This is a genomic window from Mariniphaga sp., from assembly GCF_041687215.1.
Taxonomy (GTDB): domain Bacteria; phylum Bacteroidota; class Bacteroidia; order Bacteroidales; family Prolixibacteraceae; genus Mariniphaga.
The window spans coordinates 1-56,930 of the sequence record NZ_JAWLCI010000030.1; the positions used below are offsets into that span (position 1 = coordinate 1).

44 protein-coding genes and 1 tRNA gene are annotated in these 56,930 nt (G+C 39.3%); 13 read left to right on the top strand and 32 right to left on the bottom strand.

Translation table 11 applies throughout. The features are described from left to right. Positions 1–176: 176 nt before the first annotated feature. Both asnA and ACESMA_RS11725 read left to right on the top strand, forming a co-directional pair. On the top strand, positions 177–1,211 hold the full coding sequence (asnA, locus tag ACESMA_RS11720; RefSeq protein ID WP_372949008.1) for an aspartate--ammonia ligase: 1,035 nt from the start codon (positions 177–179) through the stop codon (positions 1,209–1,211). Positions 1,212–1,420: 209 nt separating this feature from the next. Further along, positions 1,421–1,494, top strand: a tRNA-Arg gene (locus ACESMA_RS11725). 62 nt (positions 1,495–1,556) lie between these two features. Here ACESMA_RS11725 and ACESMA_RS11730 read toward each other — a convergent pair. The 5 genes from ACESMA_RS11730 to ACESMA_RS11750 form a co-directional block, all read right to left on the bottom strand. Further along, positions 1,557–2,615, bottom strand: a complete 1,059-nt coding sequence (locus ACESMA_RS11730) for a mechanosensitive ion channel family protein (RefSeq protein WP_372949009.1) — start codon at positions 2,613–2,615, stop codon at positions 1,557–1,559. Between the two features lie 239 nt (positions 2,616–2,854). Further along, positions 2,855–3,001, bottom strand: coding sequence for a hypothetical protein (locus tag ACESMA_RS11735; protein ID WP_372949010.1), 147 nt, complete (start codon positions 2,999–3,001; stop codon positions 2,855–2,857). A 372-nt stretch (positions 3,002–3,373) separates the two neighbouring features. Further along, positions 3,374–4,177, bottom strand: coding sequence for a hypothetical protein (locus ACESMA_RS11740; protein ID WP_372949011.1), 804 nt, complete (start codon positions 4,175–4,177; stop codon positions 3,374–3,376). A 59-nt stretch (positions 4,178–4,236) separates the two neighbouring features. Then, the gene (locus ACESMA_RS11745; RefSeq protein WP_372949012.1) at positions 4,237–7,803 is read right to left on the bottom strand and encodes a tetratricopeptide repeat protein; all 3,567 of its coding nucleotides are present in this window, start codon (positions 7,801–7,803) and stop codon (positions 4,237–4,239) included. Positions 7,804–8,361: 558 nt separating this feature from the next. Next, positions 8,362–8,772 carry a 3D domain-containing protein gene (locus tag ACESMA_RS11750; RefSeq protein ID WP_372949013.1) on the bottom strand — a complete coding sequence of 137 codons (411 nt, stop codon included), beginning with the start codon at positions 8,770–8,772 and terminating at the stop codon, positions 8,362–8,364. A gap of 172 nt (positions 8,773–8,944) precedes the next feature. Between ACESMA_RS11750 and ACESMA_RS11755 the strand changes: the two genes are divergently transcribed. Genes ACESMA_RS11755 through ACESMA_RS11770 form a run of 4 tightly spaced genes read left to right on the top strand, consistent with a single transcriptional unit; the run spans position 8,945 to position 13,798 of the window. Then, entirely contained in the window at positions 8,945–10,588 is a 1,644-nt protein-coding gene (locus tag ACESMA_RS11755; RefSeq protein ID WP_372949014.1) for a dipeptidyl-peptidase 3 family protein, read from the top strand. A gap of 52 nt (positions 10,589–10,640) precedes the next feature. After that, positions 10,641–11,129 (top strand): hypothetical protein, encoded by a 489-nt coding sequence (locus ACESMA_RS11760; protein WP_372949015.1) that lies wholly within the window; start codon positions 10,641–10,643, stop codon positions 11,127–11,129. A 52-nt stretch (positions 11,130–11,181) separates the two neighbouring features. Beyond that, positions 11,182–13,404 (top strand): TonB-dependent receptor, encoded by a 2,223-nt coding sequence (locus ACESMA_RS11765; protein WP_372949016.1) that lies wholly within the window; start codon positions 11,182–11,184, stop codon positions 13,402–13,404. A 25-nt stretch (positions 13,405–13,429) separates the two neighbouring features. Beyond that, positions 13,430–13,798, top strand: coding sequence for a heavy-metal-associated domain-containing protein (locus tag ACESMA_RS11770; protein ID WP_372949017.1), 369 nt, complete (start codon positions 13,430–13,432; stop codon positions 13,796–13,798). Here the strand turns inward: ACESMA_RS11770 and tolA are convergent. From tolA to gyrA, 5 genes are all read right to left on the bottom strand, one after another. Further along, the gene (tolA, locus tag ACESMA_RS11775) at positions 13,795–14,832 is read right to left on the bottom strand and encodes a cell envelope integrity protein TolA (RefSeq protein WP_372949018.1); all 1,038 of its coding nucleotides are present in this window, start codon (positions 14,830–14,832) and stop codon (positions 13,795–13,797) included. The two genes, ACESMA_RS11770 and tolA, sit on opposite strands and share 4 nt — an antisense overlap. Next, entirely contained in the window at positions 14,833–15,243 is a 411-nt protein-coding gene (locus ACESMA_RS11780; RefSeq protein WP_372949019.1) for an ExbD/TolR family protein, read from the bottom strand. 8 nt (positions 15,244–15,251) lie between these two features. Further along, positions 15,252–15,944: a MotA/TolQ/ExbB proton channel family protein gene (locus ACESMA_RS11785; RefSeq protein ID WP_372949020.1), complete on the bottom strand. Its 693-nt coding sequence runs from the start codon at positions 15,942–15,944 to the stop codon at positions 15,252–15,254. A 503-nt stretch (positions 15,945–16,447) separates the two neighbouring features. Further along, complete coding sequence (locus tag ACESMA_RS11790) at positions 16,448–17,626, bottom strand: tetratricopeptide repeat protein (RefSeq protein WP_372949021.1); 1,179 nt, start codon at positions 17,624–17,626, stop codon at positions 16,448–16,450. An 86-nt stretch (positions 17,627–17,712) separates the two neighbouring features. Continuing rightward, a complete protein-coding gene (gene gyrA, locus ACESMA_RS11795; RefSeq protein WP_372949022.1) occupies positions 17,713–20,271 on the bottom strand; it encodes a DNA gyrase subunit A in 2,559 nt (852 codons plus the stop codon). Positions 20,272–20,545: 274 nt separating this feature from the next. Here gyrA and ACESMA_RS11800 point away from each other — a divergent pair, with 274 nt between their 5' ends. Continuing rightward, positions 20,546–23,074 (top strand): ATP-dependent Clp protease ATP-binding subunit, encoded by a 2,529-nt coding sequence (locus tag ACESMA_RS11800; RefSeq protein ID WP_372949051.1) that lies wholly within the window; start codon positions 20,546–20,548, stop codon positions 23,072–23,074. 28 nt (positions 23,075–23,102) lie between these two features. On the opposite strand, the gene ACESMA_RS11805 is transcribed toward ACESMA_RS11800, so the two are convergent. The 4 genes from ACESMA_RS11805 to ACESMA_RS11820 form a co-directional block, all read right to left on the bottom strand. Next, a complete protein-coding gene (locus ACESMA_RS11805; RefSeq protein WP_372949023.1) occupies positions 23,103–25,007 on the bottom strand; it encodes a SpoIIE family protein phosphatase in 1,905 nt (634 codons plus the stop codon). A 59-nt stretch (positions 25,008–25,066) separates the two neighbouring features. After that, complete coding sequence (locus ACESMA_RS11810) at positions 25,067–25,936, bottom strand: PfkB family carbohydrate kinase (protein WP_372949024.1); 870 nt, start codon at positions 25,934–25,936, stop codon at positions 25,067–25,069. 70 nt (positions 25,937–26,006) lie between these two features. Further along, positions 26,007–26,753 (bottom strand): 3-oxoacyl-[acyl-carrier-protein] reductase, encoded by a 747-nt coding sequence (gene fabG / locus ACESMA_RS11815; protein ID WP_372949025.1) that lies wholly within the window; start codon positions 26,751–26,753, stop codon positions 26,007–26,009. A 45-nt stretch (positions 26,754–26,798) separates the two neighbouring features. Next, on the bottom strand, positions 26,799–27,536 hold the full coding sequence (locus ACESMA_RS11820) for an SIR2 family NAD-dependent protein deacylase (RefSeq protein ID WP_372949026.1): 738 nt from the start codon (positions 27,534–27,536) through the stop codon (positions 26,799–26,801). A gap of 184 nt (positions 27,537–27,720) precedes the next feature. Between ACESMA_RS11820 and mnmE the strand changes: the two genes are divergently transcribed. Next, complete coding sequence (mnmE, locus tag ACESMA_RS11825; protein ID WP_372949027.1) at positions 27,721–29,118, top strand: tRNA uridine-5-carboxymethylaminomethyl(34) synthesis GTPase MnmE; 1,398 nt, start codon at positions 27,721–27,723, stop codon at positions 29,116–29,118. Positions 29,119–29,130: 12 nt separating this feature from the next. Here the strand turns inward: mnmE and ACESMA_RS11830 are convergent, their stop codons facing one another. From ACESMA_RS11830 to ACESMA_RS11840, 3 genes are all read right to left on the bottom strand, one after another. After that, positions 29,131–29,970: a hypothetical protein gene (locus ACESMA_RS11830; RefSeq protein ID WP_372949028.1), complete on the bottom strand. Its 840-nt coding sequence runs from the start codon at positions 29,968–29,970 to the stop codon at positions 29,131–29,133. Positions 29,971–30,039: 69 nt separating this feature from the next. Next, positions 30,040–30,768, bottom strand: coding sequence for a DUF4249 domain-containing protein (locus ACESMA_RS11835; protein ID WP_372949029.1), 729 nt, complete (start codon positions 30,766–30,768; stop codon positions 30,040–30,042). A gap of 236 nt (positions 30,769–31,004) precedes the next feature. Next, entirely contained in the window at positions 31,005–33,329 is a 2,325-nt protein-coding gene (locus tag ACESMA_RS11840) for a TonB-dependent receptor (RefSeq protein WP_372949030.1), read from the bottom strand. A gap of 126 nt (positions 33,330–33,455) precedes the next feature. On the opposite strand from ACESMA_RS11840, the gene ACESMA_RS11845 reads away from it, so the two are divergent. Beyond that, positions 33,456–35,612, top strand: a complete 2,157-nt coding sequence (locus ACESMA_RS11845; RefSeq protein WP_372949031.1) for an elongation factor G — start codon at positions 33,456–33,458, stop codon at positions 35,610–35,612. A 75-nt stretch (positions 35,613–35,687) separates the two neighbouring features. On the opposite strand, the gene ACESMA_RS11850 is transcribed toward ACESMA_RS11845, so the two are convergent. Both ACESMA_RS11850 and recF read right to left on the bottom strand, forming a co-directional pair. Then, a complete protein-coding gene (locus ACESMA_RS11850) occupies positions 35,688–35,978 on the bottom strand; it encodes a DUF721 domain-containing protein (protein WP_372949032.1) in 291 nt (96 codons plus the stop codon). After that, complete coding sequence (gene recF / locus ACESMA_RS11855; protein ID WP_372949033.1) at positions 35,975–37,081, bottom strand: DNA replication/repair protein RecF; 1,107 nt, start codon at positions 37,079–37,081, stop codon at positions 35,975–35,977. Before recF ends, ACESMA_RS11850 begins: the two co-directional genes overlap by 4 nt. Positions 37,082–37,261: 180 nt before the next feature. Between recF and ACESMA_RS11860 the strand changes: the two genes are divergently transcribed. Both ACESMA_RS11860 and ribH read left to right on the top strand, forming a co-directional pair. Beyond that, complete coding sequence (locus tag ACESMA_RS11860; protein WP_372949034.1) at positions 37,262–37,948, top strand: tetratricopeptide repeat protein; 687 nt, start codon at positions 37,262–37,264, stop codon at positions 37,946–37,948. Positions 37,949–38,006: 58 nt separating this feature from the next. Continuing rightward, positions 38,007–38,495 carry a 6,7-dimethyl-8-ribityllumazine synthase gene (ribH, locus tag ACESMA_RS11865; RefSeq protein ID WP_372949035.1) on the top strand — a complete coding sequence of 163 codons (489 nt, stop codon included), beginning with the start codon at positions 38,007–38,009 and terminating at the stop codon, positions 38,493–38,495. A 79-nt stretch (positions 38,496–38,574) separates the two neighbouring features. Here the strand turns inward: ribH and ACESMA_RS11870 are convergent, their stop codons facing one another. From ACESMA_RS11870 to ACESMA_RS11920, 11 genes are all read right to left on the bottom strand, one after another. Further along, complete coding sequence (locus tag ACESMA_RS11870) at positions 38,575–38,952, bottom strand: hypothetical protein (RefSeq protein ID WP_372949036.1); 378 nt, start codon at positions 38,950–38,952, stop codon at positions 38,575–38,577. Between the two features lie 73 nt (positions 38,953–39,025). Beyond that, entirely contained in the window at positions 39,026–39,670 is a 645-nt protein-coding gene (locus ACESMA_RS11875; RefSeq protein WP_372949037.1) for a DUF2490 domain-containing protein, read from the bottom strand. A 70-nt stretch (positions 39,671–39,740) separates the two neighbouring features. Further along, a complete protein-coding gene (gene yidC, locus ACESMA_RS11880) occupies positions 39,741–41,669 on the bottom strand; it encodes a membrane protein insertase YidC (RefSeq protein WP_372949038.1) in 1,929 nt (642 codons plus the stop codon). Between the two features lies 1 nt (position 41,670). Beyond that, positions 41,671–43,278: a CTP synthase gene (locus tag ACESMA_RS11885; RefSeq protein ID WP_372949039.1), complete on the bottom strand. Its 1,608-nt coding sequence runs from the start codon at positions 43,276–43,278 to the stop codon at positions 41,671–41,673. Positions 43,279–43,482: 204 nt separating this feature from the next. After that, the gene (locus ACESMA_RS11890; protein ID WP_372949040.1) at positions 43,483–43,920 is read right to left on the bottom strand and encodes an energy transducer TonB; all 438 of its coding nucleotides are present in this window, start codon (positions 43,918–43,920) and stop codon (positions 43,483–43,485) included. Between the two features lie 80 nt (positions 43,921–44,000). Then, complete coding sequence (locus ACESMA_RS11895; protein WP_372949041.1) at positions 44,001–44,510, bottom strand: flavodoxin; 510 nt, start codon at positions 44,508–44,510, stop codon at positions 44,001–44,003. Between the two features lie 14 nt (positions 44,511–44,524). Beyond that, the gene (locus tag ACESMA_RS11900; protein ID WP_372949042.1) at positions 44,525–46,588 is read right to left on the bottom strand and encodes a thiamine pyrophosphate-dependent enzyme; all 2,064 of its coding nucleotides are present in this window, start codon (positions 46,586–46,588) and stop codon (positions 44,525–44,527) included. After that, the gene (locus ACESMA_RS11905; protein ID WP_372949043.1) at positions 46,585–47,916 is read right to left on the bottom strand and encodes a dihydrolipoamide acetyltransferase family protein; all 1,332 of its coding nucleotides are present in this window, start codon (positions 47,914–47,916) and stop codon (positions 46,585–46,587) included. The genes ACESMA_RS11900 and ACESMA_RS11905 overlap by 4 nt, the downstream gene beginning before the upstream one ends. A gap of 207 nt (positions 47,917–48,123) precedes the next feature. After that, positions 48,124–49,035 carry a dihydroorotate dehydrogenase gene (locus ACESMA_RS11910; protein ID WP_372949044.1) on the bottom strand — a complete coding sequence of 304 codons (912 nt, stop codon included), beginning with the start codon at positions 49,033–49,035 and terminating at the stop codon, positions 48,124–48,126. Then, the gene (locus tag ACESMA_RS11915; RefSeq protein ID WP_372949045.1) at positions 49,023–49,805 is read right to left on the bottom strand and encodes a dihydroorotate dehydrogenase electron transfer subunit; all 783 of its coding nucleotides are present in this window, start codon (positions 49,803–49,805) and stop codon (positions 49,023–49,025) included. Before ACESMA_RS11915 ends, ACESMA_RS11910 begins: the two co-directional genes overlap by 13 nt. A gap of 295 nt (positions 49,806–50,100) precedes the next feature. Beyond that, positions 50,101–50,487, bottom strand: a complete 387-nt coding sequence (locus tag ACESMA_RS11920) for a helix-turn-helix domain-containing protein (protein ID WP_372949046.1) — start codon at positions 50,485–50,487, stop codon at positions 50,101–50,103. A 781-nt stretch (positions 50,488–51,268) separates the two neighbouring features. Between ACESMA_RS11920 and ACESMA_RS11925 the strand changes: the two genes are divergently transcribed. Then, positions 51,269–52,465, top strand: a complete 1,197-nt coding sequence (locus tag ACESMA_RS11925; RefSeq protein WP_372949047.1) for a metallophosphoesterase — start codon at positions 51,269–51,271, stop codon at positions 52,463–52,465. On the opposite strand, the gene ACESMA_RS11930 is transcribed toward ACESMA_RS11925, so the two are convergent. Both ACESMA_RS11930 and ACESMA_RS11935 read right to left on the bottom strand, forming a co-directional pair. Further along, positions 52,442–55,333 carry a TolB family protein gene (locus tag ACESMA_RS11930; protein ID WP_372949048.1) on the bottom strand — a complete coding sequence of 964 codons (2,892 nt, stop codon included), beginning with the start codon at positions 55,331–55,333 and terminating at the stop codon, positions 52,442–52,444. The two genes, ACESMA_RS11925 and ACESMA_RS11930, sit on opposite strands and share 24 nt — an antisense overlap. 107 nt (positions 55,334–55,440) lie before the next feature. Next, positions 55,441–56,142, bottom strand: coding sequence for a hypothetical protein (locus ACESMA_RS11935; protein WP_372949049.1), 702 nt, complete (start codon positions 56,140–56,142; stop codon positions 55,441–55,443). 265 nt (positions 56,143–56,407) lie between these two features. Between ACESMA_RS11935 and ACESMA_RS11940 the strand changes: the two genes are divergently transcribed. Then, on the top strand, positions 56,408–56,930 hold a 523-nt coding region (locus ACESMA_RS11940; protein WP_372949050.1), incomplete at its 3' end, for a hypothetical protein.

Consider the following 56,930-nt stretch of genomic DNA (forward strand, 5'->3'; position numbering starts at 1 on the left):
ATAGAAATCAAAAAGAAATGGAAATATAGTGAAGCCTTACAATATTTTATGATTTATAAGCTAAACGAAATATTTTGAGCAAATTTTACTGGTTTTTCTTTCAAATTGCAATCACAATTGTATTTTTGTGAACAATTGAGAAGAAATTTACAGAAATTCAAACAAAATAACAGAAAATGAAATTATTTATTCCAAAAAACTACCGATCGGTTTTAGATGTAAATCAAACCGAGCAGGCCATTAAACTTATAAAAGATTTTTTCCAGATGAACCTGGCAGCCGAACTGAGGTTGCGCCGGGTTACTGCGCCGTTATTTGTAAAAAAAGGCACAGGAATTAACGACGATTTGAACGGTGTTGAACGCCCGGTTTCGTTTCCCATGAAGGAAATGGACGACCAGGTGGCCGAGATTGTGCAATCACTGGCCAAATGGAAACGTATGGCGCTGGCCGATCTGAAAATAGAAAAAGGTTACGGACTTTATACCGATATGAATGCCATCCGGCCTGATGAAGAATTAACAAACATTCATTCGCTTTACGTTGACCAGTGGGACTGGGAGCGGGTGGTTTCAAATGAAGAACGCAACCTGGAATTCCTGAAAAAAATTGTTCGGAAAATTTATTCTGTTTTAGTGAATACTGAATTTTATGTTTCGGATAATTATCCGGAAATTAAACCAGAATTGCCCGAGGAAATTACCTTTTTCCATACCGAAGAACTGGCCGAAATGTATCCGGACTTAACCCCGTTTGAACGCGAAACGGAAGTGGCCAAAAAGCACGGAGCTATTTTTGTGATTGGCATTGGCGGCGAATTGCCCGATGGGAAAATTCACGATGGCCGCGCACCCGACTACGACGACTGGACCACTCCAACTGTTAACGGATACAAAGGGTTGAACGGCGATATTATTCTCTGGAACGATGTCCTGAACCGCGCCTTTGAAATTTCGTCCATGGGAATTCGCGTTGACCGCGATGCCATAATAAAACAGCTCAAAATACGTGGACTGGAAGACCGGAAAGAACTGATGTGGCACAAAATGCTGCTAAACGGCGAACTTCCGCTTACCGTCGGCGGTGGAATAGGGCAATCGAGGCTGTGTATGTATTTTCTGCGCAAAGCCCATATCGGGGAAATTCAGTCAAGTATATGGCCCGGAGAGATGCTCGAAAAGTGCAGGGTAAATGGAATACACCTGCTGTAAAATACAAAATCCAAATTTCAAAAAACAATTAAATTCCAAATCACAAGAAATCCAAATTCCAATACATTTCATTTTGAAATTTTTGGACATTGAAATTTATTTGGAATTTGCTATTTGGGATTTGATAATTGTTTGAAGTTTGTTTTTTGTGATTTGATATTTGCTATTTGGAGTTTGAATCCTATCTTTGCACCGCAAAAAATAAGGCTGCCTCGGTAGCTCAGTTGGATAGAGCAACTGCCTTCTAAGCAGTAGGTCATGGGTTCGAATCCCGTCCGGGGTACAAAGTTGAAACACTTGTCAAAGGCAGGTGTTTTTTCGTTTCAGTATATAAAATACTAAGAATCAGGATTCTTCTTTTCTCTTATTTTCGTTTTCAATGTTGTTTTTAACCTCTTCGGTTAGTTCGTCAATTCGGTCAATCGATTTTTTGGTTTTCTCAATGGCATCATCATTTTCCAGCTTTTTTAATTCTTCTTTTAGCTGCACTTTCTTTTTATCCAGTTTTTTCAGTAAATCTTTCTTTTTTTCAATTTCTTCAGATTTTATAGCTTCGTCAAAAATCAACTCTTCTGGTGAATCCTGATTGTAGTCCGGTTTCACCTCTTTTTCCTCTTCAGGAATAAAAATCATTTTTTCCACCCTTCTTTGGTTTCTGAAACCGGGAGAAACAATTTCAATTCCTTTTTTATGCAAAGCATCCATCACCCGTCCATTTAGTAACGAATTAGCACTGAAAAATTTTGTGCTATCTTCTAAAAAACCATGAATTTTGTATACCACCGCATGATCTTCCAATCCGGTAATATAAACGTATGGATCTTTCAGCTCAGCATTAATGGCAGCTTCTTTAAGCGCTTCTTCAATCTTAAAACGCGAAATATCGTATCCGAGTGAGACAGTCGTGGAAATTACTGTGTTTGTTTTGCGTGTAATTTTTACGGGATGGCTGGCAATGAACAGGTTTGGGATGGTTACGAAATTGCTGTCTTCCAGTTGAATTTCTGAATGAAAAATCCCTTTGCGGGTTACACGTCCCTGCCATTGGTCTATTTGAATTAAATCTCCATTTCTGAACCTTTTCATGGTATTGTTCATAATTCCGGCTATAAGGTTACCCAGCAATGTGGTAGAACTCAGGGCAATTCCTGCACTAATAACAATGCCCAGAAAACTTAAAATCTGTTCTTTGGAATGTTGGTCAACCGGCAAGGCAAGAACAAAACTGACAATACCAATCAGGACAATAAAAATTGAAATACTTCTTTTGATGATGTTTCCGGTTACCGAAAAGGATTTTAAACGGTTAAACAACCACGAATTTAAAAACAATAACAAAACAAGAATGAGGACTATTCCGGCTGGTTCAATTAAAGAACCAAAAATGTCCGTCAGATACTCCATATTACTTAGATTTAATTTTTGGATTTTTCATTCAATTCTCAATAGAAAAGCTTTCAGCCTGAAATTTAATCATTTTTTTCGTACCTGAATCATGATTTTCATTCTTCTCTTTTTTCCTTCCGTTTTGGATTGGAAATAAACATTTTTGATTTTCGGAAATCTCATGAAATTATCACGTCATTATGGTGAAGGAATATATTTAAAGGTTGTCCTTTTCATAATCTTGTTTGTCTATCTAATTATTGAACAAAGGTTTTATTGTATTTTTCTTTTTTTACTTTCCATGAAATAATCACTTTTTGTCGTCCCCATTTTTTCGCCAGTTCCTCGTTTTTGCCCATGTAAATATCAATCCGGTTTTTCCAGCGGGCATTCATTTTATCCAAAACTTTGTATTCGCCGGGTAATCCTTCAATTTTTACCTGGCGGAAAAAGGAATTAAGCCGTCACGCGGAACAATGGATATCGATTTTGCCATAATGCTTCCCGATATGGATATTTATGAAGAGCTGATTCATTCACTGCTAAAAAAAGACTTTCGGAAGGTAACTGAACCTTAGTGGTTAATTCACGATACTTCAAACACGTGGTTGACTTACTGCCTTTTGGTGAAGTAGAAGAAACAAGAAACGTAAAATTCACCAATCGCAAAAAAGAAATTTCAGTTGTTGGCTTAAAAAAAGTATTAAACAAACCTGAAAATATATAGCTGGATAAACAACTTCCAATCAACTTGTTTTAAGTGGACAGTAATGGTTTTAAATATCAATTAATTCTGGCTCATCCACCAATACTACATTTAATTTAGATTGCAATGGCTTATTAAGCGGACCAAATGTAATTTTGGTACCTTGTTCATACCCTGCTGCTATAATTTTCCTGTCTTCTTTTAAATAAATTGGAAAGCAATTAAAAGCAAATGTGCGAGGTGTACCTTTAAAAGTTATCGAAAAATCGTTGGTCGTATTTATTGCAAGGTTATTGCCAAGTTGTACACCTAATTGGCTTACCACATCCAATTTTACATTTGCCCCAGTGCTTTTGTCGACTACCCAGGAAAAATCAGCACATTCATAAATGGCATCAATTACATATAACTCTATATTTCCATTGGTTACTTCTTTCTCAAGGTTCTTGTCCTTCAATTCGTGGTCATATAATTGATTGCTAAGTTGTGCAGGTAGGAAATACTTCTTTTGTACATCCTCGAACCGGAATGCCACCTCAGAGTTCTTCTCGAACATAGAACCTATATCGAAAGATGGAATGTTGGAGTTCTTTAGAAAGCCTTCAGCAATTTTAATCGCATTCTCAATTTTAACTTTTGAAGTAGGACTGAGGCTGATTTTGTCAGCAAGTAGTTCTGTTTTAATTTCAATTGCTGTCATTTCGGGTAATTCTCCTTTTACAAGGTCCGATATTTTAGAAAACATTTTTAACTGTCTCCCTTTTTTAGAAATAACCAGCATGGGTTGAATATCCTGGCGTGGCACGCGTACCGGATTCGCACATAATTTATTGCGAACAATTTGTTCCAATGGGTCGTTTTTACAAAGTTTCATAATAATATTTTTAATGATTAAAATGGTTTTTAGAACGGATAAATGTTTATACGTTTTTTCTAAATAAATTCATTTAAAATAACATTATCGTCAATTTCTTCTGCTAATGATTTTAAATTTTCTTTAAGATGGTTCATTGCTCCAATATCATCATGCTCCCTATAAATATCCCAAGCCTTATGATAATAATCTTTGGCTTCAGGATATTGTTTTAGTTTAAAAGAAGCGAAGCCAAGGTTTTCGTAAATCATTGCTTGAGAGAAGTAATGTCCTAAAGAAATAAATGTATCAAGAGCTTCTTTCCAACATTTAATTGCTTCTGAATAATCTTCCATATCTGATTTTAAGATACCAAGATTTGAATTTGTTTTTGCTACAGCTTCAGAATTCTTGAATTGTTCAAATATGGTTAGTGCTTTTTTTAAATACCTTTCACTTTCTGAGTATTTATGTAAATCTCGGCAAACTTCACCAAGATTTTGATAACAATATCCAGCATCAAATTTCTTTCCCATTTCTTCATATAATTCACCGGCCTTTGCTATTAAATTTATACCTTCATTATATATCTCTAAGTCAATGTTTATGTTTAAACCTAAACTATGCCTCACTTGGTCAATGTGCAAAAGACCACGTTTCTGCATATTATTTGCTATACCATAATCATTTTTTGATTTTTCAAAAATCTTTTGTGCCTTTTTGTACCATTCGTGAGCATCATCGAATTGCTGTAATCCTTGATAAGCTGTTCCAGTATTTTGATATAGATCTGCCATGCCTATATATTTTTTTTTATTAGAAGATTTATCATACAACTGAATTGAATCCATAAACTCTTTTTTTGCATCCTTGGGCTTATTTAATTGCAAATATATCATCCCACTGCTGCTTAAAATAATGAAATAATTATAATTTAATTCTCCCATTAAAAGGTATTGCGGATATTGTTCTATTCGTTCTTTTATAGACTGTATAAATTGTAAACACTCATTATACATATTCCTGAATTTATAGAAATTGAATAAACAACTGTACATATAGCCAATATCTTCTCTCTTGTCAAGCGCAATAATAAGAGCATTATATATGTTATCATACTCATAGCGTATAAAAAAAAGCCCTTTTTTATGTTTATGAATATCTTGGCTTTTTATATTTTCATCTAATTGACTACTCACTAAGTTGTAGTGATTCAAAAAAGCACAATTTACATCGTTTACAAAACTTCCTTTATCATGGTGCTGTAAGCTGTTTTTTAAAAAATAGGTAAATACGGGCTGCAATCGGTAAATACCGTCTTGCCCATATTCTGGTTGCATGAATCCATTTTGGATGGACTCACTTATTATTTCTTCTAATTTGTTGAAAGGATAGTTTTGGAAGGTATCGATTTTTTGTAGTTCTTTAAAATAATGGGTTACTGAGAATTTTTCAATATATGATTGGAAAGGCGCAAACAAGAACAGGAGCTTTTGGGCGTCGGGGGAGAGATTACTGTGACTGTATTCGATGCAGCGAAGTATACTTTGGGTTTTATCTTGTATATCTTTTGCCTGTAAATCTACCCCAGCCTGCAGATCATCGAGGATTTTGGCAGCAGTCTTGCCCTTCAACAATGGCAACACTGCCTGCATGGCAAGGGGGTAACCGCCCAATAAACGCATCAGGCGTTTGAAATCAGCATCTTCGAATAACTCTTTGAATTGGAAGGGATGCCCTGAACCTGCCTGATTTCCATAGGTAACCTCCAGAATCTTCCTTGCAAAACTGTGGGCAGTCTGTGGGTCGAAACCTCCTAAAGTAAATGTATTGTCTGTGCCTTTTTGCCTGAATGTCCCTTCTGCCAGCCAACCCTCGCTACCACGCGAACCGTAAAGCACGAAGCTCCCCCCGGTTATGCCCTGCAAAAATTGCTTCAATTCCTCGCGCTGTGGTTCGGTTAGCAGGTTGGGTATTGACAGCCTTTCACCGGTTATGCTCTCCATGTTGTCAAGGATTAGCAAATGATTCCCGGTATTCAGGGCATCAATTATCCAGCCTTTCTGCACAGCAAGTGACTTGCTGTAGTATATCGCCAATTTCTCCTGGTTTAATAATTCTTTTGCCATGGTTCCGAGAATGTGATTAAGGTTGTGAGGAGCTACATCGTACCCGAAGTAAAACACCTCCTTCACGAAACCGGTCCTTTGCCACCATGTTCCCAGATACTTCAATATAGTGGTTTTCCCTGACCCGCCCATGCCCTGCACCAGCAAATGGTTGTTCCGCAGCAGGTGCTTCTCTACCTGTAATATTTCAATATCCCTGCCGTGGAATCCGAACTTAGGCTCCACAAATTTAAATTGGCTTTCCCGCTGAAGGTAAAATTCATCTTCCTCTGCACCTGTGAAAGGACGTAACTTAAAATCGACCTCACGGTTCTTATATACTATAGGCAGCACCCAGTCTTCAAGTTTAATGGTGTAACCGAGCCTGGCGTTTCGTTCCTTATCGCGAAAAAGCTCAGTGCGTGCATCGGCAAATGCCCTATCAATTTTAACTGCTACTCCCGAAGGTGTGTCAAACAAGCTCTCATATAAACGCTGCATCATTACCTCAGCGGCAGTGACTGAAAGTGAGTAGCGCATTGCCATTACGGTTTGTACACCCTTGCGTATGATTTGGTATCCCAAACTTGTATGCGCTTCATCAGCCCTTCCTTGCTGACTGCCATCAGTATCCTGTTTAGCCGACTGGCAGGCATTGAGCAAGCAGATCGGCACCTGAGCAGTCTGTAACAATCCTGCGATTCCCAGTGCCTCAACAGGAACTGCAGTACCTTTGATTTCGCTTTCAAAGAACAAAAATGAGCGTTCCCCTTCGTAAGGCACTATATCATCAAGCGCATAGCGTCCATGTAAAAGTAAGCTGCCTACCTCTTTTCCTGTTTTAAGTTCTTCATAACTGGCCAAAACGCCATGTACATCGAAATGTACAATATGGTAAAACCCCTTCTTCCCGTCCAAATGCGCCACTAAGTTTTTCCAAGTTCCGGGACGTAAAATATGTGGTTTTACCCTCAACCTTGCATTTTCTATCAGGTTGATAAGTGGCCGCTGGATGGTGCGGTAGTTCACATCGCCTTCCCATTCGGGACGAGCTGTCACAATTAAAAGGTTAATGTATGGCGAAGGCGACACATTCGCCTCCACATAACGTGGTTTAAGGTTCTGTCTGATGAATGCTGCCCCGTTAGCGGCAAAAGGATAAGGTAATTCCTTGTCATACATTGCCTCCCAATGCAAATCATGAAACTCCGGAGTATCACCACAAATACAAAATTCCAACTCATCGATACCATGGTCCTGCACAATAGTACGATAAGCAAAATTCAAGTCGGTATTGCTTTTGAAAACTGAGGCAAACAGTTTTTTGCCATATTCCTTTAAAATTTTCTTGCACTTTTCTACCTTGACCTTAGTAATGTAAGGCTCCGAAATATAATTTTCAAAGTACCACTCCAGTTCGTTCTCCTGCTTCTCATCAGCAGGATTGGGCAAAACAACTTTATAAAGTGTGTTGTTAACAAATACTTCTATTTTAAATTTGTTCTTGGTGAAACCCCTTTCTGTAATTTGTATCTGCATAGCATTGAGGTATTTGTAATTTATAGGTGGGTTGATTTTTAGATTCTAAATCATCACCTTAAGACTTCATTAAATATTATGAATTACAACAAAATAGTGCATTGCCATAACCAAAATTTAGATATTGAATCTTTTACTATAGAACACATTAACCTTAGCCTATACAATTTACAAAATAAATTTCCTAGATGCAATAAATATGAGAAGTATTTTTGACTTTCTTGACCAGCATCGTGGATTTATGTTTTATCCCCATCTAAAAATAAACATGGCTTTCATTCTTCTCTTTTTTTAGCCATTTTATATATAGCCATCAAATTTAATTTTCTGGAAAATAAAGTGAAATGAAGTCGGAAAAATCAGCCGATATTTTTATAATAAGGCTTATTTTGAGGATATTGAGGCAATAAAGCAAATTTTCAATCTGATAATAAAAGGGATTAATAACTAATGGCAAAATTTGTTTCGTAGGAAATGGTAAATTTGAAGTGTTGTACAATAAATAAAAACAGATTGGAATAGAATCAGTTTTAAACTAACAGTACCAGGTATTTACCCTCATTCTTTGTATTTTTCTTTTTTAACTTTCCATGATATGGTCACTTTTTGCCGTCCCCATTCTTTCGCCAGTTCCTCGTTTTTGCCCATGTAAATATCAATCCGGTTTTTCCAGCGGAAGTGCATTTTATCCAAAACTCTGTATTCACCGGGTAATCCTTCAATTTTTACCTTTTTGTTATAGGTTAGGCCTTGCTTTATTAAATCTCTTGAAACTGCAATGCTTTTCATTCCCGGTTTCAGTGAATCGCCCCAGGCAGTTATTGCTGAATGTTCGGCGTGGGTTTGATGCGCCAGCGAATTGTAGGCGGTGGCTGTTACTTCCCTGGTAAGGGTTTCGTATTGGCTGCAAGAGACTATCAGCATAACAAACAAAAACAGAGCAGCAAGAATATTCACTATTCTATTCATTAGTTTAATATTTTTTGTACTGTACACCATTCCTGAATATTACAACTGATTCTGTAATTACGAACATAAAAATTGGGAATTGGTTTAATTTATTCTGCAAAGGCTGATGTTCATTCTGTTTTGTGTGCAATCGTTTTGTAACTTTGTCTTCAAAATTTAAATAAATTTAATAATGAACAAGTTTTTATCAGTTGTATTGATGGCAGCACTTTTTTACGGGTGCACATCAACTCCAAAACAAGAAAACAACACTGAAGCAAACAACGAAATGAAAAATAAAGTGGAAGAATTTGCACCATTCAGGCTTACGACCGATTTAAGCGTTTTAACTGAAAAAGAGAAACAAATGCTTCCGTTACTGCTGGAGGCTGCCCAAATCATGGACGAAATTTTCTGGACACAGGCCTACGGGAATAAAAATGAGTTATTTACAGATGATTTGGATGAATACACCAAAAAATTTCTAAAAATAAATTATGGCCCGTGGGAACGCCTGAATAATAACCAGCCTTTTATTGAAGGTGTGGGGCCAAAACCGGCAGGCGCAAATTTTTATCCGGCTGATATGACCAAAGAAGAATTTGATGCCTGGGATGAACCGGCAAAAACCAGTCTTTACACTGTAATCCGTCGGGATGAAAACGGCAATCTGGTTGCAGTTCCTTATCACGAAGCCTGGAATGAAGAAGTAACACATGCTTCGGAATTAATCCTTCAGGCTGCTGAACTGGCTGAAGATCCTGGTTTGAAAAACTACCTGGAAAAACGGGCACAGGCGCTCCTCACCGACGAATATTACGAAAGCGATATGGCCTGGATGGATATGAAAAACAACACCATCGAATTTATTGTGGGTCCAATCGAAAATTACGAGGACCAGCTTTACGGTTATAAAACCGCGCACGAATCGTTTATTCTGATTAAAGACAAAGTGTGGAGTGAAAAACTGGAAAAATATGCTGCTTTTTTGCCGGGCCTGCAAAAAGCTTTGCCTTGCGAACCTCCCTATAAAAATGAAACGCCCGGCGTTGATTCGGATATGAATGTGTACGACGCCATTTATTATGCCGGCGATTGCAACGCGGGAAGCAAAACCATCGCCATCAACCTGCCCAATGATGAAAAAGTGCGCGAGGATAAGGGAAGTCGCAAATTGCAGTTAAAAAACTCCATGCAGGCTAAATTCGATAAAATTCTGGTTCCCATTTCCGACCTGCTGATTGCTGAAGATCAGCGCAAACATGTAAAATTCGATGCTTTTTTCGAAAATACCATGTTTCACGAAGTGGCTCACGGGCTGGGACTTGGAAATACAGTGGACAAAAGTACTACCGTTCGCGAAGCACTGAAAGATGCTTATACTTCCATTGAAGAAAGTAAAGCCGATATTTTGGGTTTGTGGTGCGTTTACCAACTGAATGAAATGGGCGAAATGGGCGAAAAAGAGATGATGGACAATTTCGTAACGTTTATGGCAGGCATTTTCCGTTCGGTGCGTTTTGGTGCAGCCAGCGCCCACGGAAAAGCCAACATGATGCGTTTTTATTATTTTCAGGAGGCCGGCGCTTTTGAACGTGATGCAGCAACCGGAACCTACCGCGTAGATTTTGAAAAAATGAAAGAGGCCATGCTCAGCCTTTCAGAACTGGTACTTAAAATTCAGGGCGATGGCGATTACCAAACTGCAAAGCAAATGCTCGAAGAAAAAGGATTCATTCGCGAAGAATTGCAAAAAGACCTCAACCGGATTGGCGAAGCTGGCATTCCTCGTGATATTGTATTTGAACAAGGTGATGAAATACTGGGCATTAATTAGTTTAACGTTCTGTTAACAAAATATTATTCCTGATTTTTATTACATTTGCGTTGTGAATGTATTCAGAAACATAGCAGTACTTTTTCTGGGAATCATTTTTTTGATTTCGGCAACAGGCGTATTGGTTTATTATTCACACTGTTCCTGCTCAGGAATTGAGCAGGTTTCTGTTTATGTTAGTCCTGAAACCTGTGAAGACAATTTCCACATTCACCATACACATAACGAGGGTGGGGAAGAAGTTTGCACCACTGCAGATGAATGCCATGACTGCAGTTCACATAATGATGAATGCGGATGTAACACGCCTGATGTCAAATATTTAAAATTAGATAATCAGGTAGTCAATGAAAAAATACGGATTGAAAAAATTCAACCGGTTCAATTGAAAGTGTTGGAAACAATTACTGTTTTCCTTTTTAATTTGGAAGAAGACCCGGAAAAATCAGGTTTAAATTATATCGACCCACCACCACCATTTCAAACTTCAACAGATTTCCTCATTCATATTCACAACCTAAAAATTCCTGTTTTAGCTTAAGATTTCATTGTTACCCCCAGGTAATTTATTTACAATGATTTAGGTCTTAAGTATGAAAAAATTAGGAATTTTAATTTTAATATGTCTTCCATTTTTTGCGGTTTCCCAGGTTTTGGAAGGAGTTATTTACGGCAACGATAAAAGTAAAAAGCAACCATTGCCAGGAGTGAATATTCATTGGAAGGGAACAAATACCGGCGTTGCATCGGATGATACCGGTACATTTAAAATCAGAAAAGGCAACGGAAACCATATTCTGGTGGTTAGTTTTGTGGGTTACGAAACTCAGGAATTGCATGTGAATAATTTGGAACCACTGGAAATTGTGCTTGAACCCAATCTGGAATTAGGCGAAGTAAAAGTAGTGCATAAAAACCGGGGCACTTATCTTTCTGCCATCGATCCCATTCAAACCGAACGAATAAACGGCGCCGAGTTGCACAAGGCAGCCTGCTGCAACCTGGCCGAGAGTTTTGAAACAAATCCTTCGGTTGATGTGAGTTACAGCGACGCAGTTACCGGAGCCAAACAAATCAGGTTACTCGGTCTGGAAGGTACATATTCATTATTGCAAATTGAAAATATGCCCAACCTGCGCGGGCTAGCTACCAATTTTGGTTTAACTTATGTTCCGGGTCCGTGGATGGAATCCATTCAGGTTTCAAAAGGTGCAGCATCGGTTTTAAATGGGTACGAATCCATTGCCGGGCAAATAAATGCCGAATACAAAAAACCGGATTCCCAGGAAAAACTGTTTCTGAATACCTTTTTTGGTGCCAGTGGCCGCTTGGAGTTTAACGGAAACGGCAACATCAGAGTTCACAAAGATATGTTGACTACTGGTATTTTTGTTCACGCATCGGATCAATCCCAAATAAATGACCATAATGGCGACGGTTTCCTCGATGAGCCGCTTTCGCGCCAGATTCAGGTTTTCAACCGCTGGAAATACAACAACCACAAAGGATACATGGCGCAGGCCGGCTTTAGTGTTTTAACAGAAGATCGACTGGGTGGCCAGACGGGTTTTGAGCGGGGAATGCAGCCGCTTGTTACCAATCCGTATGGAATTAACATTGAAAACGACCGGTTGGATGGATTTTTCAAAACCGGGTATGTTTGGCCAAATCAAAGAACGGCACTGGCCTGGTTGTCAAACTTTTCACGCCACGAAACCCGCTCGTTTTACGGGTTGAATCATTACAATGCCGATGAATCCCGTTTTTATGGAAGTGCCGTTTTAACCCGTGATTTGGATTTGTTGGGAAAACATTCCGTGAATACCGGATTCAGTTTTATATACGACAATTTCAGCGAAAACCTGTACGACAGGCAAACGGAAAGGATTGAACAGGTTCCGGGAATATTCGCCGAATATACCTTTAAACCCGATGAGGATTTAACTTTTATGGCCGGAATCAGAAGTGATTTCCACAACCTGTTTGGCACTTTTGTTACTCCCCGCATGCATTTTCGGTACAATATGGGAGAATATGTTACTGTGAGGGCAAGCGCCGGAAAAGGATACCGCACTGCCAATGTAATTTCAGAAAACAATTATCTGCTGGCCAATTCCCGTTCCTTGCAATGGACAGATGACGTTTTTCAGGAAAAGGCCTGGAATTATGGGTTTGCCGTGGTGCAAAATTATGCACTTTGGGGCCGCGAGCTCCAACTCAATGCGGAATATTTCCGTACCGATTTTCAATCGCAACTGGTTATAGATCGTGAAACATCGGCAGAAAATATCATTCTGGCGCCACTCGACGGACAATCCTATTCCAACAGTTTGCAATTCGATTTGCGCTACCAGCCTGTTGAACGACTTGATATGTTGCTGGCTTACCGGCATAACGATGTGAAACAAACCATTGGTGGGCAGTTGGTGGAAAAACCTTTGACCAGCCGGTATAAAGGATTGATTACTTTTAATTATACCACCAATCTGAAAAAGTGGATGTTCGATTACACCATTCAGTTTAACGGCGGCGGGCGCATTCCGCGTTATCCGGTAGAGGGGATGGATTTGATGCAGGTTTCTGCAGAATATTATGAATTTTCTCCTTTTACGGTAATGAATGCCCAGATAACCAAATATTTCCGCTACTGGAACATTTATCTTGGCGCTGAAAATTTAGCTGATTTTAAACAATTAAATCCGATTGCTGGTGCCGATGATCCTTTCGGACCCAACTTTGATGCCACCAATGTTTGGGGTCCGGTTAAAGGTCGGCGCATTTATTTGGGATTACGCTTTAATTTGAATTATGAATAAATTAGAAACCAATAAATTATTAAAAATGAAAAAGTTAGGTATAGTATTTTTGATTTTAATGCTGGGAGGATTTACCAGTGAAATTTCAGCTCAGAAAAAGGGCAGGGCAGTGGTTTGCTTTCAAAGCGATATGGATTGTGCCGATTGCGAAAAAACGCTGCACGAATACCTTAGATTCGAGAAAGGGATAAAAGATTTGAGAGTTGATCATGCTTCAAATACCATTTTTATTGAGTATGTGGAGAAAAAGAATGACGACAAGGGATTTGCCGTTGCCATTGAGAAAAAAGGTTACAAAGCCGAAAAAATCAGCGAAAAGAAATACGAAGAATTAGTGACGTCTGCAAAAGAACTTCATAAACACAGCAATGAAGTTCACCACGAACGCGATTAGTCTAGTCTGAATCGGTAGGAGATAGTCCCCTGTTGAAAAGCGGGGGCACTTTCATCAATATTGAATTTTGCTTTTAATGCAGCCTGCCGGGCTTCTGCCCAAAAACTCTGATTCATAATGGTGGTTCCTCTGGCACCTGGTTCTGCTGCTGTTACATTTCCGTTTTTATCCACAGTAACTTTAACAACCACAAGACCTTCATCGTCGCCCGGGTAAACTGGTTTGGGGAGCGAACGTGCCGAACGTCCTGAAAGATCATAGGAAATACCTGAACCCTGAGCACCTCCGCCACTTCCTCCGGGGCCGTAAGTTCCTGCGTTTGGATCGCCTGTTGGCGAACCCTGGTTTCCGCCCGGGAAAGTAGCTCCCTGGCTTTGATTTGTGCCTGTTCCCTGACCACCTGAACCATTTGTATTTCCACCAAAAGCTCCCTGCGCTCGGGAATTTATTTCGGTAATACGGCGCTGTTCTTCTTCACGTTTTTGCCGTTCCAATTCAGCCTGGCGTTGCCTTTCAGCTTCGGCTTGCCTTTGTCTTTCCAACTCTGCCTGTCGTTGGCGCTCAATTTCGGCCTGGCGCTGGTTTTCAGCTTCGGCTAAACGTTGCTGTTCCTGTTGTTGCTCTCGGCGTCGTTGTTCTTCCAGTTGACGCTGGCGTTCAGCTTCTTCCTGTCTTTTTTTTTCTGCGGCATCAATGGCGGCGGTTTCTTCGTAATCCTGAGTCATCGCTTCTTCTTCAGCCGGTTCGGGTTCAGCAGCAGGTGGAGTGGTGGCAGGTTGCGGAGGTGGGGTAGTTGCCGGTTCAGGTTCGGGTTCACTTCGGGTTGGTGGAGGAGGATCAGGTTGACGGCGTTGTGGTGCAGGTTCAATATCACCCAAACCCTTGTCGCTGGTGCCAAAATTGACCAAAATTCCTTCTTCGCCGGGCAATGGCAGCGGTGTAAAAAAGCCTAAAAAGATAAGTAACAGCAACACTGAAATGTGAAATATTGCTGTTCCTATTATACCCTTTTTATGTTTTTCTAAATAAGTCATTTAACTTTCCGGCGCTGTGGCCGCTATCATTTTATACTTGTTTTTTCTTGCAATGTTCATAATTTTTACCACTTCGTCCCACGGAACCGATTTTTCGGCGTGGAGTGAAATATAAATATCATCGTCACCAATACCGTACCGGTTTTGCAAAAAAGGTTCAATTTCCCGGAATTCAATGCTCCGAAGCCTGCCATCATCGTTGATGTAATACCTCAATTCTTTTGTAACTGAAATGGTTGTAATGGGTTTTGCAGCTGTTTGATTGTTGCTCTGTGGAAGCAGTAATTTCAGTGCATTGGGCGCTACCAAAGTAGAGGTCACCATAAAAAATATCAGTAATAAGAATACGATATCCGTCATGGACGACATGCTGAAGGCAGCATTCACTTTATTTCTTCGTTTTAATGCCATTATAAATATTATACAGGTTCGTTCAGTAAATCCATAAATTCTGTAGTAGTGGCTTCCATTTTAAAAACCACTTTTTCGACATTGGCTACCAAAATATTGTAGGCAAAATAAGCAATTATACCAACAATAAGACCAGCAACCGTAGTAACCATAGCCTGATAAATACCTGTGGACAAAAGAGTTACATCAATATTATTTCCGGCATTAGACATGTCGTAAAAAGCCTGAATCATGCCCATAACCGTACCAAGGAAGCCGAGCATGGGCGCACCTCCAGCCACCGAAGCCAATACCGGAAGTCCTTTTTCCAGTTTAGAAATTTCAAGGTTACCCACGTTTTCAATGGCTGCACTTACGTCAGTTAGCGGCCTGCCAATACGGCTGATACCTTTCTCCAGCATCCTGGATGCAGGATTTGAACTGCTCCGGCAAAGCATCACGGCATCATCAATTTTCCCGTTGGTAATGTAAACCTTTATTTTTTCGAGAAGGCCGGTGTCAAATTTTCCGGCTTTTTTTATGGCAAAATACCGGTCGAAAAATATATATACAGCAATAATCGACAAAGCAATTATCGGAATCATAATCCAACCGCCTTTAAAGGCCAAATCAATAAATTTTGTTGAGATTCCGTCTTGCGCCTGGGCCAATGTATCAGATGCAGTTGCTAAATCGGCCTGAATCATTAAAAGTTTAAACATGGATATTGTATTATTTTAATTTTTAAATCAAAACGAAGTTAAACTTCAATTATTATAAAGCGCAAAAATAAGGATTATTTTACAACTGCTGTGGGATTGCTTAGCTGTTCAGGTACAAGTTATGAACAGGAAAGTATTGATATAATAAGTGCTTTATGAATTTTAAACTCGCTGAGAATCGAATAGAAATATTTTTAGAACAGCTGCTGATTCAGAATAACCGATTTTAAACGCGTTGGTATTTGAATATATCTTAATTAATAGAATTAAAGTATAGGAAAAACATTTTGTGAGGAACATTGTGTAAACTTTTACATAAAATCTTTACCGATAATTGCCGGTGCCCGCCAAATATTTGATTTTATGCAAACCCCGAATCCTCGGGGCCATATAAACTCTGATTTTCCAAAATAAACAAATTAACTCGTTTGTCTTATAATTAATATTAAGTTAAATAAAATATATATAGAAAAAGGAGTGAAGTACACCCCTTTTTTATTCAGTTATGATTGTCCTAACTTCTCGAGCATTCTGTTATAGTTCTCCATGTCTTTCAACCTGTAGTAAAGGTTTTTCAACGATTCCATGCTCATGTTGTCGTCTGGCTTAAGTTCGTGGCATTTTTCCATATATGGCAATGCTTCCCTAAACCATTTGTCAGCTTTTTTCAGTTCAACTTCATATTCCTGGTTGTTGCTTGTAGGTATTGAATTTGCAACTTCAATTTGTTTCACGCCTTTATTGTAATACAAAGCTCCAAGGTTATAATATGCATTAAAAAATTCTTCATCGTTTTCTATTGCATTTTCATAAGCTTCTATGGCTTTATCTTCGTTTTCAACTTTTTCATAAAGCGTACCCTGAGCAAAATAAAAAGTGGCATTTCCCGGATCCTGCTGAATGGCCATATCCAAATACCTCATGGCATCTTCCGTTTTGTCCAAATCCAGGTATATTTGAATCATACTGGTAAGAACAGTGTTGTCTTCCGGATATTTTTCAAAACCTTCCTGTAATGCTGCCAAAGCGCCTAAGGTATCTTTTTGCAACTGGTATGCATTGGCAATCAGACTGTAAGTTCTGGCTTCGTTATAGCCATATTTTGCAGCTTCCCTGTAATATTCAATTGCTTTGTCGTAGTTTTCTGCATTGTAAGCAGCCAAACCTGCGTTGAAAATAATAACAGTATCAACCACATCAGGATTATCTCTTTTGATTATATCAATTTCCTGAACATCAAGAATTTGTTCAAACGACTGCAATGCACGAGGATAATTTTCATCATTGAAGGCCTCAACTGCCTGGTTTGTTAAGTCGTTGGTTAACAAGGTTAATTTTACTTTAACACTGTTTTCAAACCTTCCTTTATCATCCAGTTCAAGCGCTTTTTTGTATGATTTTAGCGCTTCAGTTAAAGGGTCTTCAACAAGATTTTTAACTTCTTCGTTCTCCGACTGATAAACAGCCTGATACACCTCACCTCTAACTTCCCAGGTCCGTGGCCAGTCAATGGTTTTGTCGGCTTTATCATGAGTAGGATCAACCGCCTGGTTAATATTCTGTAACGCTTCTTCCAGTTTTCCTGTATCTTTCAGGTTTTGTGATTTGGTTACCAAACCTTTCTGGCCGCAACCAGAAAATGCGATGGAAGCCAAAACCATAAAAATCATTACTTTTTTCATTACCTATAAAATTTTAAAATTAATTTATTTACAAAAATATTACGAATTTATAGTTTATTCAAAAACTTAGCCAAATATTCGACAATTTATTCTTGTTCTAAGTTGTTTTCATCTGTTTCTTCACCTTCAGGCAAATCTTCATCTGAATCAGAATTCAAGCTAATATCCATTTCTGAATCAACTATCTCATCTATTACCTCAGCGGCAGTTTCGTTTACCACACGGGCTACAGATGCAATGCTGTCGTCGTCTTTTAAATTAATAAGTCTGACTCCCTGAGTTGCCCTGCCTAACAGTGAAATGGTTCGTACGGCTAATCGAATTGTTAAACCATGTTCAGTAATTATCATTAAATCATTTTTATCCGAAACACTTTTTATGGAAATCAATTTTCCTGTTTTTCCGGTAATATTTAACGTTTTAACTCCTTTTCCACCACGGTTTGTAACTCGATAATCTTCTAATTTCGAACGTTTTCCATATCCATTTTCAGAAATTACAAGAATATCTTCACCTCCGTTCTGCAGGCAAACCATTCCAATAACTTCATCTTTTTCATTAGCCAGTCTAATTCCCCTTACTCCTGACGCTGAGCGACCCATGGGGCGAACCTTAGATTCATTGAAACGAATGGCTTTGCCCGATTTCACGGCAAGCATTATTTCACTTTCGCCGTTGGTTAGCCGGGCTTCCAACAATTCGTCGTCTTCTCTAATGGTTATTGCATTTACGCCATTTTGTCGTGGTCTTGAATAAGCTTCAAGCGAAGTTTTTTTAATCATTCCTTTTTTGGTTGCAAAAAGAATGTAGTTGTTGTTGATGAATTCTTCGTCTGAAAGTGTTTTTACTTTTATAAAGGTAAGAACTTTGTCTTCTGTTCCAATATTCAGGATGTTTTGAATCGCTCTTCCTTTTGATGATCGTGTTCCTTCAGGAATTTGGTACACTTTTAACCAGTAACATCTTCCGTGCTCGGTAAACAGCAATAGTGTGTTATGCATGGAGGCGATAAAAATATGCTCAAGGAAATCTTCATCACGGGTTGAGCCTCCTTTTGAACCAATTCCTCCCCTGCCCTGCGTACGGAATTCACTAAGCGGAGTTCGTTTGATATACCCCAAATGAGAAATGGTAATAACCATATCTTCATCGGCATAAAAATCTTCCGGATTAAATTCTTCGGCATTGGGAATAACTTCTGTTCGGCGGGCATCTCCAAATTTATTCTTTATTTCCAGAAGTTCTTCTTTAATAATATCCATCCTCAGCGAAACATCAGCAAGAATCGTTTTGTAATACTCAATCTGTTGCATGATGTCCTCATATTCTTTCCTCAGTTTGTCCTGTTCAAGACCCGTTAACTGCCGCAAACGCATGTCAACAATAGCTCTTGCCTGAACCTCGGAAAGTCCGAATCGTTCGGTTAATTTTTCTCTTGCTTCATCGGGAGTGGAAGATCCTCTGATTATGGCAATTACTTCGTCGATGTTGTCGCTGGCAATAATCAGTCCTTCCAGAATATGAGCCCTCTTTTCGGCTTGTTCCAATTCATATTGCGTCCGCCGGGTAACCACTTCGTGGCGATGATCCACAAAATGCCTGATAATATCTTTCAGGTTCAGCATTTTGGGCCTTCCGTTTACCAGGGCAATATTATTCACATTGAAAGCGGTTTGAAGTGCCGTATATTTGTAAAGTTTGTTCAGCACCACGTTACTCATGGCATCTCGCTTAATATCATATACCACGCGCATTCCATCCCTTCCCGACTCGTCGTTTACATTGGAAATGCCTTCAATTTTTTTATCATTTACCAGGTCGGCGGTTTTTTGAATCATTTCAGCCCGGTTAACCTGGTAAGGAATTTCGGTAACTATTATTTTTTCACGGTTTCCCTCATTTTCAATGTGAGCTTTTCCACGCAGAACAATTCTTCCCCTGCCTGTTTCATAAGCTTCTTTTACACCCTGGTAACCATAAATTATTCCACCGGTAGGAAAATCGGGCGCTTTAATGATTTCAATTAACTCAGAAATTTCAATGTCGTTATTTTCAATGTATGCAATAATGGCATCAATACTGTCAGAAAGGTTGTGTGGGGCCATGTTGGTGGCCATACCCACTGCAATTCCCGAGGCTCCGTTTACAAGCAACTGGGGAATACGGGTTGGAAGAACCGAGGGTTCTGAAAGCGACTCATCGAAATTAGGCTGAAAATCAACCGTATTTTTATCGAGGTCGGCCAGTGTTTCTTCTGCAATTTTTGCCATTCTGGCTTCGGTATAACGCATGGCAGCAGGACTGTCGCCATCAACCGAACCAAAGTTACCCTGACCGTCAACCAGCGGATAACGCAAAGACCAGTGCTGGGCCATCCTGACCATGGTGAAATAAACCGACGAATCTCCGTGCGGGTGATATTTACCTAAAACTTCACCTACTATCCTTGCTGATTTTTTATAGGATCTGTTCGACAATATTCCCAAATCATACATTCCGTAAAGTACCCTGCGGTGAACCGGCTTAAATCCATCACGAACATCGGGCAATGCACGTGAAACAATGACTGACATCGAATAGTCAATGTATGCAGATTTCATCTGCTCTTCAATGTTAATCCGAATTATTCTTTCTCCTTCACTCATTATATTCTATCTGCTTTAAAATAATTTTCTACTTTTTTAAAAAGACCCACAAAAATAGTAAAAATCATCTGTCAAAAGGGCATATTTGGGTTTGATTTATAAAAGGATTAAGGAGAAGATATCAACAAATTAACTGTCAATAATTCAGTAAACCAGTTTATTCCTTAAAAACTTCTTCGATGTTTATTAATTTTGCACTGGTATTTTAAGTATTTTAGTGGTTCAAACTATTAGGAATAGTTTTTGTTTAAATAGGTAAAATTTTAAAATGAATATGGATTCTCAGTTTTCTCCAAGAATAAAAGACATTATAGGTTACAGTCGTGAAGAGGCCATCAGGCTGGGTAACGATTATATTGGGCAAGAACATCTTTTCCTCGGTATTTTAAGGGATGGAGAAGGTATTGCTACCGATATTCTCGAAAACCTGGGTGTAAATCTGGCAGATTTAAAGCAACTCATTGAAAAGAAAGTTAAAACAGACAAACCCATTAACGGGAAAGTGGATTTAATGATGCTGAAATCGACGGAAAAAACCCTCAAACTTGTTTACCTCGAAGCTCGCTGGTTTAAAAGCCCTACAGCCAACAGCGGCCATCTTTTGCTTGCTATATTAAAAGACAATGATAATATAGTAACGCAGCTTTTGGTCGAGTTTGGGGTGAATTACTACATTGTTAAATCTCAGTTAAAAGATTATAAAAGCCCGGAAGCACGATCAGATTTTCCTGAAAGCGAAGATGACGAACCGGCAGGTGCTTTTTCGCGCGGACCCGGTGGTGCCCAGGGCCCCAAAAAAGGTTCAACGCCAAAATCAGACACTCCGGTTCTGGACAATTTCGGGATTGACATTACCAAACTGGCTGAGGAAAACAGCCTCGATCCGATTGTTGGCCGCGAAAGGGAAATTGAACGACTTGCCCAGATTTTAAGCAGAAGAAAAAAGAATAACCCGATATTAATAGGCGAACCTGGCGTTGGAAAATCGGCTATTGCAGAAGGTTTGGCTTTGCGCATTGTGGGCAAAAAAGTATCGCGGATATTATTTGACAAGCGGGTGGTTAGTCTCGACATTGCATCAATTGTGGCCGGTACAAAATACCGCGGACAGTTTGAAGAACGGATGAAAGCCATTCTGAATGAGTTGACTAAAGTTAACAATGTTATTCTTTTTATTGACGAAATTCATACCATAGTTGGAGCCGGCGGAGCAACGGGTTCGCTTGATGCGGCCAACATGCTGAAACCCGCTCTTGCGCGTGGCGATATTCAGTGTATTGGCGCCACCACACTTGATGAATACCGGCAGCATATTGAAAAAGACGGTGCACTTGAACGGCGTTTTCAGAAAATAATGGTGGAACCCACTTCGGTTGATGAAACCATTGAAATTTTAAACAACATTAAAAGCCGGTACGAAGACCATCACAATGTGAATTATACACCAAAAGCCATTGACGCTTGTGTAAAACTCACAGCCCGCTACATTTCAGACCGGTATCTGCCTGACAAAGCCATTGACGCGCTGGATGAAGCAGGGTCGCGGGTTCATATTTCGAATATTAATGTACCCGACCGGATTGTAAAACTGGAAGAAAAAATTGAACTGACAAAAGAAGAAAAAATAGCTGCTGTAAAAAGTCAGAACTTTGAACTGGCAGCCAATTTCAGAGACAAAGAGAAAAATCTGCTTCAGCTTCTGGAAAAAGAAAAGGAAGCCTGGGAGAAAGAATTGATAAACCATAGGGAAACCGTTGACGAAGAGAAAGTTGCCGAAGTTGTTGCCATGATGTCAGGTGTGCCGGTTCAGCGCATTGCGCAAGCCGAAGGCAAACGCCTGATGAACATGGAAAAAGATTTGAAAACAAAAGTTATCGGGCAGGAAGAAGCAATTCAGAAAATTGTAAAGGCCATTCAGCGAAACCGTGCCGGACTGAAAGATCCGAACAGACCGATTGGCTCGTTCATCTTTTTAGGTCCTACAGGAGTTGGTAAAACCCAGTTGGCCAAAGTATTGGCAACCTACCTGTTTGACAGCCTCGATTCTCTTATCCGCATTGATATGAGCGAATACATGGAAAAATTTTCTGTATCGCGTTTGGTTGGCGCGCCTCCGGGTTACGTGGGTTACGAAGAAGGCGGACAACTAACTGAAAAAGTAAGACGGAAGCCTTATTCGGTTGTTCTGCTCGACGAAATGGAAAAAGCACATCCTGATGTGTTCCACATTTTACTTCAACTTTTGGATGAAGGCCGCCTGACTGACAGTCTGGGACGAAGTGTGGATTTCAAGAATACCATTATTATTATGACATCCAACATTGGAACACGCCAACTCAAGGATTTTGGCCGCGGTGTTGGTTTTGCCGTGAATAAATCGCCGGAGTCAGACAATGAGCATGCGAAGTATGTAATTCAGAAAGCGCTCAAAAAAGCATTCGCGCCCGAATTTCTTAACCGAATTGATGATGTGGTGATGTTTAATCAACTGGATAAAAAACATATTCACCAAATTATTGATATTGAAATTAAAGACTTGTATAACCGCGTTGAATCGCTGAATTACAAGCTGAAAATTTCGCCTGCTGCCAAAGATTTTCTGGCCGAAAAAGGTTACGACCCGCAATTTGGTGCTCGCCCGTTAAAACGTGCAATTCAAAAATATCTTGAAGATGAAATGGCTGAAATAATTATTAAAGCTTCCATAACCGAAGGAGACACTATTTCGGTTGGATTCGACAAAAAGAATGAAAAGCTTTTAATACGAATTTTATCGAGTAAAAAAGAGTTAAGCAAAAATTAGAGAAAAAGCCTGGGAGACCAGGTTTTTTTTATGGCATGTACTTAATGGCAAAAAGGCAGATATCGTCAGTTTGAGGATTATCGCCTTTGAATTCATTTAAATTTTTCTCAATGTTTTTCACAATTTCAATTGGAGGAAAATCACAAAATTTCTGTAAATCTTCTTTCAGGCGCTCGTTCCCGAATTGTACTTTCTTTTCATTCAGCAATTCAGTAACTCCGTCGGTATATAAAATAATAGTATCCCCTTCATCAAGTTTTATTTTCGATTCTTTATATTCCTTTTCAGGATAAAGCCCAAGCGGAAGGCCGTGAGCCACATTGAGCTCAGTAATTTTTCCGTCAGGTTTTAAAATAAAAGGAAAATCGTGCGCACCATTACAATAATTCAAAATTCCTGTTCTCAGATTCAGCACACCCAGGAAAAGCGTAAGAAAATACTGATGATGATTGCTGGTGCTCAGCTCAATATTTGTTTTAGTCACTATTTCTTTTGAACTCATCACGTCTGCTTTGCTTCTGATTATGGTTTGTGCCACACTCATAAAAATTGCTGCCGGAATTCCTTTACCTGATACATCGCCAATGGTAAAAACCAGGTTTTCGTTGTCAATAAAAAAATAATCGAATAAATCGCCGCTAACCACCCGCGCAGGTTTGTAAATGGCATACAAATCTATATCATTCCGGTTTGGAAATGCCGGAAAGTTAGTTTTTATTAAACTCATCTGAATTTCGGAAGCCTGCTGTAAATCCTGTTTCCTTCGTAAACTTTTCATCTCTTCCTCTTCGCTTACAGTTCGGTACTGGTCGAACCATTCCCTCAGGTACTCCAGCGTTTCAGAAACTATTTGAACTTCGTTGCTGGTATTATTTTTAATAAAATCTTCTCCTCTGAAAACCGTCAGCCTTGAGGTAACATCGCTAAGTGGTTCAATTAGTTTTTTTGTTATGAAGTAAATGATTAAATAAATGAACAGAATTCCAGCCAGAGCAAACAATATCATGCGGAATGTTACCCAATTCAATTCATTAAAAAGTTCCTTGTAGGGCAGAATAAAAATAAGAAACCATCTGTTTTCATTAACCGGTGTATAATAAGCCCAGCTTTTTTCAAAATTGAGTATTTCCGGATAGACAATGATTGAACCGGTTAGCCTGTTTTGAAAAATTGTGTCGAGATTAATCTTGTTTCGATTAATGGATTTTGAAGGAAGGGAATAAGCATTCTGATTTAAAATCCAGTCTTCGTAAGGATGGGTTATGTAATCTCCCTCGTGTGTAATTAAAAAAGCATACCCTCTTTCACCAATTTCCATTTGGTTTATTGCCTCATTTAATTCGGTTAATGAAAGTTCGCAGATTACATGTCCTGAAAAAGTTTCCTGCCCGTCCTGTTCAAAGGCAATTACCGGAGTAAAATAGGAAACCACTACATTGCCTTTTTCGTGGCATCGGTAAGGCTCTGACCAACCTGAATCATCAGCACCCAGAATATTTTCATATATCTCTTTTTCTGATTTGCAATAAAATACCGGTTCCGAATTCTGTTTAAAAATGAGTTCGCCGTTTGTATCATGAAAAATGTAGTAATGATTAAAAGGAAGTGAAACTGCAGAATCAATTTTCACATGTATAGCATTCAAAAAAGGATATTCTTTCATAGCCATGGATAGCAAAAATTCTGCACCTTCATTTTGGCTGTAATAAATTATTTGCTTGGCAATGTTTTTGGCTACTTCATTTGTGGTTATTGTATTTTGGTTTACCAGAGAATTTATTTCCATGCTCATGCTAATTGCATGATTTTCAATATTATCTCTCAGCAATTTCCGGTTAAATAAATAATTTGCTGTAATAAAAGCAACAAAAACGGCAATTACGGCCAACGATATAAAAAGTGTTAAACGATATGCAATCGACTTATTGAACATTCCCTCTTATTCCCCCTATTAGATGGAAACAAGTTAAGGATTATTTTTCAAAATAAAAGTTATTCTGTAAAATTTATCCAGGTGCGTGTTCCTTCAAACTCACAGGTAAATGTGGCCAAATTAACTGCTTTTTTCAGTGCATTTTCGAAGTTGAAATTTGACAACAGGAAATAGTAACAAAATGCGCCATGCAAAAAATCTCCAGCTCCCAATGTGTCAACTACTTTTACTCGTTCAACAGGTACTTCTCCACTGCCCTTTTCTGTCTGAAAAATTAAACTTTGGCTGCCCAGGGAAATAGCAGAGCGAAAAACATTTTTACTTTTCAGAAAATCAAAAACATCGGTGGCATCTGAACACCCTGGCGGAAAAAAATCGGATGAACAGATGGCAATGTCGGCATGCTTCAGTAATTCATCATACTGCGGTTTCCAACTTCCGCAATCAACAACCACAGGAACTCGTTTTTCCCCGGCCAGCTTTACACAATCAAGAACAAATTCAGGGTAAAAACCATCAAGCATCAGTATTTCAGGATTTATTGCATTTAACAGTACATCCGGCGAAATTTCAGGTTGAATGGGTTCCGGATAATGGGTGAAAATATTCCGGTCACCATTTTGCTTTGAAGTAATTACCGAAGCCAGAACAGGATTCGTCTCCTGCGATGCGACCAAATCAGTAAACTGAATTTGTGTTTTGTTGAAATCGGTTTGAACAAAACTTTGGAATGGATTTTTACCCACTGCTGAAACCAGATTTGCTCCTTTGTTCAGATGCGCAAAAGCCACAGCAGCATTGGCAGCCGGTCCGCCAACCAGAATGGCAGGCGATTCGGTTTTTACCTTTTTATTGGGCTGTGGAAATTTTTCCACAAAAAACTGAATATCTACTGTGGTCAATCCGATGAAAAGTCCGTTGTATGGCATTAGTATAATTAAAAAGGAGGTGAATTTTTCCAATGCACCTCCCCTGTTCCTTATTTATTATGAATGAAAATCAGGTATTCATTGCTCCACACACCTGAATTACCTGGCCGCTCACATACGAAGAAAGGTCGGAAGCCAGGAAAGTGGCAACTCCGGCAACTTCTTCTGGCGTTCCACCCCGTTTCAGCGGAATGGAAGCTTCCCATGCTTTGCGGGCGTCTTCGGGAATTTTTGCCGTCATCTCGGTAATAATAAAACCAGGTGCGATTGCATTGGATCGCACACCGCGTGAACCCAGTTCGCGCGCTACCGACTTGGTGAAACCAATGATTCCGGCTTTCGACGCAGAGTAATTTGCCTGACCGGCATTTCCGCTCACGCCAACTACCGAACTCATGTTGATAATAGAACCCGAGCGCTGTTTCAGCATAGTTTTTTGTGCCGCTTTGGTAAAGTTGAAAACCGATTTCAGGTTTACATTTATTACGGCATCCCACTGCTCTTCTGTCATGCGCATCAGCAGCGTATCTTTGGTAATACCGGCATTGTTTACCAACACATCGATGCGGCCAAAATCTTCCACTATCTGATTTACAACACGTTCCGTATCGTCAAATTTACTGGCGTCGGAAGCATAACCTTTTGCTTTTACACCCAGCGACTGCAATTCGGCTTCGGTTGTTTTCATGTTTTCATCTTCAAACAAATCAGTAAAAGCCACATTGCAACCTTCTTGTGCATATTTCAAGGCAATGGCTTTTCCAATTCCTCTGGAAGCGCCTGTAACAATGGCTGTTTTTCCTTCAAGTAATTTCATAATTGATAAATTTTGTTGCGCAAATATAACGGTTCTTCTTTTGAATTAAAACAATTCCTTTTCCAGTTTACTTAATACTTCCGATGCTTTTCCTTTCAAGTGAATGTCGGTGACCGGGCCGGTGAACATGGTTTCTTCAGGATTGATTTCAATAATTACAGCGCCACTTTGTTTGGCCGTTCGCGGCACAAATGAGGCGGGAGTAACTTCTCCTGTTGAGCCTACAATGATACAAACATCGGCTTTTTCGGCATCGGCAAATGAATTTTCGTATGCATCGCGTGGAATGCCTTCTCCAAAAAAGATAAAATCGGGTTTCAGAATTTCCCCGTCTTCGTCGCAGCGGGGCGGAATTTTTTTAAAGTCAAATTCTTTAGAACTAAACAGTTTTCCACATAAAAGGCATTTCAGCCGTTTGGAATTGCCATGAAATTCGTGCACAATTTTGCTTCCGGCCTGCTGGTGAAGGTTGTCGATGTTTTGTGTTACAAGCGATTTTAAAAGGCCTTCCTTTTCCATTCGGGCCAGTACCTTGTGAGCTTTGTTGGGTTTGGCATCGGCAAAAAAATCGTAAAAAATTTCACGAATGTAAAACCAGCACTCTTCATGATTTTCAAAATAGAAACCCAAATCGAGCACTTCCGGGTTGTATTTGTTCCACAACCCATGTTCGCCTCTGAATGGTGGAATGCCGCTTTCAACCGAAATTCCGGCGCCGGTAAAAGCCATCACAAATTTCGATTCCCGAATAATTTCTGCTGATTCTCTGATTAGTAAATCCATAAAACCTTGTTTAATTGCGGCTAAAACTAATCAAAATAATACCAATTTTTTGCGATTTTGAACAATTTTCATTCAGGTATTATGCCGATATAGAAAAACACAATCATTGGGAGTGAGCGAACCAATGAATAATGTTTTTCATCATCGGTATAAATGGTATATCTTTGCAGAAAAGTAAAGGAATATGCTCGATCAATCCACCATTTGTGCCATTTCTACTTCGCCCGGAAGCGGCGCCATTGCGGTTATCCGGCTATCGGGAAGCGAGGCAGTTTCCATTACCGGTAAAATTTTTCGCAGTCCGAACAAAACGAAAAAGCTGGAAGACCAGCCGGCAAATTCATTACATTTCGGACAAATTGTTTTTAACAGCGAAGTGATTGATGAAGTGGTAGTTGCACTATTCCGGACACCTCACTCTTTTACGGGCGAAGATATTGTGGAAATTTCGTGTCACGGTTCAGTGTATATTCAGCAAAAAATTCTTGAAATCCTGGTTGAAAACGGCGCCCGACTGGCCCGTCCGGGAGAATTTACCCAACGCGCGTTTTTAAACGGAAAAATGGACTTGTCGCAGGCCGAAGCGGTTGCCGACGTGATTGCCTCGTCGAGTGCTGCGGCACACAAACTGGCGCTGAACCAAATGCGTGGCGGCTTTTCCAAAGAAATTAACGAACTGCGTGACCAGTTGCTTCATTTCACTGCCATGGTGGAGTTGGAGCTTGATTTTGCCGAGGAAGATGTGGAGTTTGCCGACCGTACCGAATTGCGAAAACTGGCTGAAAAAGTGGAGTTGCTGCTGCGAAAACTGAAAAATTCCTTCCAACTGGGAAATGTTATTAAAAACGGAATTCCGGTGGCCATTGTGGGTGAAACCAACGTGGGAAAATCGACTTTGCTGAACGTACTGCTCAATGAAGACAAAGCCATTGTTTCTGAAATTCACGGAACTACGCGCGATGTAATTGAGGATGTAGTAAACATTCACGGCACTGCTTTCCGGTTTTTCGACACCGCCGGAATTCGTGAAACCGTTGATCATATTGAAACACTGGGCATAGAACGTACTTATCACAAATTAACTGAAGCCACCATGGTTCTGCTGGTGGTGGATACCCAAAACCCCTACCCTGTTGTAAAAGGCCGGATTGACAAAATCCGCAAACGGATTACCAACAGTCAGCAACTGATAATTGTGGCCAATAAAATCGATGTCGGAAAGCCGGAAACCATCGAACAACTCAAAAAACTGAAACTGGGGCAAAATGAAAAATGCGTATTCATTGTGGCCCGTGAAAAACAAAACCTCGAAAAACTGATTGACCTAATGACCCACGTTGTAAACACAGACCTAATAAACCAGGAAGATGTGATTGTTTCCAATGCCCGACATTACGAAATTCTGAAAAACGCCCATGCCGCCATCGAACGCGTTTTAACCGGCCTCAAAACCGGCATTACCGGCGATTTCCTTTCGCAGGATATTCGCGAGTGTTTGCACTATCTCGGCGAAATCACCGGTGAAATTACTACGCATGAAGTATTGGGGCACATTTTTAAGAATTTCTGTATCGGAAAGTAAGCGATCAATTAATCAACCAATTGTCAACCCCGGTAAATCAATATGGTACATTTCCCAACCACCGTATTCACTGGGTTTTAGTTTAAAACATCCGTCACCTCTAAAATCGTATGTTTTACTACTGGTTTCGTATAAACCTCTGTAATGAATGGTAAAAGTTACTTCGGCATCGGTTTCTTCCTCATTGATTTCAAATTTTTTTTCGTTGTAGGTCACAATTTCAAACTTATCGAATGAATCAAGAAAATAGTTTATACAGTTAACAACTTTTTGTTTTTCAATATGATTTCCAGCAGAATCCTTATAATTTTCGATATTGATATAAAGCAGATCGTAGCCCTCCCCGCCAATGTTTTCCATTTTACCCATTGTCATTCTAAAAAAATAATCAATAGCATCTTTAATATCCAACTTTGCATTGGGATGAAATTCTTCATAGGTAAAACAGCTCATCATTCCTGGTATCCGAATATCATCCATTTCTTCCTGAAACAGTTCTTCTGTGATAAAACGGTATAATTCAGCATCATCAACTTCGCAAAGGGTACTTAAAGTTATTTTATTTTCTTCCATCAAATCAAATAAGCGCTCCAACTCCTTTGTGATTTCGTATGGTTTAAGTTCATCTTTCGTTTTGAAAAAAGGCTTATTCATATATTCCCAAACAGTTGTGCGTTTGGCATTATCAAATTGTTTTTCAAACGCTTCAATTGAATTCAGCCATTGATTTTCCATTTCCGGAGAAAGTTCGTTGAACTCAGAAAAATGAGCTCCGTACTTTTCTTCAAGCTCCTTCTTTTTTAAACCATTATCAATTTTCTTATCGTAATAATCGTCTTCTTTTTTATTCATTGTGAAAGATTTTACGGTTTTCTGATATTTTATAAGATCAAATCAAAATTATTAAAAATTAAAATATCTTTACTTTTCAATAATTATCTCCTTTTCCTCAAACGACCACGCTGAAAAACAGCCCAGTGCCCCGTTATTAAAATTGGATATGGGATTGGCTGGCGCAGGAGATCCGGGGTTTGTATTGGCCATTTCGCGGAAGGTGGTGAAATAAAGAAATGCGTTTTCGTCAATTGACATCAACTGAACGTATGCCGTATCACCCATATCAAACAGTTGTCGGCGCAATGTTACCTGAATGCCTTTTCCGTTAAGACGGCTGTCGTCGAATACAATTAAATCATCCACATCGTTCATTAACTCTCCGTTCTTATGAACTTTTATCCTGTAGTAGTTATCATTATCAGGAGGATCTGAAAAATAAAGCAGTAGCCGGTACCCACCTTCGAAAAAACGTACGTCCGGCTGGTATTCATACCCTAATGAATCAATTTTAACCAAAGGAAAAAGGGTGGATTTCGCCTCATATTTTTTTCCTTCAGATTCAACATTTAAACGATATTCTTTCCCATGTTGCAACGGAAAATTTTCTACTTTGTAAATTCCATGGCCAAATGCTTCTGCATTAACACGATTTGCGCCATCATATTCAAGATAAACCTGAGCATTATCAATCAATTCAGGCGAAGATGTACTGAAATAACTGCCTGTTTTTGAAATTTTAACTTCCAGTTTCGCATCGTTATAAGAAAGGTTTCCCTCAATTACAATTTGCGGATCAACTTCGTTTAAATCCACTTCGATAACGCGCTCACAACCAGGAATAATGAACAGATAAAAAACGGAAAGTAAAAGTAGAGTTCCAATACGAAAAAAAAGTGATTTGTAGAGATTGAATGGGGATTTGTAGAGATTGAATGGGGATTTGTGGAGATTAAGTGGAGACTTTTGGAGATTAAGTGGAGACTTTTGGAGATTAGGTGGGGAATTATGGTGATTATGTTGTGAATTGAAATTATTCATAATTTTTGCTTTTAAAATTTAAACCGGTAGCTTACTGATGGAATAGCCTTAAAAAGTGATACCTGCACAGCTTCTGTTTCTGCTGGGTTGTCCTCTTTAGTCCGGAAGTCGATAAAATATGCATTTTCGCGGGCGTAGGCATTGTAAACCGAAAAATTCCAGCTCGATTCAAACTTGCTGGTTCTTTTTCGTTGCCACACCAAACCTAAATCCAATCGGTGATAATCAGGCATCCGGTAGCCGTTTCGCTCGGTATAATAGCCAATTGTCTTGCCGTCAATTTCATATTTTCCGCTTGGGAAGGTAACTGCATTTCCGGTGTAATAAATCCAGGTAGCCGAAAGCTTCAGCTTGCGTGTAATGTCGTACATGGCAACTACTGAAACATCGTGAGTGCGGTCTTGCCTGGCCGGAAACGGATTTCCGTTGCTTATTTCGTCGAACTGCCGCATGGTTTTCGACCAGGTGTAACTGAGCCAGCCGTTTAATCGCCCCAGGTTTCTTTTCAGCATAAATTCTGCACCGTATGCCCAACCCCGGCCAAATACAAGCTCCGATTCCACGGTTGAGTTAAAAACCAAATCAGCGCCGTTTTTATAATCAATCTGGTTTTGCAAACCTTTGTAATAAACCTCCAGAGACGACTCAAACTCATTATTTAAAAAATTCCTAAAATACCCCAGTGAAACCTGATCGGAAATCTGAGGCTTTACATTGTTGGAACTTGGCAGCCACAAATCGGTGGGTGTAGTTGTGGTGGTGTTGGTGAGCAAATGTAAAAACTGATAAATACGGTTATACGAGGCTTTTACCGAACTGTAGTCATTCAATGAATAGTTGACTGCCAAACGTGGTTCCAGCCCCCCCTGGGTTTTATAAAATTCACCTTTTTCTGTTTCAGTGGTTTGAATTAACTCCCCATTTTCATCAAAATCATAAAATTCACCAGGCCCTATATTACTGAACAACGAAAGGCGAAGGCCATAATACAACCTTATTCTATCTGTTGCTCGCTGTGAGTTGGAGATATAAGCAGCCCACTCTACAGCATTTCGCCTCGAAATATTTTCCGGAGGAATATAACCGTATCCTTCATTTACAGAAACCTCTCCCGGAATAATTCTGTGATTGATAACGTTTGCTCCGAATTTGAAGGTATTATTTGAATTGGCATAAAAAGAAAAATCCTGTTTTAGATTGACATCACGAATTTCGGAGCGGATGACCAGATCAAGATTTTGCATTACATTAATATTGTAGGAGTAATTGCTGAAAATGAGCGACGTATTGGAAAACAACCTGTCACTAAAAATATGATTCCAGCGCAAAGTTCCCGTGATACTTCCCCAGTCGAAACCAAATTCGTTTTTGTAGCCAAAATCATCGCGACCCAGGTATCCCGAAAGATAAATGCGGTTTCTGCTGTTTATTTTATAATTGGTTTTCAGGTTCAGATCGTAAAAATAGAGGTAAGTATTTTTAATATCCTCTTCCTTCGATAAATTCAGGAACAAATCGGCATAGGTGCGGCGCCCGCTCAACATAAACGAACTTTTATCTTTAACAAGAGGGCCTTCAACAGTAAGGTTCGACGAGATGAGTCCAAGATTACCTGAAACTCCGTAACTTTTTAAATTTCCCTCATTCATTTGAATATCGAGCACCGACGAAGCGCGACCACCGTATTCAGCCGGAATGGAACCTTTCATAAGACTGGCATTTTTTAATGCTTCGGAATTAAACACCGAAAAAAATCCAAGCAGATGCGATGCGCTGTAAACAGGGGCTTCGTCCAGTAAAATTAAGTTTTGATCGATGCCTCCCCCTCGCACATAAAAACCCGAATTTCCCTCGCTGGCTGGTTTAACACCCGGTGTCAACTGAATGGTTTTTAAAATATCGGGTTCGCCAAAAATTACCGGAATATTTTCAATTTGTTTGGGTGCCAGTTGCACTTTCCCCATTTCAACCGAAGTTACATTTTTATCAGCCCTTTCTCCTGTAACCACAACATTTCCAATTTCATAACTGGCACTTTGCAGTTCAACATCCAGTTTAATATTTTTATCCAATTCAATCCTCAAAACCTGGGGTTCGTACCCAATAAACTGAATTCGAATTTGGTAATTTCCTTCCTCAAGAGCCAGGGAATAAAAGCCGTAATTATTTGAAAAAGTACCTGAACCGGACTTTCCCTCAACTGCAATTGCGGCTCCTGCCAAATCTTCGCCGGTTGCACTGTCACTGATATTTCCACTCAATACAAAGCGGTTTTGCGCACCGGCAAAAGTGATATAAAACAGGAAAACAAGTACAATTATGATTTTTCTCAGCATGCCATATTTTTCGAAGCCCAAAAATAACAATAAACTTGATCGTTAATAAAATATTACTAATTTTGGTGACCTTTTTTCAGGGAAAATTGAAGAGAGACTGAAAATGAATCAAAAAACTAAAATAAAATGAAAGTTTACAAGACTGAGCAAATTCGCAACATTGCATTAATTGGTAATGCTGGCAGTGGAAAAACCACCCTCGCAGAGGCCATGCTGTTTGAGGGTGGAGTTATTACCCGAAGAGGTGAAGTAACCGCAAAAAATACGGTTTCAGACCACAACTTCATCGAACAGGAATATGGCAACTCCGTATTGTCCACACTTTTATATACTGAAAGTAACGGGACAAAAATCAATATTCTCGATACCCCGGGAATGGATGATTTATGTGGCGGAGTAGTATCATCTTTAAATGTTACTGACCTTGCATTACTTACCATTAATTCAACAAACGGAGTAGAATCGGGAACTGTGGCGGCAGGACGCCATGCAGAGAATGTAAACATCCCAATGATGTTTGTATTTAACCAACTCGACCACGAAAATTCCAATTTCGATGCAGCACTCGACCAGTGTAAAGCTACATTCGGAAATAAAGTTACCGTGGTGCAATACCCGGTTGACTCGGGTCCGGGGTTTTCATCCATTATTGATGTGCTGAAAATGAAAATGTACAAATATGGTACAAACGGTGGAAAACCTGAAGTATTGGACATTCCTGATTCAGAAAAAGACAAGGCAGAGGAATTGCACAACGAGTTGGTTGAAATGGCTGCTGAAAACGAAGAATCGTTGATGGAATTGTATTTCGACAAAGGTTCTCTTTCGGAAGATGAAATGCGCAAAGGAATGAAAATGGGTATGTTGCAACGCGACCTTTACCCCGTTTTTTGCACCTGTGCAAAAAAAGATATAGGTGTTGGCCGTTTAATGGAATTTATTGTGAACATTGCCCCAACACCGTTGGAACGACCGATGAGGCCAGTTGCAAGTGGCAAAGATCTGAAAATGGAAGAATCTGCCGACCCCAGCCTTTTTGTATTTAAAACGGCTGTTGAACCGCATGTGGGTGAAATAACCTACTTTAAAGTAATGTCGGGTAAAATTAAGGAGGGACTCGATTTAATCAATACCAAAACAGGAAACAAGGAAAGACTTTCGCAGGTATTTGTTTCAGCAGGTAAAAACCGCGATAAAGTTGATGAGCTTTTTGTAGGCGACCTGGGTTGCACCGTAAAACTGAAAGAAACAAAGTTTAATCAAACACTTGCAACGAAAGAAGCCGACACAAAATACGAACCGATTAAATTTCCGGCAGCAAAACATACAGTAGCTGTTAAAGCCGTGAATGAATCGGACGACGAAAAGGTGGGTGAAATTCTGAATAAAATTAAGTTTGAAGACCCCACTTATGTTATTGAATATTCGAAAGAGCTGAAACAATTATTGGTGCACGGACAGGGCGAATACCACCTGAATGTATTGAAATGGTATTTCGATAATGTGCATAAAATTGATGTGAACTACATTCAGCCAAAAATTCCATATCGTGAAACCATTACCAAACCGGCTCAGGCCGATTACCGCCACAAAAAGCAATCGGGCGGCGCCGGACAGTTTGGCGAAGTGCACATGATTATTGAACCTTACGTGGATGGAGTAGCGCCAAAAAACATGTTTAAATTTGGCGATAAAGAACAAAAAATAGCTGTTCGCGACGTGCAGGAACATGTACTGCCCTGGGGTGGAAAACTCATTTTCGTGAATAGCATTGTGGGTGGTTCCATCGATGCACGCTTCCTTCCGGCTATTCTGAAAGGAATAATGGAAAAAATGGAAGAAGGCCCGCTTACCGGTTCTTATGCCCGCGATATTGTGGTTTATATTTACGACGGAAAAATGCACCCGGTTGACTCCAACGAAATTTCGTTTAAACTGGCCGGGCGGAACGCATTCAGCAAAGCTTTTAAAAATGCCGGAGCAAAAATTCTTGAACCTATTTATAACCTCGAAGTTTGGGTGCCGAGCGACCGCATGGGCGATGCCATGAGCGACCTGCAAGGCCGTCGTGCCATGATTATGGGTATGGGCTCTGAACGCGGAATGGAAAAAATCAGTGCAAAAGTTCCACAAAAAGAAATGTACAGGTATGCCACTTCGCTGAGTTCAATCACCGGCGGACGCGGTGTGTTCAACATTTCATTCGACAGCTACGAAAAAGTTCCTGCCGAAGTTCAGGACGAACTGCTGAAAGCTTACGAAGCTGAGCAGGAAGAGGAATAGACCATTTTCTAATCCATTTTACTATAACCAAAAGCCCCGGTTCGAAAGAATCGGGGCTTTATTTTTGCTTAAAAATTATTTAAAAACAATTTTCAAAACCATCTCCTCCCCTGCCAATTCATTGAGTTTTGTACGAATTTCCTCGCGCATCATTATCAGTTCGTTTTTTACCACCGAAGAACTGATTTCAACATACAGAATTTGTTTCGAGAGATAGACATTTTTTGTGTATCCGGCGATGGTTTTCCCCAGCAAAACTTCCCACGACTGAACTACGTCCACTTCTTTCAGTTTGCGGTCCATGTTCATGGCCCGAACATATTCCCTGAGAACTTCGCCTAAAGGTTGTGTATTGCTTTTTCTCATAATACTGGTTCAATTTTTCCTGAATTTACTGTAAAAATACGGGATTCGGCATTCATTTTTTTTATAATGGCGTCGAGGTGTTCGCGGTTGGTATCGGTAATAAAAATCTGTCCAAAATCATCGCCCGAAACCACTTTTACAATTTGTTCCACCCGGTGCCGGTCGAGTTTATCAAAAATATCGTCGAGCAGCAAAATGGGTTTCATTCCCGATATTTCCTTAATAAATTCGTATTGTGCCAGTTTAAGTGAAACCAGGTAGGTTTTGTTTTGTCCCTGCGAGCCCAGTTTTTTTATGGGATATTCGTCAATATTAAAAACAAGTTCATCTTTATGAATGCCAACTGTTGTGTATTGTGCGATCCGGTCTTTAGTCAGAGCCTCTTTCAGCAAAGATTCGAGGGAATTTTCATACAAATCCGACTGATGGATGAGGCTGACTTTTTCATTCCCCTGAGAAATAAACGAGTAAAAATCCTGAAAAACCGGTACCAGCTTTTTTACAAATTCCTGCCGTTCAGAATGAATTCGCGAACCATAATCCACAAGTTGTTCATCCCAAATTGAAAGCAATTCTATATCGAAATAGCGCTCGGAAGTAAACTGCTTTAACAAGTTATTACGTTGTAAAAGCGCCCGGTTGTATTTTAGTAAATCGTCGAGGTAATTTTGGTTGTATTGCGAAATTACGCCATCCATAAACTTGCGTCGCTCGTCGCTGCCACCCAAAATCAGGCTGGTATCCGACGGAGTAATCATAACCAATGGTAACAGACCAATGTGTTCCATCAGCTTTTTATACACTTTCGAGTTTCTCTTAAATTGCTTTTTCTGGCCTTTTTGCAGTCCGCATGAAATGAACTCCGACGAATTAAGTCTCCGGTAATTTCCATTCAGCATAAAAAAACTTTCCTCGTGGTTGATATTCAACTGATCGATTGCATTAAAAAAACTTTTGCAAAACGAAAGGTAATAAATGGCATCCATCAAATTGGTTTTTCCGGCGCCGTTGTTCCCTATTAAACAGTTTAAACGGGGTGAAAATGATGCCTGAACTTCTTTCAGGTTTTTATAATTTATAATGGAAATATCTTCAATATACATGGAAAAATATGCTGTTTCTTCCTGCAAAACTAATTAAAAAACACTGTTGAGCGAATTGTTAATCCCCATTTCGGGATAATAACAGGTTGCTGTTGATTAAAGCCTAAATTTAAGTGCGCTTTTTCAGTACAGTTTATAAAAAAAAGCTATTTTTGCGGCACAATTTTGAAACAGAAAAAAATGGCAAAAAAGAAAGGTCAGCAAGCTGATAATTTGCAGGAACTTGAAAGCGCGCTAACCAAAACAGAGCGGTTTATTGAAGAAAACCAGAAACCTATAACTTATGTTGTAGGAGCAATAATAATCGTGGTAATTGCTTATCTTGGTTTTACCAGGTTTTATTTGCACCCTCGTGAGCAAGAGGCTCAATCGCAAATGTTTATGGCCGAAAATTATTTTGAACGCGATTCATTTAATCTGGCTATTAATGGCGACGGCAACTATCTTGGTTTTTTAGATATAATTGACGATTACGGAATGACCAAATCGGCAAATCTGGCTAAATATTACACCGGTATTTCTTATTTGCATTTAGGTCAGTACGAAGATGCACTGGATTACCTGAAGGGTTTTAAAACCAAGGATTTGCTGCTTGGCCCGATTGCCGAGGGCGCCAGAGGTGATGCCAAGCTGGAATTGGGTGACATGGAAGAAGCTTTGAAGCATTATAAAAAAGCTTACTCAATGAACGAAAATGAACTGACTACCCCGGTTTATATGATGAAAGCAGCCCGGTTGCTCGAAACCATGGACGAGTTGGAAGATGCGCTTGCACTTTATCAGGAAATTAAAAATAAATATCCTGAAACCAATGAAGGCCAAAATGTGGACAAATACATTGCTCGGGTAGAAATTAAATTGGGATAACCATTCAACAAAATATAACTTAAGCCCCTCCCAGTGAGGGGTTTTTTATTTAAAACAAATGGCAACAAAAGATCTTTCGAAATACGATATTGAATCCGTTCCAACTGCTGAAAACATGCGTTTTGGACTGGTGGTAGCCGAATGGAATTTTGAGATAACTTCTGTACTGGCCACCGGAGCGATAAGTACATTAAAAAAACACGGCGTAACAGACGAGAACATATTGGTAAAATATGTTCCCGGTAGTTTTGAGTTACCCTTGGGCGCCCAGTATTTTGCCGAACTGGAAAATGTGGATGCCGTTATTTTGCTGGGGTGTGTCATTCAGGGCGAAACCAGGCATTTCGACTATATTTGTGCAGGTGTAACCCAGGGAACGGTTGATTTGAACCTGAAATACAACAAACCATTTATTTTTGGAGTACTAACTACCAACAACCAGCAACAGGCAATTGACCGCGCAGGAGGTAAACACGGAAACAAAGGTGATGAAGCTGCTGTAACTGCCATTAAAATGGTTCACCTAAAGCAGAATTTTTCGGTCTGAACCTGGTTTTGACAAAAAAAAGGGTCTGCAAAAGCAAACCCTCTTTGAAAAACCAAACTAAACTATTGTAAAAACAAAACTACCTTCCAGGTCTTCCCTGTCCACGTTGTGAACGTCTTTCTTCCTGATACTTTTCGTATTTTTTCCACTGAGCCTCGGTTAAAATTTCTTTCATTTTCTTGTCCTGTTCAGCCCTTAACTCTCCCATTTTTTCACGCATTCCTTCAAAACCTCCACCCTGATTTTCTTCGCGCATGGCTCGCATTTTTTTGCCCGTTTCGAGGTTTAAATCGTACACCTGTTTTTCCTGTTTTGCATCCAGGCCAACAGCTTCTTTTATTTGTTCTGTCTGGCGTTTAGCCATTTCTTCCGGGTCGAAATTTCGTTGTCCGGGCTGAGCTATGGAAATCACAGCAATCAGCATTAGCGACATCAGAATTAAACTATTTTTTTTCATTGCAGAATTTTTAATGATTTATGGCCTTTCGACCAACAGAATTGAAGAAAGTTTAAGTGGGGGTGAAAAATAATTATAAATCTATGCTCAGGTTCATTCCAATAACATCAGATGTGCGCCAGATGTCAGCTTGTTTGTTTTTTTCCAACACATAGTACAACTTCATTTCAAAAGTGTTGCTGCATTTCAGTTTTGTTCCGGCGTATAATCGGGCAAGGTGTACATTTTCATTGTCGAACCTTACAAATCCTTCTTCCGAAATATATGCAGAAACCCATTGACCGGCAAACAGGGGTAATTCGGCTGTAAGCATTTGGCGATACCTGAAATGATCGGCTAAAGTTTTGTACATTCTGTATTCAAACCGGTTCGAAAATTCCAATTCAATCTTTCCTGCATCTTTTGAAAAGTTCCCGAAAATCATGAGCCTGTTTTCCTGAAGCCAGCCATCTTCTTTGCGAATCAGTAAAATTCTTCCAACTGCGCCTGCTTCAAACCATGAATTTAAAATTCGTTTAAATGAAATATCTCCAAGTTTTAAATCGATGCTGCCTGATTGCGGGTTAAAATGTATTTTTTCAGTTACGCCAATTTTTGTTTTTTCTGAAAGATTAACTTCCAGATTATTTAAATTCCAAAGTTGAAATGTTCTTTCCTGAGATAAAACAGAAAAGTTAAATAAAAGGGTAAAAAGCAAGATGGTCAGTCTTTTGGTCATGGTTTAAAAATAGAAAAAAGGCCGGATAATTTAATCTGTTCGGCCTTTAATTGTTTGAATATTTAATATTCTATTTTTTTGGCATCTGCACTCCGCGTTGTTTGGCCATATCTTCGAGCCTTTTTTGAAATTTTGATTTTTTCACCGGTTTCTTTTTATTCACCTGCAGTTGTGCCCTTATTTTTTCTTCATCGATAAATGACCTGATGATGTACGTTTGCCCGATGGTAATTACATTGGCCAGGAAGTAGTAATAACTCAAACCAGATGAATAGTTATTCAAAATAAACAGGAACATAACCGGCATCAGGTACATCATGGTTTTCATTCCGGGCATGCCTTGTGCCGAGGTTGCCTGCTGATTTAACCGGGTTGAAATAATAGTTGTAATGGTCATTAATAAACAGAACAAACTCACATGGTCGCCATAAAACGGGATGGTAAATGGCAAATTGACAATGGAATCGTAGGTGGACAAATCGTGTGCCCAAAGAAAACTTTCCTGCCTGAGTTCGATTGAAGTGGGAAAGAAAAAGAACATGGCAATAAGGATTGGAAACTGGAGCAGCATAGGTAAACACCCTCCCATAGGATTCACCCCGGCTTTTTTATACAATGCCATGGTGGCCTGCTGTTTTTCCATTGGTTTATCATTCCCGAATTTTTTAGTTACCTCGTCAATCTCAGGTTTTAATGCCCGCATTTTGGCCTGCGAAATGTAGGATTTATAGGTAAACGGGAATAATGCAGTTTTAATAAAAATGGTAAGTAACAATATTATTATCCCGAAATTATCAATGTATTTCCTCAAAAAATTAAAAATTGGAATAATAACATACCTGTTCACTTCACGAACAACCGGATAGCCCAAATAAACAAGTCGTTCCAAATCAATATCGTACTGCCGTAATGTTTGAAAATGATTTGGTCCGAAATAAAACTGCATGTCAACTTTTTCGTTAGCCGTTCCTTCGTATGGAATGGCAATATCTGAATAAAAGTTTGCCAGATATGTTGGATGTTCTTCATAAACCTCTGAACGCACATAAGCATTGGGGAAGGCTTCTTCTGCAATAATAGTTGAGTTAAAAAACAACTGTTTAAAACCAATCCATTTTACGCGGGTACTCAGGTTTTCTTCATCTGATTTATTTTGTGAAAGGTTATCCACATCGTCTTCAAAAAACTTATACATGATGTTGGTGTAGCGGTCTTCACCAAAACGCGAAGGTCGCTCCTGGCGGGGTACATCAAACGACCAGGTAAAATTAAGGTACGACTGGTTGGAAGCAATATACTGATCAAGTCCCTGAATATTCATGTCGAAATCAACCAGATAGGAGTTGTAATCAAGCGAATATACATATTCCAAAAATCTTCCGGGTGCAACCTCAAGACGAAAGCTCACGGTTTCCTGTCCACCCGGATTTTCTTCATTAAATTTTGTGCGCCCTTCACTCCCAGTCCTGACTTCCGGGCCTGGAACAACTATTGAATTCTGACTGAAATCGGGAGAAAAATACAATTGATCGGTTTGAATGCTTCTGTTTTGAGCAAAAAAGTTTAATCCGAAAAGGGTTTCATCGCCATCAAATAGTATAAGTGGCAGCGAATCGTGGGTTTGGTAATTTTTAAGTTCAACCGAATAAATCCTCCCGCCTTTATTGGTGAAGGTTATTCTAATCAGGTTGTTTTCGAGGGTATAAAATTCCTGTTCGCCCAATGCAGCCTGTCCGAAAACACCGTACTGATCAATTTTTTGCTGCAAATTATTGGAATCAGCCAGTGAATCAGGAATGATAATATCTGTGGTTTCGTTCTGAGTGACTTGTTGTTGCTTTTGCTCTATTTGCCGGGCTTTTTCGGCTTCAACCAATGCGATAGAATCGCGGCGGTGCCTGGCTGCTTCAATTTCCTCTTTTGACGGTTGATTAATTAAAGAAAATACGACCAGAATGGCGAAAATTAGAACTATACCTAAAATTGAATTTCTATCCATTTTATTTTTTTACTAGCGAATTTTTAATAAAATCTACAAATAGCGGATGGGGATTGAGAACCGTACTGCGGTACTCGGGGTGAAACTGAACGCCCACAAACCATTTATGTGAAGGTATTTCAACAATTTCAACCAAATCGGTTTCAGGATTTACTCCTACCGGAACCATTCCTGCATCTATAAATTGTTGTCTGAATGTATCGTTGAATTCATAACGGTGACGGTGCCTTTCGTAAACGGTTAATTTATTGTAGGCTTTGCATACATTCGATTTTTTTTCTATAATCCTGCATTCGTAAGCCCCCAACCTCATGGTACCGCCATAATCGGTAATTCCTTTTTGGTGTTCCATTAAATCGATTACCGGAAAAGGTGTTTTCGGGTTCATTTCAGTGGAATCAGCACTTTCCAGATTCAACACATTGCGTGCAAATTCAATGACTGCCACCTGCATTCCCAGGCAAATTCCAAGATAAGGTACATTATTTTCGCGGGCGTAACGTGCAGCAAGAATTTTTCCGTTCATTCCACGATGCCCAAACCCGGGAGCCACAATTATTCCGTCAAGTCCTGAAAGTTTCTCCTGAAGATTGTCGGGTTGTAAAGTTTCCGAGTGTATCCACTCTATTTCCACCTCGCAAAGATTCTCGGATCCTGCATGCACCAAGGCTTCTGCAATGGATTTATACGCATCGTGCAGTTCAATGTATTTGCCTATTAGTCCAATGGTTACTACATGTTTAGGATTTTTAAGTCGGGTGAGAAACTTGTCCCATGCGCCCAAATCAATATCTTCATTAATGTCGAGACCCAATTTCTTCAAAACAGTAATATCCAGCTTTTCGGCAAGCATTTTTAACGGTACCTCATAAATGGTAGGAACGTTAACCGACTGCACAACCGCATCAAGATCAACGTTACAAAACAAGGCAACTTTTTCACGAATGGCAGAATCAATATCATGTTCAGTGCGTAACACCAAAATATCGGGCTGAACCCCGGCTTCAAGCAATAATTTTACTGAATGTTGTGTGGGTTTGGTTTTTAATTCGCCAGTGGCAGCAAGGTACGGCACCAACGTAAGGTGTATAACCACAGCTTTTGAACCCAGTTCCCGTTTTAATTGCCTGACTGATTCGACATAGGGAAGCGATTCGATGTCGCCCACTGTTCCTCCAATTTCAGTAATTACAATATCGTATTTTCCTTTCGAACCAAGAATTTTGATGCGGCGTTTAATTTCATCGGTAATGTGCGGAATAATCTGCACGGTTTTACCCAGGTAATCTCCATGGCGTTCCTTGCTGATAACCGACTGATAAATTCTGCCGGTAGTTACATTGTTGGCCTGAGAAGTGGGTTCATTCAAAAACCGTTCGTAATGTCCCAAATCGAGGTCCGTTTCCGCTCCGTCTTCAGTTACATAACATTCTCCATGCTCGTAAGGATTTAGCGTTCCCGGATCTACATTTATATAAGGATCCAGTTTTTGAATGGTGACAGAATAACCGCGGGATTGCAGCAATTTTGCCAATGACGATGCCAAAATTCCTTTGCCAAGAGATGATGTTACACCACCGGTCACAAAAATATACCTCGTATCAGCCACGTATTTGATATTTAGTTTTAAAAAGCCACAAAATTAATGAATAAAACGTATTTGAAAACTAAACCCTCCTGAAATTGAATTGTAATGAGAATAAAATAACACCCAAAATTTTTCTTTTAACTTTTACTGTAAACAGAAATTATTAGCAACAAACATATTTACATTTGTAAAATATACTTGTTTACAAATATGTAATATTTTTATTTACTGATACTTATTGGTTATATTTATACGATATGAGAAACTATTTTCTTTTTTATCAGACGAATCTGGCTGTGATTTTTCAGTGGATTTTTTATAATAAAACTGAATAGTGCGTTTTGATTTTGGCAAACGAAATTCAATGCGGAATCGTTGTTTGGTTTTTACTCTTACCCCTTTATTTTTTACTGCACCAAACTGTGCATTTTTTACCAGCTTTTGTGCTTCTTCATCACAACCCGAACCAATTCCTTTTTCAACCACAACCTCACTAACCTGGCCATTATCATCAATCCGGGCAGTCAGATGAACAACTCCCTCAACTCCTTTTTCCAAAGCTTCTTTGGGATAAACCAGATTTTTCTTTACATATTCTTTAAATGCAGTTTTTCCGCCGGGGTATTCAGGCCGTTTGAGGAATTTTTTAGAATTAGGTTTCATGTTTTTTCTAAGGAAAAAAAAGCTGCTTGCAAACAGGCAAACAGCTTATTGAGAATAATAATTTCAAAAATCAAATTACACTACTTAAACTCTTTTTTTAACTGTTCTACCCAGTTTTTTACACGGTTGGCAGTCATTCGTGCCTGGTTTTCCTGATCAACAGGTAAACCGACAAATTCTTCACCCCGCTGAGCCCTCGATGATTCAAATGTATATCCTTCAACAGAAGTGTGTCCAACCACTTCGCCTCCACATTCTTCAATAACTTCTACCAAAATGCCAATGGCATCGCAAAAATTTTCGGGATATCCTTTTTGGTCGCCCAATCCGAAAACCGCGAATTTTTTTCCTTTCAGGTCCATTTCCTCCAAATCCGGAACAAACTCATCCCAGTAGTTGGGCAATTCGCCATCGAACCAGGTTGGAGCGCTCAAAATAAAGTAATCATATTTTTCCAGCACTTCTTTTGATAATTCTTCAGCATTAACTGCTTCGATATCAGATTTTCCCCACGCATCGATTATTTTTTCAGCAACTTTTTTCGATTTTTGTGTGTGGAAACTGTAAACTATGGCTTTTTTCTTGCTCATTTTCAATAAATATTTTAGTACGAAATTAAATCTTTTGCGGCATCATAAATCCGTTTCATATCGGGTAAAATAGCCCTTTCCAAAATGGTATTAAAACCAACCGGTGTAAATGTAGATCCAACTCTTTTTACAGGTGCATCGAGGTATTCAAATGCTTTTTCCGTAATTAAGGCGCTTAGTTCACCGCCAAAGCCGCCAAACACTTTATCCTCGTGTGCAACAAGCACTTTGTTTGTCTTTTTCACCGATTCGAGAATCAATTCTTCATCCAGCGGAATGAGCGATCTTAAATCAATAACTTCCACGCTAATACCTTCTTCTTCAAGTTTTTTTGCAGCATCCAAACTTAAATGCGTTGCATTTCCGTAAGTAAGAATGGTCAGATCCTTTCCTTCTTTCCTGATGCGCGCTTTTCCAAACGGAACTTCAAAATCATCGGGCACCACAGTTGCAGCTTTCGGACTTTGATACAGTGCTTTAGGTTCCATGAACATGGTTGGCCCTTCGGAACGGATGGCCGTGCGCAGCAATCCGGCTGCATCGTCGGCAAAGGACGGATAAACAATACGTACTCCCGGAATGGAAACCAAAGCTCCCTCGATGTTTTGCGAGTGGTAAAGCCCGCCACCGATATACCCACCAGACGCAAGGCGAATGACTACATTGGGAGAAGACTTTCCGTTCGATCGCCAATAGTCGTGACTGGTTTCCACATATTGCTCCATGGCCGGCCAAAAGTAATCGGCAAACTCTGCTCCTTCAATTACTACCCTTATTTTTTCATTGTAGCGCGACATTCCGTTTGCGGTTCCCATAATAAAATCTTCGGCAATAGGTGCATTAAAAACACGTTTTTTGCCAAATTCCTGTTGCAATCCTTTTGATACATTAAAAATCCCGCCTTTGTCTTTGTTGGCCATATCTTGCCCCCACATAAATGTGTCAGGATTTTCGCGGAATTCTGCTTTCAGGGTTTCGTTCAGCGCAGTAATCAGTTTTTTCTTATCACCTTCCTTGTCGTGCACTCCATCCGGATATTTGTCCGCCGGATATGGTTCAGGCAAAACAAAATCGAAAATCGAATCTGGTGAAGGATCAGGAGCTTTCAGGGCAGCTTTGTGGGCCGTTTTAATTTCAAGCCTGGCTTCTTCCTCAATGGCCTGAAGCTCTTCCTCAGTAAAACGTTCATACCGCAGCAACATTCTTCTGAATTTTGCCAGTGGATCGTATTCCATTACATAGTTTCTCTCCGATTCACTGCGATAAAGAAGATGATCGTCTGAATTTGAATGGGAATGCATCCGTACGCAATTTGCCTGCACAATTACTGGCTTGCTTTCTTCCAGGGCATACTTTTTGGCTTCGGCCATAGCATTCATGGAGTCGAACACATCTTTCCCATTACAATGAATAATCCGCAGGTTTTTAAACCCTGAAAAGTTATTGGCCACCTTGCGCTGAGCCGTTTGGTCTTTCTTCGGAACAGAAATACCGTAACCATTATCCTGAATTACAAACACCACAGGCAGTTCCTCTTTGTCTGCGCCATTAAATGCTTCGTAAACAAATCCTTCACTTACCGAAGATTCACCCAAGCTGCCGAAAGCAACCGCATCTTCTCCGTAATATTTTATTGCCCGTGCAACCCCAACTGCATGAAGCGTGTGGTTACCAGTAACCGACGACATAGTGTGGATGTTCCATTCCGGCTTGGCAAAGTGGTTCGACATGTGTCTGCCGCCGCTTGAAGGGTCGGTTGCCTTGGAAATACCGTTCAGAATAATTTCTTCGGTGGTTAATCCTGCCGACATGGCTGAGAGCATATCGCGGTAGTACAGGAACATATGATCTTTTTTCTGCACAAAAACCTGTCCCAAAGCCAGTTGAATTCCATCGTGACCAGCATATGGAGCGTGATATGACCATCCGATGGCCTGTTTCAGATAATTCGGAGCTTTCTCGTCGATGGCACGGCCAATGGTCATTAGCCTGTACCATTTTTCGAGGATTTCCTTATCGGTTTTTTTAATCGTATAAATTTTTGGTACTTTTAAATCTTTCATTTCTATAAATCTCAAATTGAACGGTTTATATCAAAATCTTCGAGGATATCTGCAATTTTTCTCAGGAATGCACCTCCTAACGCTCCATCTACCACCCGGTGGTCGTATGATAACGAAAGGAACATTTTGTGTCTGATGGCAATGGCATCACCGGTAGGAGTTTCAATTACGGCCGGTTTCTTTTCAATGCTACCTGTTGCCAAAATTCCCACCTGGGGCTGATTGATAATAGGAGTGCCAATAATATTTCTGAATGATCCAAAATTGGTAATTGTAAATGTACCTCCCTGAATTTCATCAGCAGAAAGCTTGTTGTTGCGTGCTGCATTAGCCAGGCGGTTTAGTTCCTTGCTGAGTCCAACCAGGTTTTTTTGCTCGGCATTTTTTACCACCGGTACAATTAAATTACCATCAGGTCTGGCCACAGCAATACCAATATTTATGTTTTTGCGCAAAATAATTTTGTCGCCGTCAACCGAAGAATTCACCATGGGGAACTCTGCAAGTGCAGCAGCAGTGGCTTCAATAAAAAATGGCATAAACGTTATTTTCTCTCCATATTTTTTCTGAAAAGCTTCCTTGTTCTTTTCCCGCCAGAAAACCAAATCAGTAACATCTGCCTCAACAACTGAAGTTACGTGTGGCGAAACCTGTTTGGACATGACCATGTGATCTGCAATTAATTTGCGAACACGGTCCATTTCAACCACTTCATCGCCTTCACCCGCTGTAACTGGCGGTGCAGCTTTTCTTTCCTGAGCCGGAGCCGATTTGGCTGCAGGCTGTTCTGTAGTTGTTTTCGATTTTTTCCTGTTTTCAATATATTCCAGAATATCTTTTTTCTGAACTCTGCCATTTGCACCGGAACCTTCAATAGATTCCAGTTCTTCGGCCGAAATGTTCTCTTCTTTAGCAATAGTGCGCACCAATGGAGAATAAAACCGGCTCGACATTTCACGCGAAGGGGATTCTTTTTCTTTTCCACCAGACTTTTCTTCGGCTGGTTTTTCTGTTTTTGAATCCTCAGAAGATTCATCGGATTGTGCAGTTTCCTCTTTTTCCTGAGTTTCCGGCTCAGGTTCAGAAGCTTCATCTTCTTCTCCTTCCATATCGATAATGGCTACTACCTCTCCAACAGGCACAAGGCTGTCTTCCTTTTGAAGAATTTTGGTAACAACACCTTCAACAGGCGAGGGAATTTCAGAATCCACCTTATCGGTTGCAACTTCAAAGAGCATATCGTCTTCCTCTATAGTATCTCCTTCTTTTACAAACCATTTGGTTATGGTGCCTTCCTGGATGCTTTCCCCAAGTTTTGGCATTACGATTTCAAATTTCGACATATTATTATGCTTTAAATAGGATATTTGCTATTTTCAGATTATTAAACACGGTTAAAATTGAAATGTTCACATTGCAATTTTTGTTAACGATTCTTTAAACTTCCCTTCACATAAAGGGTACGAAATTTAATAAAAGAAAGTGGCGAAAAAAAGAAAAAAAGCGGAAGTAATTTACCAGAACAAAAAATAATATTGATTTATAATTGATTACATTTGTAACCCGCCAATAAGTTGCTCAACTGAATCCATTTTATATTTTTCCAGGTACTCATTAATTCCTTTAATAATTTGCAAAGGAATAAACGGATCTTTAAACAATGCTGTTCCAACTTGTACAGCCGAAGCACCAGCCAAAAGGAATTCAATTGCATCAGCCGTATTCATAATACCTCCCATACCTATTACCGGTATTCTTACCGCCTTAGCAACCTGCCACACCATGCGCAAGGCAATGGGTTTAATGGCAGGCCCCGATAATCCTCCGGTAACTGTTGAAAGCAAGGGCCGGCGGGTTTCGGCATCAATAGCCATACCCACAAAAGTATTGATCAATGAAACACTATCGGCTCCCTGTCCTTCCACTGCCCTGGCAATTTCAGATACATCTGTAACATTCGGAGACAACTTTACAATTAATGTTTTTTTGTAAGCTTTTCTCACCTCCCTGGTAACAGCCTCCGCACCCGGACATGTAACTCCGAAAGCCATTCCGCCTTCTTTTACATTTGGACAGGAAATATTCAACTCAATAGCCGGAATTTTTTCCAGTTCATTGACTTTTTCGGTCACTTCTATATACTCTTCCACCGTTGAACCATTCACATTTACAATCAATGGAGTGTTGTATTCTTTAATCCGGGGATAAATATTCTCTATAAAATAATCGATGCCTTTATTTTGTAATCCAACGGCATTGAGCATGCCCGAAGGAGTTTCTGCCATTCTCGGATACAAGTTTCCATCGCGATTGCGGGGAGTTGTTCCTTTTAAAAATATACCGCCCAACTGCGAAACGTCGTAAAAATCATTCATCTCCTCAGCAAATCCGCAAGTTCCCGAAGCAAGCATAACCGGATTTTTCAACTGCAGCTCTTGTATTTTAACTCCTAAATCTGCCATTTCAAATCGTTTATATTAAAAACAGGGCCTTCAGTACACACACACAGATTTCCATTTACAGTGGGTTCAATGCAACAAAGACAAACTCCAAAACCGCAAGCCATCAGGTTTTCGAGCGATACTTCGCAAAAAACTCCAGCTTTTCTGGCCAGACCGGCAACTGCTTTCATCATACCGTCCGGCCCACAGGCATATACTTTATCGTATTGACCAATCTCATTTTTGAGAAAATGGTGGTCGGTGACAAAACCTTTTGTTCCAATGGAGCCATCTTCAGTTGTAAACTGTATGTTGCCATACTTTTGGTAGGCACTAACATCAATATGGTCGGTGGCACTTCTGGCACCAATAATTATATCAACATTTTCTGGTGGCAAACCTGATTCCCTTGCCAGAAAAAGCATAGGAGCCAGGCCACTTCCTCCCCCAACTGCCAGTACCTTGTCGGTTTGGTTTGGAATGGTAAAATGTTTGCCCAGTGGATATATCAAACTTAATTTTTCACCTGGTTGTATTTCTGTTAGAGATTTAGATCCTCGACCAAGTATTTTGACTATAATTGATAAGGTGCTACTGGCATAATCAACTTCAAATACTGAAAATGGTCTTCTCAGAAATATTTCCTTTGAATTGAAAATTTCAATATTTACAAACTGCCCTGGTTTTATGGTTGGTAATTTAACCTGCGATTTCAATCTGATGAGGAAATTCGTCCTGTTCAGAGCGAAATTTTCGGTAACAAGAAAGTCGGAAACTGATTTTTTTCCCATGCGTGATGATTTGCCGGCAAAGATAATCATATTTTTTCTCCTGAAGTAGTATGGGAAAATACAGAATACCATAAAAAAAAACCGCCAGTTCTTCATACTGACGGCCTTCTGTCTTGGGTTTTGCTGTGTAAAAAAAGTTGGCTTTTAAAACGGGTCTGTAAATCTGTCAACTATATATAACCATCACCATCTTGTCTAAATATTATATTACAAATGTAAATATAAAAGTTTAAAGTTGTACACAATTTTGATATTATTTTTTTATGTTGTAAAACATAGATTTGTAGAATTGTAACTAACCGGCATTGTAAGAAAGAAAAGTGCCATCAGAATAAAGTAAAACTACTTTTTCAAGCGTTTTGGAAGAAGTAGTTGATTTAATATTATTTTCTTTATTCCCAGTTATATAAGTGACATCATTTTCGTCCTTTACTTCTTTAATATTACTTACAGGTTTTAAGTTTTCATTGGTACCTAAAACCATATTGCCCTCACCTGTAAAAAGCCATCTGGCATTAACATTAGGAAAGGCAAGCAAGAATTTTTCAACAAATGAAGCACCTGGTTTATTCCTTCCATTCAGAATATGGGATATATTGGAGCGTTGAACTTCCAGGATATCAGCAAGTTCACCAGGTGATATATTTTTGTAATCAATAAATTTCTGGATGCGATCCTTCATCTTTATTAAATTAAAATATTAATACACAAATGTAATTCATTGATTTTAAATATCCAACTTTATTCTAATTTATTTTATTCCAACTAAAATGTGCTTATTTTTCGTGCATTCTTTTAATTATTTGGTTTTCAGAATTATAAGCTTTTTGTAAATTTCTGTAAAGTACTTTAAATATTATAATTTAAAATACTAATTAATAACAATTTAAATCTTTTTATTAGCCACAAATATCGATAATTTCCATCATTTTTATTTAAATTTAAAATACACTTTAATATTGATATTATAAAATACTTATTATATGAACTTTATATACAATAAAAATTACAAATATATTCATTATTTGAATTATTTTTTTGTGGAACACCACTTCAATTGAATTGTATTTTATAATCTCTGTAATATTACGGTTGTAATTTGCTGTAATTTTGTTGTAGCAGATTTGTAAAAAACAATTGTTTACATTACTGCAATGCGATCCATTAGTTGAGTTCTCTTTTGTAAATTAATAACAAATTAAAATTCATTCAATTCTATTTACCTAATTTTTCGCAGGTGCATAATTTGTTCTTGTCACATTTTTTAATTTATCTGAAATTTTAGTTTTATCCATAATTCCTTCTTATGAATAAGTACTTTTGCCTTGCTATTTTCAAACATTCAATCCTGATGAGCTTAAAACTACTTTATCAGTGGAATATGGTTCTGAAAATAAGCTTAATAAACATCAGAATGCGACATTTGTTATTTGAATTGAAATAGATTAATATTAGTATCCGCAATGAGGTCTTTTCTAATTTTTACTTTACTTACATTTTTAGTTTTTTACCTGGTCACTTCTTTGGGAGCCAGATTGAATCTTCGAAAGATTACCGGTAGAAACAAGGCAGTCAATATTCTTTTCTGGGGTGTAACCTTTTTAATTTTTGCCGGCTTCATAATATTGTACATCTACCCTTTTCAACCGAGAGCCGCCAGCAGTTACAAGGCTTATTTCTTTTTCAATACAATATTATTTACTGTGTTTCTTTTCAATATTCCCATGGCACTTGCTTTTTTACTGCAAATGACTTTTCGAAATAAAGTAATACAACGTATAATTTCTAATGCAGGATTTATACTGGCTATTTCGTTGGCAATTGGAATGTTGTTTGGTACCATTGCAGGCAGCAGACAAGTAAAAGTAACTCATGTTAATCTTGCCTTTTCAAATCTCCCACCTGGCTTTAACAATTACCGCATTATTCAACTTTCTGATTTTCACTTAGGCGGCATGTTAAACCCGAAAAAAATTCTGACAAGAACCAAGCACAAACTAAATAGTATCAATCCGGATTTGATTCTTTTTACCGGTGATTTGGTAAATAATTTTGCCTATGAAATAAATGGGGTGGAATCGGTATTAAAAGAAATTTCGAATTTAGCCGAAAGTTATTCTATTTTGGGAAATCACGATTACGGCAATTATGCTGATTGGGAAAGTTCGGATAAAAAACAGGAAAATTTTGGAGCCATTTTAAACGCACAAAAAGATGCTGGATTCCGGTTACTCAATAATGAACATGTAGTTTTAACAAAAGGAACCGATTCAATATATCTGGCAGGAGTTGAAAACTGGGGGCATGCCCCCTTTCCTCAATATGCCGATCTGGATAGAGCAATTGCAGGAATTCCTTCAAATGCATTTACCATATTGATGACCCATGACCCAGCCCATTGGGAAGAAAAAGTAGCAGGCAAAGAAGATATAGAACTTACTCTTTCCGGTCATACCCACGGATTACAATGGGGAGTAAAATTTGCCGGAATTCCTTTCAGCTTAGCCTGGCTAACCCGGAAAACCTGGGGCGGACTCTATAAAAACAACAATTCTGCGCTTTATGTAAATACAGGATTGGGAACCGTTGGAATGCCCTGGCGATTGGACATGCCGGGAGAAATTACCGTAATTACCCTAAAACGAAGTGAAGTCGATTGAAAACAAAAAGTTGAAATAAACATTCTTCATCTCAGGCAGATACGATGCCCTGAATCCAATGTCGGCCGGAGCATAAAACCGGAGCATATTCACATCGAATGTAATTTCGGTTCCCAGTGACGATATATCTTCGGTAAACTTGCCGGTGATTTCTCCCCTGTGGTAGAAATTTCCTTTTAACCGGGTGTAATCAGCAAATAAAGAAGCTTTTATGCGACTGACATAAAGCAATCCCCAGAAGTTCCAGTCGGGATACAACAGGGGCAGTTTATAATCTGCCCCCCCGGTATAAATTCCAGTAGTGTTAATTCTTCCCCAACTTCGTGCATACCTCACCACATCAGAAAAGCCGAGTGTTCCGTTGCTTTCTTTTTGTTGAGCACCACCATAAATTTTTATGCCATGGTTTTTCATTATTCCGGGCAAATACAAAACAGACTGCAGCGCTTTTATCTGGCCGGCACTCAATGAACCAAACGGAGAATGCCGAAAAGTTCCGTCGAGAACAATACCAAAATCAGGATACATGTCGAGGTAGCTTTGTTTTAACAACTGATGAAAATACAGGCGATAGGCCAGCGAATGAAAGCTTCCTGCATGAAACTGCTCAGGCGTTGAATCGTGCGCCTTATAATAATTAAATGCATATTCCATTTCTGGCTGAAAAAACCGGTTGAAAGGTCCCCGCTCCAGATTCAAAGGCAACCTCATGCTTACGCTGGTGTTGGTTTGTCCCCAGGTATAACGTTTCAGAACAGTATCCTGACTTAAAACTGCCCCCTGGTTATTCACATTCTGAGTAATCTGCCGGTATTCTGAAGCTCTGTTGCCGAGTGACAATTTTAAATCGAAAACCGGGTACCATCCTTTAAACGAATAATCGGCAATAAATCTCCCGGTTTGTTCCGTAAAATCCCATTTGTACCCCAATTCCAATTCCGAAATGCCCAGTTTATCCTGCGACATGAGGCTCACGCCCGGAAAAAACTGGTATTCTTCGGTGTCTATATTTACAGGCGCCCAGCTATGAAAATTTAAAAGTTGTTTTCCTTTTGAGTATTTTTCAGAAACATACGCATTTGAAATAGTATCGGGAAAAACCGGGATTCCTGTTTCCTGACTGGCCAGTTTTTCTGCCAGCGGATAAGTTCCTTTTTCGACTTCCTGAAGTGGAATAATTTGGTTGTGATTGGCCGGAATTTCAATTAACCTGAACCCATCGGAAGTATAATCGCTTAAAACAACAGATTTTCCATCGGGTGATACAGCCGGCGATTCAACTCCAAAGTGCGGTTCATAAACGTGTTCAATATTTTGGGTTTTTAAGTTAAGCCGGTATAAACTGTTTTTTCCGGAGTAGGAACTGATGAAATAAAGCCACTCACCGAAAAACCTTAAATGTTTTATTTCACCCAATTCGGCATTTGTTAATTCAGCCATTTCACCTGTTGAAAAATCAACGGTTACTATTTTTTTTCCATTGCTTGTAAGTTTTACTGCGGCAACTTTTTCGTTGGAAAGCCACTCAGGTGAGAAAAAATAATTATTATCCGGCGACTGGTACCTTTGCAGCAATTGGCCATCAGGCAACCGGTAAACCGACAGATAATAATTGCTTGAAAAATCGGTTTCCACCACTGCAACTTTCATTTTATCAGGCGAAATTGCAGGGCTGAAAGCTTTAAACTCCGGTTTAAAATCAATACATATTTTTGAAGATGTATTTAATAACCGAATGAAAGAACGGCCACTATGCTGCCAGCGTAAATCCGGTATCTGTTCCGACCAGACAATCCATTCATCGCGGCCTCTCAGCGATTCCCGGAAAACAGACCCGGGAAATGTAAGTTTCTTTTCTTCTCCATTCTGAAGTATTTTTATAAAAGAAGGAATCTCGTTGAAAGTCGTTTTGTATGAAAATAGTTCAGAATCATTCAACCAGTGATTATGCGTGTAGCTGGTGAAATATTTTTGAGGTGCAGAAATTACCTGGTTCGGAGTTGAAATATATTGTTCATTTTCACGAACCCACGAAACGCGCAAACTGTCGAAAATAGTCTGGTAATTTTCAGCAGAATTTAACCCTGTGCGTTTTTTCAGCACCTTTCTCATAGGAAAAACTGAAAGTGGTTTTTGACCAACGCGGGTAAGTACTTCTTCCCAAACAGAACTGCCATACCTGGCTCTGATGTTTCCGGCCAAAAAATATCCTAAAGTGTAATGGTTGGGAACAAAATCGCGATACGACCTAAAATATGCTTTATCGTATGAAAAAACACCTTTTTCTACTACCTGGGCTTTTTGCTCCATCAGAAAGGAAGGAAATCTGCCCCGCCCGTAATTACTTAATGCAGTTTCAGTTATTACAGCATCGCCTTCAATAAACCACCAGGGCAACCAGCCACCAAATGCCAGGGCAGTTGCCTGTTCGCCCAAAATAAATTTGGTCCATTGCGGAAGATTGCTGTTTACTTTTGTTAGCTGAACGACATGCCTGAATTCATGCAAAGCCAGTTGCTCCAGCCAATCCTGGGGGTAAATGCCCTGATGTGGTGTGGTATAAAATTCGGCACGGCGAGGCGCCCAGGCCACCAATCCGTTTGACTTAATGGTTTGAGTATGCAAAACCACCGGCATTTTATCAGGAATGTGTTTTAACGAATAACTTCCGTAGGGAAAAACCGTTTCCAGTGTACCGGCAAGTTTTTGGGCTTGCTTTTCATAGTAATCGGGATAAATTAACTGAAAATTTTGCGTGTTCAACTGGCGCCACTTAATGGAGGCCGGATCTTGCCCGGTTTGAAAATACTGGGCTGAAGCTTGAAATATCCCGGTAAAAATTAAGGTAAATAGTAACAGTTTCTTCATCCTCCAAAAATAAACATTCCTGAAAAGAAACAATCAGGACAAACCAAAAGAAAAGGCCGTTCTGAAAATAATTCAAAACGGCCCCAATAATCGTACAAAATTGGTTTTCAAATTTCGTTCACACCTAAAATTGGAATCGGATTTTCATCGTCGTTTTCATTCAGAACCGACTGGTAAAGGGTTGCAAAAGCTGAGTGAACCCACATTATGGAAATCAGGATTCCTACAATAAATACTATTATTCCTCCAATATAAAGGAAAAAGGAGATAATTGCCATCCAAAAAATTTTCCATCCGTGGCCACGTGTCATCTGCCAGCTTTTTTCAACAGCCTGCATGGGTTCCAAATCTTTGTCCATTACCAGATATGAGACAAACGCGAGACGACACAACACAATTATTCCGGGAACAATCAGCATAATAAATCCAATAATGGCCAGGGCAATAACAATCAGATTGGCAAGAACGATTTTAAGGTATTTGGTTTTAAATCCTTCAAACAGGTATTTAATGTCTGCATCCTCGCCGCGCATGGCTTGCAGAAAAAGATATTTTTCGCCGTAGTTGATAACCGGCAAAAATAAAAACCCATAGGCTACACTGAATAAGGCGATTGGAAGTACCCAAACCATGTTAAACCAGTCACCACCATCGGCTTTCCAGTTGGCGCCAACAGGTCCGTTCAATAAACCTGCAATAATTACTGCCAGCAGCAAGGGTAAGAATGCTTTTTCAAACATTTTACGCCAACCGTAGCTAAAACTTCCTCCTACCGAGGGTACCAGATTGTAATACTTTTCGTTTTCCATTTTTTTAAAATTTTAGTTTTCTGTTTTCAATATCGATGCATCGAAATTACGACTCCTTAAAAATATTTCCTACCTACCTTGGTAGGAATTTAAATATTCACTACTTTGGTATGTCTTTATTTACAGCACTTATAGCTTGCTGAAATCAGGCATGAAATGAAAATGAAAACCAGGGAGTGCAACTGAAATTTACTTTTTAAATTTTAATTTTGCTCCATTAAACTAAATATTTGTAATTAAACACTACTAAAGTTTGTAACAAAAAATGCTCATTGAAAATATCTCGTACCTGATAACTTTTGTTGCAACCACCGGCATGGCTGTAATTGGCTCTCTCCTTTCATACCAACTGTTTCATGAAAACAAAATGCCTGCTCTGCAAATATTACTTTACCAGCAAATTCTACTTTTCTCATTTTTTATATATGCCATTTGGGGAAATATTATTCTTCGTCAAATAGTTGCCGACGTGGACCTGAATGCTGAATTTGAGGCAAAGATTGCTTTTTTTGTGCCAATAATCGGCATCCCGTTTTTAATTGGAAGCTGGTTTATGCTTTTAAAATTTGCCTTTAATTTGAACGGGTACACGGATTCAAAGCTTTGGACTTACGGTTATTTCAGCACATTTCTGTTTTTAATGACCATTTTTGCTTTCTTATTTCAAAACAATTATTTAAAAACTCCGGTTAACCCCGATGTTTTACTTGTTCGGCTATTTCTGGTTCTGAACCTGTTTTTTCATCTGGTTTTTATTTTTCCTTTCATTAAACAAAACAAAAAGAAAC

What these genes read in the sequence shown, in the direction of transcription:
- asnA (WP_372949008.1), top strand. Translation starts at nt 177, where the DNA reads ATGAAATTATTTATTCCAAAAAACTACCGATCGGTTTTAGATGTAAAT.
- ACESMA_RS11730 (WP_372949009.1), bottom strand. Translation starts at nt 2,615, where the DNA reads ATGGAGTATCTGACGGACATTTTTGGTTCTTTAATTGAACCAGCCGGA.
- ACESMA_RS11740 (WP_372949011.1), bottom strand. Translation starts at nt 4,177, where the DNA reads ATGAAACTTTGTAAAAACGACCCATTGGAACAAATTGTTCGCAATAAA.
- ACESMA_RS11745 (WP_372949012.1), bottom strand. Translation starts at nt 7,803, where the DNA reads ATGCAGATACAAATTACAGAAAGGGGTTTCACCAAGAACAAATTTAAA.
- ACESMA_RS11750 (WP_372949013.1), bottom strand. Translation starts at nt 8,772, where the DNA reads ATGAATAGAATAGTGAATATTCTTGCTGCTCTGTTTTTGTTTGTTATG.
- ACESMA_RS11755 (WP_372949014.1), top strand. Translation starts at nt 8,945, where the DNA reads ATGAACAAGTTTTTATCAGTTGTATTGATGGCAGCACTTTTTTACGGG.
- ACESMA_RS11765 (WP_372949016.1), top strand. Translation starts at nt 11,182, where the DNA reads ATGAAAAAATTAGGAATTTTAATTTTAATATGTCTTCCATTTTTTGCG.
- ACESMA_RS11770 (WP_372949017.1), top strand. Translation starts at nt 13,430, where the DNA reads ATGAAAAAGTTAGGTATAGTATTTTTGATTTTAATGCTGGGAGGATTT.
- tolA (WP_372949018.1), bottom strand. Translation starts at nt 14,832, where the DNA reads ATGACTTATTTAGAAAAACATAAAAAGGGTATAATAGGAACAGCAATA.
- ACESMA_RS11780 (WP_372949019.1), bottom strand. Translation starts at nt 15,243, where the DNA reads ATGGCATTAAAACGAAGAAATAAAGTGAATGCTGCCTTCAGCATGTCG.
- ACESMA_RS11785 (WP_372949020.1), bottom strand. Translation starts at nt 15,944, where the DNA reads ATGTTTAAACTTTTAATGATTCAGGCCGATTTAGCAACTGCATCTGAT.
- ACESMA_RS11790 (WP_372949021.1), bottom strand. Translation starts at nt 17,626, where the DNA reads ATGAAAAAAGTAATGATTTTTATGGTTTTGGCTTCCATCGCATTTTCT.
- gyrA (WP_372949022.1), bottom strand. Translation starts at nt 20,271, where the DNA reads ATGAGTGAAGGAGAAAGAATAATTCGGATTAACATTGAAGAGCAGATG.
- ACESMA_RS11800 (WP_372949051.1), top strand. Translation starts at nt 20,546, where the DNA reads ATGGATTCTCAGTTTTCTCCAAGAATAAAAGACATTATAGGTTACAGT.
- ACESMA_RS11805 (WP_372949023.1), bottom strand. Translation starts at nt 25,007, where the DNA reads ATGTTCAATAAGTCGATTGCATATCGTTTAACACTTTTTATATCGTTG.
- ACESMA_RS11810 (WP_372949024.1), bottom strand. Translation starts at nt 25,936, where the DNA reads ATGCCATACAACGGACTTTTCATCGGATTGACCACAGTAGATATTCAG.
- fabG (WP_372949025.1), bottom strand. Translation starts at nt 26,753, where the DNA reads ATGAAATTACTTGAAGGAAAAACAGCCATTGTTACAGGCGCTTCCAGA.
- ACESMA_RS11820 (WP_372949026.1), bottom strand. Translation starts at nt 27,536, where the DNA reads ATGGATTTACTAATCAGAGAATCAGCAGAAATTATTCGGGAATCGAAA.
- mnmE (WP_372949027.1), top strand. Translation starts at nt 27,721, where the DNA reads ATGCTCGATCAATCCACCATTTGTGCCATTTCTACTTCGCCCGGAAGC.
- ACESMA_RS11830 (WP_372949028.1), bottom strand. Translation starts at nt 29,970, where the DNA reads ATGAATAAAAAAGAAGACGATTATTACGATAAGAAAATTGATAATGGT.
- ACESMA_RS11840 (WP_372949030.1), bottom strand. Translation starts at nt 33,329, where the DNA reads ATGCTGAGAAAAATCATAATTGTACTTGTTTTCCTGTTTTATATCACT.
- ACESMA_RS11845 (WP_372949031.1), top strand. Translation starts at nt 33,456, where the DNA reads ATGAAAGTTTACAAGACTGAGCAAATTCGCAACATTGCATTAATTGGT.
- ACESMA_RS11850 (WP_372949032.1), bottom strand. Translation starts at nt 35,978, where the DNA reads ATGAGAAAAAGCAATACACAACCTTTAGGCGAAGTTCTCAGGGAATAT.
- recF (WP_372949033.1), bottom strand. Translation starts at nt 37,081, where the DNA reads ATGTATATTGAAGATATTTCCATTATAAATTATAAAAACCTGAAAGAA.
- ACESMA_RS11860 (WP_372949034.1), top strand. Translation starts at nt 37,262, where the DNA reads ATGGCAAAAAAGAAAGGTCAGCAAGCTGATAATTTGCAGGAACTTGAA.
- ribH (WP_372949035.1), top strand. Translation starts at nt 38,007, where the DNA reads ATGGCAACAAAAGATCTTTCGAAATACGATATTGAATCCGTTCCAACT.
- ACESMA_RS11870 (WP_372949036.1), bottom strand. Translation starts at nt 38,952, where the DNA reads ATGAAAAAAAATAGTTTAATTCTGATGTCGCTAATGCTGATTGCTGTG.
- ACESMA_RS11875 (WP_372949037.1), bottom strand. Translation starts at nt 39,670, where the DNA reads ATGACCAAAAGACTGACCATCTTGCTTTTTACCCTTTTATTTAACTTT.
- yidC (WP_372949038.1), bottom strand. Translation starts at nt 41,669, where the DNA reads ATGGATAGAAATTCAATTTTAGGTATAGTTCTAATTTTCGCCATTCTG.
- ACESMA_RS11890 (WP_372949040.1), bottom strand. Translation starts at nt 43,920, where the DNA reads ATGAAACCTAATTCTAAAAAATTCCTCAAACGGCCTGAATACCCCGGC.
- ACESMA_RS11895 (WP_372949041.1), bottom strand. Translation starts at nt 44,510, where the DNA reads ATGAGCAAGAAAAAAGCCATAGTTTACAGTTTCCACACACAAAAATCG.
- ACESMA_RS11905 (WP_372949043.1), bottom strand. Translation starts at nt 47,916, where the DNA reads ATGTCGAAATTTGAAATCGTAATGCCAAAACTTGGGGAAAGCATCCAG.
- ACESMA_RS11910 (WP_372949044.1), bottom strand. Translation starts at nt 49,035, where the DNA reads ATGGCAGATTTAGGAGTTAAAATACAAGAGCTGCAGTTGAAAAATCCG.
- ACESMA_RS11915 (WP_372949045.1), bottom strand. Translation starts at nt 49,805, where the DNA reads ATGGGAAAAAAATCAGTTTCCGACTTTCTTGTTACCGAAAATTTCGCT.
- ACESMA_RS11920 (WP_372949046.1), bottom strand. Translation starts at nt 50,487, where the DNA reads ATGAAGGATCGCATCCAGAAATTTATTGATTACAAAAATATATCACCT.
- ACESMA_RS11925 (WP_372949047.1), top strand. Translation starts at nt 51,269, where the DNA reads ATGAGGTCTTTTCTAATTTTTACTTTACTTACATTTTTAGTTTTTTAC.
- ACESMA_RS11930 (WP_372949048.1), bottom strand. Translation starts at nt 55,333, where the DNA reads ATGAAGAAACTGTTACTATTTACCTTAATTTTTACCGGGATATTTCAA.
- ACESMA_RS11935 (WP_372949049.1), bottom strand. Translation starts at nt 56,142, where the DNA reads ATGGAAAACGAAAAGTATTACAATCTGGTACCCTCGGTAGGAGGAAGT.